Here is a 55147-nt window from a genome sequence, read left to right on the forward strand (position 1 = left end):
TCGATGTGGAACGCCTGGAGGCCGAACTGGTGGCACTCGCGTGAAGCTCACCGACATTGACCCGCCCAGCCGCAGCTTTTCCCGGTGGCTCACCGACGAAGAGGTGGGGCAGGTGCTCGCCTCCAGCCGCGGCTGGAGGCTTGCGCCGGACGGCGGCGTGATGGCCGGCAAGATTCGCAAGACCCGGATCGCGCCGTCTCTGACCGCGCTCGGCGCCACCGCGGCCGCCGAGCGGTGGATCAGCCGCGCGGCGGCGCCCGGCAGGGACGGCAGCGGCCCGACGCACATCATGTGGGGTATCTTCAACGCCCGAACGGACGCCGAGATCGCGGCTAAAGTCGATTCATGACCGCTGACGCTGCCACCGGCACCCGCACCCCCCGCACCTCGATCCCCCGCTTGATCGGCCGATTGGCTCTGGGAGCGTTCCTGCTCTTCGCCGGGATCAGCCACCTCGCCTGGAACCGTGAGGCGTTCCTCGCCCAGGTGCCCACCTGGTTGCCGCTTGAGGGTGATTTCGTCGTGGTTGCGTCGGGCCTGGTCGAGATCGCTCTGGGCCTGTCGCTGCTGCTGCTGGCCAGGCGCAAGGTGCAGGTGGGTTGGGTCGTGGCCCTGTTCTTCCTGGCAATCTTCCCCGGCAACATCTCCCAGTTCGTCACGGCTGCCGATTCGTTCGGCCTGGATTCGGACCTGTCCCGTGGCATCCGCCTGCTCTTCCAGCCGGTGCTCGTGGCGTGGGCGCTGTGGTCGACCGGTGCGTGGCGCGCCTGGCGGGCACGCCGTGCAGCGTAAGTGATACCCCATGGGGTATGTTGGGCGGACGAGTTCAACGAAAGGGTTCAACGGATGTGCCGTCAAGTTACGTGTAAGAAGTGTGGAAAAACGACCTGGGCCGGGTGCGGCCAGCACGTCGACCAGGTGATGCGAGGCGTTCCGGGTGCACAGCGGTGCCGCGGACACGAGAAAGACGCCCCGACCCCCGGCTTCTTCGCGCGGCTCTTCTCCCGCAGCTGAGTCCGGAGTCAGTAGTCGCTGGCGGACAGGTCGGTCGCGGCGTCGTGCTTGAGCTTCAAAAGGGCGAGGTCGATGTGCAGAAACACCTCGGTGCGGGCCTCCCGCCGGGCCTCGTAATCGGGGTCATGCCAGTCGATGTTCAGCCTGATCAGGCGTGACGACACCGCGTCACTGACCTCGTCGCTGGCGGCCCGCTGGGCCCGCCGCACGAGACGCGCGACCTTGTCGTCGTCGGCGGCCACGGCCTCGAGGGCCTCGGCGAGCTTCTCGTGCACGCGTCGGCGCAGTTTGAGCTGAGTGATGTCGCGGCGCTGGTCTTCCGTGAGATCGGAGGTCCACCGTGACCTGGCCAGCTCTGTGCGCAGGTCCTTGACCCGGCGGGCGTACTGCTCGTTCTGCCGGGTGAGCAGGTGCAGCTCGTGCCGGGCGGTCGCCGCGTAGCGTTCCGGATCGTAGTCGGCGTGATCGCCGAGAGCGCCCACGATGATGTCGTTCTTCACCGCCATCCGGACGGCGGAAAGCGCGATCTTGAGCCCCTCGTCGACGATCACCTTAATTGCGGCCACGCTACAAAATCTTACTGTGCGGGCCTGCCGAAATCAGGGCTCCCCCTGTCGCGGTAGGGCCCTGCGCGGAGCTTAACGCGAGCGCACCGGCGACGAGAGCGGCGTGATGTAGGAGAACCCGGTGCTGTTGTTCTTGGTCATCGAGAGCACCAGCTCCATGTGCGGCTCAAGCGCGGTGACCTTGTCGAGCGGGGAACCGATGATGAGCTGGAAGCCCAGCCCCTTCCACGCCGACACGGCACGGCCGGCGAACTCGGAGTCCGATTTCACGAAGCCCTCATCGAGGAAGACCGGCGCGAAACGCGGGCGGGTGCGACTCTCGTCGCCGAGCTGGAACCGCAGGGCGGCTCCCACGACGAACGCCACCAGTTCCTGGGACTCGCCACCGCTCTTGCCGCCGAGCGACGAGTAGGTGCTGACTTCCACGCCCTCCGGGGTGGTGCGCACGGCGGTGATCTCCACGTGCCGACGCACGTCGAGCAGCAGATCGCGCTGGGATTCCTGGCGCGGACCGTCGGCGGACTTGCGGATCAGGTTCATGAACGCCTGCAACCGGGTGAACCGGCTTTCGGTCTGCTCGTCGGTGAAGGCATCCGTGGATCCGGAGGACAGCACCTTGAGTTCCGTGCGAAAGGCGGTGGCGTCGTCGCGGTGGAGGCGACGCAACACGATCTTGAGGCGGTCGCGCCCGGCTCCGAACGGCAGTGTGGTGAGGATCTCGTTGATGGGACGGAGACGATCTTCGATTTCCTCGATGGAGGAGGTGAATGCCCCGACCAGGGGAACCAGGTCCTGGCCGCTCCAGAGCGCGAGGCGGCGCTTCCACTCCTGGCGCCGATCGTGCAAGCCGAGTGTGTAGACGGCGTCAAGGATGTCCCGGTAGCTCGGGTAGGAATCGAGCGAGACGCCGATGTTCGGGTCGGGCCAGCGGCTCTGAAAGGTCTCGAAGATGCCGATCAGGGTGTTGCGGGCGCCCGCGGCGCTGTCCCGGTCCTGGCTGGACTGCTCGGTGAGGCGCTCGCGCAGCCGCCTGATGGCCCCGTCGAACGCGTCGAGGTCGTGCTGGTCGGCGACAGCCGCGAACTGGGCGTCGAGGTGGGTGGCGTGCTCCTCCGACAGGGACAGCGCGGCCTCCGAGGCACCGTCGATGCGGTCGAGGCGGCTGCTTACCGCATCCTGCCGGTCCACGAAGCGGCCCTGCTCGGCGACGAGGGCCTGCAGGGCAACCTCCGTGGCGTGCTTCAGCTTCTGGGCTGTTTCCAGTTCGGCGGCCAGACGCTCTTCCTCGTCTTTCAGGGCGCGCAGCACGTCACTGTCGGCGAGCACGCGCTCGCGCTCGGCCCGCTTGTCAGTGATGCGGACATCCGCGGCTTGCACGTCGATGGCCGGCCAGGCCGCGTCAACGACGAACTGGTGTGCGGCCCTGCGGGCCCGGAGGTCGGCGAGACTCGCCCCATGCGCAAAGGCTTCACGCGCCAGGCTGTCGGCCTCCAGCCGCAGGCGGGCCAGCTCCTCGTCGATGTCGTGCAGGCGGGTGCGGCTGGAGAAGCCGATGATCGACTTCTGGTCGCTGTTCCAGCCATGGGCGCCGCGGGAACCGTTGCGGGTCTGCCCACTCGGGGTGACCCTCGGGCCGTCCCCGACGAGGTCGGCGGCCGTGGCGACGCACTCCGCGTCGAGGTTCGCGGCCTGTACCCGGTCCCGTACCCAGCCACTGAAGGGCGAGTCCTTGAAGACGAGCTTTCCCGACACGAAGCGCGGGTCACCGTCGATCTGCTCGTGCGAGCGCAGCGGCACCCCGTCGAAGTGGATGCGCACGGGGATGCGGAGCGGGTCGATGGCCAGGCTGAGCGCGCGCAGACGAGTCTCGTCGACGAGCAGGACGCGCACGACGGAGGCCAAGGTGACCTCGGCCGCCTGGCGCCAGGCGTCCTCGCCGGGGGCCAGATCGATCAGTTCGGCAAGGAAGGGCAGCTCCTCAACGGGGATGCCCGACGCCTCGGCGATCAGCAGGCGTGCGCTGTGCAGGTGCTGGGGAACCAGACTCGCCCGCCCGGACAGGAACTGGTGCTCCTGCCCCAGGGTGCGGAGGTTCTCCTCGACCGGATAGGCCGTGCGTTGCAGCGCGCTTCTCTTGTTCTCGAGGTCGGTCTCGGCAGTGGGAAAGCCGGACAGGAACGCGTCGGCCGCGGCGCGGGTCCGATCGAAGTCGTCGCCGGAGTCGATGGAGAGGCCGAGAGGCCGGATGCGCTCGTCGAACTTGGAGCGCTCGGCGGCCACGTCGTCGCGTTTGTCGGTGAGCTGGCCAAGCTCGTTCTGCAGGCTGACGAGCACGTCGCCGCCGTTGTCACGCTGCTGGCTCTGTAGGTCGGCGACGCGCGCTTTCAACGCGGTCTCGGCATCGCGGGCCGTCGTGGAGCGAAGCTGGGTGTCGCGCCGCTGCACCCGGTTGACGTCGGCGGCTTCCTCGAGCAGGCTCTGCTCCGTGCGGAGCTGCCACAGCACGAACGGCGTGTCGCCGGAGCGGTGCACGCCGAAGGTGTCGATCAGGTCGGCCTTATCGGTCGCCGTCTCGTAGACGCGGTGCAGGACGGGCAGGCGTTCCAGCACCTTGGCCTTCTGCGCCTCGGCGACCATGGCGCCGTAGGACCGTTCGAGGTCTTCGAAGTGGGCGACGGCCTTGTCGGCGGCCGCGTAGGTGGACGGTTCCTCAAGCACCATCGACTTGTAGAGCCCGTCGACCGTCTTGACCTGCTGGCCGGCCTGGATGCGTGCGAGCAGCCGGAGCGCCTTGCCGCCCTCGCCGTTGGCGCCGATGCCCAGGCGGGTGTACAGGGTCTGGGCGAACGCCGCATAGGTGTCGAAGACATCCAGTCCGGGGAACCGGGATTTGAGGGCGCGCTTGTCGAACCGGGACTCGGTCACCTCGGCCAGGTCGCGCAGGTCGAGGTATCCGTCGATCGTGGCCATCTTCATGGTGATGTCGGCGAACCGGGTGCCGCCACGGGGCACGAAGTAGGCCCGCAACACGGTGAAACGGCGCTGGTTGTCGTCGATGAAGGTCATCGACACGGCACCCCAGGTGGACTCGTGGGCACCGCGGAGCACCTGGTCCTGCAGCTCCCCCGTGCCGGCCTCCCGGTTGGCGTCGGTCTTGCCCTTGAGGTAGGTCATCAGGCTGCGCTGGTCGGCGCTGCGCGCCCGCCCGGAACCGGCGTCGTTGGAGGCGCCGTTGAAGGGGGTGTCCGACGGCATCATCAGGGCGAGGTAGGCGTCGAGCAGGCTGCTCTTGCCGGTTCCGGACGCGCCGGACACCAGGGTGGCGCTGGGCGCGAAAGCAACCTCGTGGTGGCCCTGAAAGCCGCCCCAGTTCACCATCTGGAACGACTCGGCGCGCCACTGCGTGGTGCCTTCGGTGAGGCCGTCGACATAGAAGAGCGGGGAATCGTTCATGACAGGGCCTCCGGCAGGGCTTCGGACAGGAGAGGCAGATCGTCAAGATCGGTGGCTTCCGGGCCGGGATCAGCGTTCTGGGTGACCAGCCACTCCAGCAGTTCGCTCAGCCGTTCCACCGGCAGCAGCACCTCGATCACGGCGGAGATGCGGAATCGGTCGGGGTCGCTGGTCTTCAGCAGCACCCGCGCCTTCGCGAGGCTGTCGACGGCGGCCGTGGCCTTTCGGGCGTCGCCCCAGCGGTCGGTGGCGTGTTCGGGCCGGAAATGGCCGACGTTCTCCACCAGGTTGTCGCGGTCCACGATAACGATGTCGTGGCCGTTGGCACGCTCGCTGCGGAACCGCTGCCGCAGCAGCACGAGCAGAATGGTCTCCTCCCGCGTGTAGGACACGTCGTGCAGCAGGGTCGGGAACCGGTCTCCGCCCTCGGCTACCGCCTGCCGTTTGAATGCCACCTCGTAGTGCAGGTCGACATGCAGATCGAGGAACATGTCGTTCAGGCGCGATTTGAGCAGGCTCTGGGAGCGCAGCAGCGTCTGCCATTCGGCCGGCTGCAGCGCGGCGGAGATGTAGCGGTGCTTCAGCAGCAGCACCAGGGTGCGACGCTGCTCTACGGTGAGTCCGCCCTCGTCGCCCTCGAAGAGGGAAAAGCTGGGCGAATCGATGTCGGGGTGCTCGGCGGTGGGCTCGTCAGTCATTGTCGGATCCGTAGTTCAGGGCGGACAGCGCCGCAGTTTCGTCGTCGCTGAGCATGATTCGGGGCACCTCGAAGCTGCGGGTGGAGCCGTCGGGTCGCACGGTTTCGAAGCGTTCGAGCGTCTGGGACCGGCTGACCGCATCGATCTGGGTGGCGATCTGAAGCATCCCCAGGATCTCGACCGGGCGGCGCAGGGTGACGTCGAGATCGTTGAAGGCGTCACCGACGGATGCGGCGTCGCCGTGGTTGAAGGCCGTCACGATCGCGTCGCGCAGCTCCCCCAGCAGCGGGCCGCCCTGCGTGCGCATCTCGTCGAGACTCGGTGGCGGCGGGGCGTCGTCGGAGACATCCTGCAGCTCGGGCGGCGCGCGGTGGGCGCCCGGGTCGTAGAAGCGTTCGCGGAGGTGCGGGGCGTCGAGGGTTCCCGGCATGAGTTCGGCGGTGACCGTGGAGCGGGGCCCGGCGGTCTGCATCCAGGTCGCGAGTTCCTTGTTGATCTCGCGCAGCAGGCGTTCGAGTTCGCGGTCCTTGACCACGTCGTGGTTGACGATGTGCTCGCGCAGGGTGGTCGTCAGCCCGTTGCGCTGGGTGAGCACGTCGTCGATGCCCTTGCGGATCAGGCGCACGGTGCCCATGAAGCTGCGGCGGTCGGTGGCGCTGAGTTCGAGGGCGAACGGATGCAGCAGGATCGTCTCCAGGTCGTCCCCCAGCTCCCGCAGCAGGTCGTCGTTGCGCAGCAGGGTGAAGGCCCCCTCGAAGGCGCGACCTTCCGGGGTCGAGGTCATCAGGGCATCCGTTTTCGCGAGGTACTCGTCGAGTACCTCGCTGATCGGGCGTTCCTCACCGCGGAAATCGTTGACGATCTGCCGGTGCATGGCGGCGACGGATTCCTCGACGCGTTTGAAATCGCTGGGCAGCTGGCCGATCAGGTCGACCAGGTCGGCGTAGCCCTCACGCATCTGCTCGTTCGAGACGGGCGCGATCTCGCCGCCGGCTGCGAGGCGGTCGCGCTCGGCGGCGTTCTCGGCGATCGCCCGGTCGAGGCGACGGATGCGCTCCTCCCGATCAGGGTTGGCCTGCGTGGCGCGGTGACGCACCGTGTCGACGATCGTGGTGAGACGGGATTCGCTGATCAAAGCCCGATCGCGGGACAGGCTCTCGACCAGGAGCAGCGCCTCGAGTGCGTGCGAGGTGAGCGAGTAGTGTTCTTCGTCGCCCTCCCCCGTTTCGCGGAAGAGCCACTGGTCGTTCATCCACTGCACGCAGAGAGCCCGACCGGTCTTGCCCGGCACATCGCTGCCGACCGAGCGCAGGTCGGCAAGGTAGGCGTCGACCTGAATGTGCAGCAGATCGGCCCGCACGCTGCGCCGGTCGCGGCTGAAGGAGGACTTGAACACGAAGAGCACGAACGGCGCCCACTTCCGGTCCAGCAGGCGCAGGGTGGGTTTGTCGAAGGCTTCGCGCACCCGCGCCAGTTCACCCGCAAGCTCGCTCATATAGAAGTTCCTTCCCGGGCCTCCTCAAGGGTAACGGTCCTCGCGTGCGGGCCGGCACGCGGGCAGGCGCTCGTGGCGCGTGTGAGACTGTCAGGACAAGCTGAAGGAGCGACACGTGACCGACCCGCGCGCGAACATGGAGGGCAACAACCTGCTCAATCTCGGTGCGCCCCACCTGGACTGGTCGAAGACGCCCGGCCGGGTGCCGGGTTTCTGGGTGTCGGTCGTCAGCGTCGTCCTCGCGGTGCTGCTGCCGTTTCCCGCGCTGTTCGTTGCCCTGATCGGGCTTTCCCTTTCACTGCGGGCTTTCAGTGTGATCCCGGCCGGCGCCCGAGGGCGAGGGCTGGTGCTCGCGTCGCTGGCCCTGTCGGGAGTCGCGATTCTGGCTGTCGTCGTGCGGCTGGTTCTGGTCTTCGTCTAGCCGTCGTGTTCCAGCCGTCGTGTTCCAGCCGTCGTGTTCCTCTCCGCGTCCTGAACGAATTCGACGGAGATTCTGGCCGAAATGTCCCAAAACCCGGCCGAAAAGCACTTGTGCTCCAAAATCTCCGTCGAATTGGTTCACCACGTCACGGCTTCAGCCGACCCATCCCGGGGAGGAAGCGGCCGGCGCGGGCGCCGTAAGCGGCGTAGTCCGGGTGCTCGGCCACGAGCATCCGCTCTTCCCAGCGTGCCTTGCCCGCCAGCAGCAGAACGAGGGCGAGCCAGGCTACGAGATGCCAGACCGATGCGCCGAGCAGCACGAGCCCAAGGCCGCAGATCATCACACCGGTGTAGATGGGGCTGCGCACAAGACCGTAGACACCAGTGGTGACCAGTGGCGCGTGTTCCCGCGGAATCGGGCTCGCGGTGAGGGCCGGTCCGAGGCCGAGCATGCCGAGCACGGCGAAGACCGCGCCGGCGACAGCAAGCACGATCGCGCCAACGACAACGGCGAGGTTCACCGGCCACAGTGTGCCGTGGGGCAGGAGGGCCAGCGCCAGGAGCAGCAGGAATTGGGCCGACACCAGGGCAATTGCGAGCGCACGCTTCATGGCTTGAGGCTACGCCCTGACCTGCCTCGGGTTGCACGTGTTCGCGACCCCGGAGGAGATCGCGGATGTCACGAAGACTGCGGCCGTTACGATCCCGGCCAGCTTCTTGTCCTCGTCGTAGCCGGCCAGTGCCCGACCGCCCTTGTCGGTCTGGGCTCCCGCGAGCACGAGAGGGAGCTTCAGCAGACATTGTGACCCTGAACGCCGGCCCTAGAAGGGCGGTGGGTCGTCGACGGCGCCCGGAGGCTCGAAGGGTATTGCCGGATCGGACCTGTAGTGGAGACCGCTGGGCGCAGTCCAGTGGAGCTCGCCGCCCGGCGACTGGGTCACCGTCCAGTTGGTTTGGGTCTTCAACCGGTGGTCGGGCGCACAGAGGCTGGCGAGGTTGTCGTACCGAGTGATGCCGTCTTCTTGCCATTCGTGGCTGTGGTCCATCTCGGCGCGGGCCGCCGGTCGGTTGCAGCCGGCGAATCGACAGGTTTCGTCTCGAATCACAAGGAGCCGCCGGAGGTCCTTCGGCACCCGGTACTGATGTCGGCCGACCGACAGCATCACGCCGGTCTCGGGATGGACCAGGATGCGAGTAAAGCTCGGCGCTCCGGCCGCCAGTTCCCGGGCCGTCTCGGGGTCGATCGGCCCGCACCCCTCAAGGTGACCCGGCTCGTCGCTGCGGCCGAGGAGGGTGAGCACCGGCACCGTCACGTTCACGGTGGCGCGGATGCCCCGGCCGAGCCCCGCGGGGGTGACGCCGTCGACCACCAGTGCCGCAAAGGCATCCGCTCGGAGCTGGGCCAGAGTGCGGTGCTCGTCGGGGCCCTGCAGACTGGCCGCCATGTCGTTGACTCGGTGGAAAATCGCCTGGGCAACCGGCAGCTGCTGGTAGCTGTGCAGCCACCCCATGCCGTCTGCGGCCGGCTCGAACACGAGGGTGCGGTCGGCCTGGCTCTTGATGCGGCGCACGGTGATCGACTCCGGATGCGACTTCTCCCGCAGGCGGCGAGCCGTGCGGTCGAACTGGGGCACGGTGAGCCGTTTCGCCTGGGGCAGCATCTCGGCCTCGAAGGCGGCGCGGGCCGCCGTCGGAAGAGAATTGGCGTGCTCGATCAGGATCCGCACGTGCGCGTAACTGATCTGGCCGGCCGCGAGGGCATTGCGGCTGGCGGTGAACGTGCCGGTGAGCGCCTCGCTCTGCGCCATCAGATTGGAGGCCGAAGCCTGGGAGATGTGCAACGCACAGGCGAGTTCGGAGATCGCGGTGCGGTAGGCGATCTCAAGGGCGTTCCACCGGGAACCGGCCACGCCGGCCGACACCGAACCGCTGTCGGCCGCGCTGTCGGCTGCACAGTCGGCCGCGCTGTCGGCAGGCGGCGTGAGCCCCTGCTCGACGGCCTCGGCCCGAGCCGTCCGGCGGGCGCGATCACGTTCGGCGGCGAGCTCATTGGACAGGCACCAGGCCCGCACCTCGTCGACCGCCTCGGCCCGCGCCGCCGACGCCGCGGCGAGTAGTCGGTCGGCGGCCGCGGCCGCGGAGACCAGCTCGGCCAGGACGCTCATTCTGCGATCGAGGGAAGCCGCGTCACCGGACGTTTCGGCCGTCACGACGCCGAGCGCGCCACCGTCGTCAAGCTCTTCGATGTCGAAGTCCTCGATGTCAAAGTCCTCGATGTCGCTGAGATCGGCCAGGTTTTCCATACCCCGATTTTAGCACTGATGGAATCTCAGTTCTAGTAATACGCCGAAAATGTACGTTACTTTTCGAATATGTTGACCATCAGTACCAGCCCGAGGCCACCGACTTGTACCACGCTCCACAGGGGTCGCCGTAGCGCTCCGCGATGTAGTTCAGACCCCAGGAGATCTGGGTGGCCGGGTTGGTCGCCCAGTCGGCGCCGGTCGAGGCCATCTTGCTGCCGGGCAGGGCCTGCGGGATGCCGGTGGCACCGCTCGAGGCGTTGTAGGCGTTGACGTTCCAGCCGGACTCCTTGTTCCAGAGGCTGACCAGGCATCCGAGCTGGTCGGCGCCCCAGCCGTACTTGGACGCCATCATGTCCCGGGCGATCGCCTGGGCTCCGCTGGGGTTCGTGGGGGCGGCGGGGCGGGGCGGTGCCGGGGCGGGAGCGACCGGCTTGGGTGCTGCCGGCTTCGGAGCCGCCGCCTGGGCCGCAGCCTGCGCCTGGGCATCCGCGGCAGCCTGAGCATCCGCGGCAGCCTGAGCAGCTGCGGCAGCCTGACCAGCAGCCGCTGCCGCAGCCGCGGCCTGCTCCGCGGCGATGCGATCGGCCACAGCGGTCGAGGCCTTCACGACCTCGGCTTCGGCAGTGACCTGCTCCACAAGATCGAAAACTCGCTCGGGGGCCAGAAGCGTGTACTCGCTGAGCGAGGCGACGGCGCTCGAGAGGGCCGAGACATCCGTCTTGCCCTGGGCCGCCGCAATCACGCCGGTGGCACCGGCAAGGGTGGTGCGGGCGCTCGCGGAGGCGTGGGCCGGGACGACTCCGTCGAGACTGCCTGCCTGCTCGGGATGAGGGCCGGTGGCGGCTGCCAGAGCTGCGGTGGCAATGATGCGTTTCTTTTGCTCGTCCGCGGCAGCCTGCGACGCAGACTGGGCGGAGAATCCACTGCCCACGATGGCGCCGACGGCGATGACGGCGCCGGCCACGAGTAGGCGGCTTCGTCCACGCCGGCGACGCGTTTCCTGATGGCGGGTGAGTCCGACGTCGCTGCCGATCGCGGCTGCCGCACGGACCGGAATGGCGTCTGATTCAGGGTTTGAACTGGGGAAAAGGTCGGACAAAGGGGAAGACGAGTCTGAGTTTGGCATAACTTTCACTGGGCGAATCGCGCGCGCGGCTGCGCTTACGGTTCTTTTTCGACGTTCCACGGTCGGGGACCCGGCCGGGCGAACCTTCAAGACTGCCCGGGATTTCTGGACATATCCTCATTTTTAGCTGGCAAAGCACTGGCAAAGCAGGGTGGCGGGATTGCCCAAAAGTCGACCTGGTGGGCCGAAATCCGGATGGTCGTGATGCAATGGTCCGTGATGTCACAACGCACCGCCCCACCGCACCGCTTCGTCTATTCGGCCGATGGAGTCAACCTGGCCACCTACGAATTCGGAGATTCGAGCGCCCCCACCGTGCTCGCCGTGCACGGCTTCGCCTCCAGCGCCGTCGCCAATTGGCACGTCACCGGCTGGACGCGCGATCTCATCCGCGCCGGCTTCCACCTGATCGCGATCGACCAGCGCGGGCACGGCCTGAGCGACAAGCCCCGCTCCCCCGCCGACTACACGATGGAGGCGTTGGTCGACGACGTGTTGCAAGTACTCGACGCCTACCTGCTCGACGAGGTCGCCTACGCGGGATACTCCCTCGGCGCCCGTGTGGGCTGGCAGGCCGCCCGCGAACTGGAGGGACGCATCTCGCGGGCCGTGCTCGGCGGCATACCCGACGGCGACCCCCTCAGACGCTTCAAGGTCACGGATGCCCGCGCTCATATCGAGCACGGCACCGAGGTCGCCGACCGCCTTACCGGCGCCTACCTGACCATGGCCCGCGCGCTGCCCGGCAACGACCTCAAAGCCCTCGTGGCCCTCGTCGAGGGAATGCGCGGCGGCCCGCAACCCGGCGCCGACAACGCGCCGACTCAGCCCGTGCTCTTCGCCACCGGGACCAAAGACAGCATCCTCGAGGCCTCCAAGGTACTCGCCGCGGCCACGCCGAGCGGAGGATTTTTCGAGATCCCCGGGCGCAATCACTTCAACGCCCCGACGTCACGCGCGTTCCGGGAGGCGGCGATCGAGTTCTTCCGGAGCGGGAGCAGCAGCAGCGGGAGGGTCGAGGTCCCCCTACTCTGCTAATCTGCGCTCATGGGGGCAAAGACTTTCGATCGCGGCGTCGGCGTCGTCATCGGGCTTGTGGCTGGAGGTGCAGCGACCCTCCTCTGGTTTGTCGTCGCCGCCGGAACGCCGACGGCGGGCGAAATGCCCTCCCAAGGGCTGCTGCTCGGGATGTGGCGGGTGTTTTATGACTTGGCGGCACCGACGCCGCGGATCATCCTCGGCGCCGTTGCTCTGGCTTTCCTCTTCGCCGCAGGAATTGCAATGCTCGAACGAGGAACGTCGAGCAAGGCCCGTCGGTCTTTGAACCAGCGCACCACTCCCCTCTCGGCGGGAATCGTGATGGCAAGAACGCGCGGAGTCTTCGCCGGCGCCGTGACCGTAACCGTTCTGGTGCCTGCGCACAACGAAGAGGCATCGATCTTCGCGACACTGTCATCGCTGCTCGCCCAGTCGCACCGCCCGGAACGCGTCGTGGTCGTGGCGGATAACTGCACCGACGGGACCGTCGACATTGCCCGATCGCTGGGGGTGGAAATCTTCGAATCTCGCCGGAACACATTCAAGAAAGCCGGGGCGCTCAATCAAATCCTGAAGGTGCTCCTACCGGGCCAGGGCGACAACGACCTCATCATGGTCCTGGATGCCGACACACGTCTCGACGACGGCTTCCTGGAAGCCGCCGTTGGTCGCTTCACCAGCGATCGTGCGCTGATGGCGGTCGGTGGGTTGTTCTACGGAGAGGAAGGTTCCGGGCTTCTCGGTCAGTTCCAGCGCAACGAGTACATTCGGTACTCCCGTGACATTCGCCGTCGCCGGGGCCACGTCTTCGTGCTCACGGGCACCGCTTCGCTATTCCGGCCCGTCGCCTTGCGTACGGTGGCTGAAAGTCGCGGCGACACGATTCCCGGTGCCAGCGGGGATGTCTATGACACGGCTGCGCTCACGGAAGACAACGAGCTCACCATTGCCCTGAAGTCGCTGGGCGCGCTCATCATCTCTCCCTCGGAGTGCACGGTGGTCACCGAGGTAATGCCAACCGTTCGCACTCTGTGGGTGCAACGCCTGCGCTGGCAACGGGGCGCGTTGGAGAACATCGGGGCATACGGCGTCTCACCCTCCACCTTCCGGTACTGGGCTCAGCAGTTGGGCCTGGGCTACAGCGTCATCGCGCTCAGCGCGTTCCTGCTGCTCGTGCTTGTGACGCTTCTGGCGATCGATTCGTGGGTCTGGTTTCCGTTCTGGCTGGGCCTCGGTCTCGTATTCATCGCCGAACGTGTCGTGTCGGTCTGGGGGGGCGGTCTACGGGCACGCCTGCTGGCGCTCACGCTTTTCCCCGAGCTGATCTTCGATGTGTTCCTAGACCTCGTCTACGTCAAGGGGATCATCGACATCACCTTGGGCCGGCAGGCACAGTGGGGCCATGTCATCCACTCCGCACCCAACGACGAACCGCGAAGGGTGGCCTGATCCATCATGGTCGATGCTCTCCACGCCCTGGTTCCGGTCGGAATCCTCCTTCCGTCAACGGTGCTTCAATCGGACGAATTCGCCATCCTTGCGGCGTTCGTCGCCATCAATACGGTCATGTTCGCCGCACTCGCGGTCGCGAAGATCCTCCCGAAGGTACACCCCACGGATTGGTTTCGCGGACGCAACCGCCGGGCTACAACCAGGAGTATCCATCCGGACGAACGCCTCTAGCGTCGAACGCCTGAGCCCTCAGGCGGCCGCGGCCGCCTGACTGGTGAACGCAGCACGACGGTCGAGGTGGATCCCGGCGAGCATGCACCGCACTGAGCCGCCGGCGAGTTCGATCGTGGGCACGTCAAGCGGCAGGATCGTGCAGCTCTGCTCGATGATCCGGCGCTGCTCGGCAGTCAGACTGCCGAGGGCGCGGCGGGAGAGCGCCAGCATTCGTCCGTTCCGGCCGTGCAGTTCGATCGCGTTGCCGGCGTAGTTGCGGATCTGATCGCGGTCGAGGGTGAGCACCTGCCGATCCTGCGCCGCCAGGCGCTCCACGACGTGGCTGCGCCGGGCCGGCGACTCGATCAGGTCGAGACCGACCAGGGCGAAGTCCGTGGCGATGCACATCATGACGTTGGTGTGGTAGATCGGCGTGCCGTTCTCGTCAGACGCGTCGAAGACGATGGGCTCGTAGCCGAAGTTGGTGCAGAACCGTTCGAGCGCGATCGGGTCGGCCCGCCGCGACCGGGCCACATAGGCGATGCGCGCCGCATGGTCGAGAACCATGGCGCCGGTTCCCTCGAGGAAGACGTCGTCGAGTTCGAGACCGGAGTAGTCGACGACATCCTGCACGCGGTAGCGCTGCTTGAGCATCTCGACGATGTCACCCCGGCGCTCGGTGCGCCGGTTCGGCGCGTGCATCGGATAGAGCGCCACGTGACCCCCGGCGTGGGTCGAGATCCAGTTGTTGGGGAACACGCTGTCGGGGCGGCCCGGCCCGTCGTCATCGAACAGGTGCACCGCGATGCCCTGCGCCTCCAGGGTGCCTGCGACCTGGGTCACCTCGGCGTAGGCGGCCTCGGCCACCAGGGCGGCGTCGTGCCCGGCGTCCCGTGACTGGAAAGCGTTGTCATGGGCCGTCTCGGGGTTCGGCGAGAAGAAATGTGGCCGGATGAGCACCACGGCCGACGGGGCCTGCACGGACACCGGGGTCAGACGAGAACGGGCGCGCCCGCGGTGACCAGACCGAAGAGGTCTTTCGGGTCATCGGGGTCGGCGACGAGGTCGATGTCGGTGTAGAACGAGGTCTGGTCGACGGCATCCTGCAGAAAGCGGAGCGCCGAGAAGTCCTCGATGGCGAAGCCCACGGAGTCGAAGACCGTGATCTGCTCTGCCGAGGTGCGGCCGGCGGCCTCGCCGAGAAGCACCTGCCAGATCTCGGTGACCGGGAATTCGGGGTGCATCTGCTGGATTTCGCCCTCGATACGGGTCTGCGCGGTGAATTCCACGAAGACGTCGGCGCGGTGCAGGATGCCCGCGTCGAGCTCCGTCTTGCCCGGGCAGTCGCCGCCGATGGCGTTGATGTGCACGCCGGGGCCGACCATGGCGTCGGTGAGTACGGTGGCATTCGTCTTGTCCGCGGTGCAGGTCGTGATGATGTCGGCGCCGGTCACGGCATCCGTCGCCCCGGTGGCGACCATGATCTCGAAACCGAGCGGAGCCAGGTTGCGCACGAATTTGGCGATGGCATCGGGATCGGTGTCCCAGACGCGGAGCCGGTTGATGCCGAGGAGCCCGCGGAAGGCGAGCGCCTGGAACTCCGACTGGGTGCCCGTGCCGATCATGGCCATGGTGTGGGCGTCGGGGCGGGCCAGCGCGCGGGCGACCATGGCCGAGGTCGCGGCGGTGCGGAAGGCCGTGAGCACGGTCATCTCGGACCAGAAGGTGGGGTAGCCGCTCTGCACGTCGGCGAGGACGCCGAACGCGGTGACGGTCTGCAGGCCCCGCGACGGGTTCGACGGATGACCGTTGACGTACTTGAAGCCGTAGGTGACGCCGTCGCTCGTGGGCATGAGTTCGATCACGCCGAGCGGTGAGTGGCTGGCCACGCGCGGCGCCTTGTCGAAGGTAGGCCAGCGGCGGAAGTCCCGTTCGAGGTACTCGACCATGTCGGTGAGGATGCGTTCCACACCCGTCGCGGCGGCCCAGCGGTTGATGTTTCCTACGTCTACAAAGCGCACCACGTGCATCTCCCCTCGTTCAGGTTTACAACCATATGCATGGGCGATGTGCAGCCGCCATTCGATTATTGCCGCATTCTGTCCAGATGACTATGCATTGTGCGCTCTGCATACATACACTATGTGCAATGTATCCCCTCGATGACCTCGACCGCCGCCTGCTCTCCGCCCTCCGCGTGAATGGCCGCGAGCCCGTGGCCAGCCTCGCCCGCGACCTCGGTGTCACCCGGTCCACGGTCAACAGCAGGCTCAAGAGGCTGACCGATTCGGGAACCGTCGTGGGTTTCGGCGTGCGGATCAGGGAGGACCGCGACCCGAACTCGATTCGGGCCATCACCCTGATCGAAGTGGAGGGGCGCGCGATCACGAAGGTGATCCACGCCCTTCGCGGCTTTCCGGAGGTGAAGGCCCTGCACTCGACCAACGGCGGTTGGGACCTCGTCGCCGAGCTGCGCACCGACACCCTGGCCGACTTCGACCGGCTGCTCGGGCAGGTGCGCTCGATCGAGGGCGTGCTCAACAGCGAGACCAGCCTGTTGCTCAGCTCGGTGTCGAGCGAGGAACTGCCGGGCGCCCGCGGGTTGTCGCAGAACTGAGGCTGCCCGCACCTCCGCGCCTCACCCGCGCTACATTCATGCCGGCTTCTTGACGACGCGGCACTTCGAGACCTCCCTGATGGTGCGTGGGCGCACGTTCGTCGACCGGATGCGGGAGGTGGAGGCGGGCTACCGGAAGGTGAGCCGGGAGCTGACGCTGTCGGACTGGAACAATGAGCCCCGCAGCAAGACCGTGCTCGACGGCCTCGCGCGGCTGACCTCGGCGCTGCAGTAGCCTGCCTCCGGGGTGCGGCTAGTCGCGCGTGATCTTCCAGATGCCGTCGGCGAGGTTCTTGTCGGGGTGCTGCACCGTAGCGAACAGCTCCTTCGGGTTCTTGCCGAAGTAGATCCCGGTGGTCTCGGCGCCTTCATCCGTCAGCGAAGCGAAGAGCTCGACGCTGTCGGACGCTCCGTCGTGGTCTCGGTCCTTTTCGGCCCGGAAGATGTCGCTGAAGCTGTTGTCTTCCGTGATCCAGAGGGCGCCGTCGGGGCCCTCGGCAAGGTTGTCCGGGTTGTTGAACCCGCTGACCCCGGCGGCCTTGTCCTCGACCGGCACGTTCACGCCGGCCTCGACGAAGCTGCTGACGGTGAGCTTCGACAGGTCGATCGCGACCACACGCTCCTCGGAAGTGTTGGCCACGTAAAGGGTCTGGCCGATGATCTCGACGTCTTCCGGGCGACCGAATTCGGTGGCGCTCACCGCGTTGGCCGCGGCATCCGCGTCGACGCGCACCTGCGCCTGGTCGAGGGCCACCCATTCGAAGGCGCCGACCTTCTCGGTGAAGGTGGTCTGGTTCCACTTTTGCGCGGCATCCGTCAGCCCGGTGATCTTGAGGGCGTGCAGCTGGCCCTGGGAGAGGTCGCCGCGAACGGTCGGCACGAACTTGAAGATTGAGCCGCCGTTGAGTTCGTCGATGACGATGACGGAGCCGTCGGCCGTGACGTCGATGCCCTCGTGACGTTGCGCTCCGAGCTCGGTGCGCTCCTCGATACGCTCGACCGTGGTCGGGTCGTTCTTCGCGAAGAACAGTTCGAAGACCTTGCCGCCGGTGGTCTCTTCCGTGACGAGGAGGCTGCCCCAGGGGGTCCAGCGGATGCCGTCGAGACGGTTCCAGTCCGCGCGCTGCGCGATGACGCTGACCGCACCGGTCTTCAGGTCGGTCACAGAGACGGCGCCGTTCGAGCCGACCTCGTAGGTGTTGTAGAGGAAGCGGCCGGCCTGGGCACCGGTCTCGTTCTGGGTGTTCATGTCATGCAGGTCGTCGACGCCGGGGTAGACGTCGAGCACGGTTTCGTCGTGCACGAGGGTCTGGGTGAAGCCCTCCGGTAGCAGGTACGGCTGGGTCCAGTCGGTGCTGCCCATGCCGTAGGCGGAACCGGCGAGAGGCACGAAATCGAACGGGCCGGTCGCGGCGAGCGCGGCAGGGGCGATGCCGACGACGGCGGTGGCGGTGAGGGCAAAGACAGCGATCTTTTTGCGCAAGGCGCGACTCCTTCATAGGGGGTAGGTACAACGCCACCCAATCTATGAGCCTCATGCTGACGCCCGGAGGTCTCCCGGTCTCCAGCCGGTGTCGGCCCGGTGAACACTCGGTGCCCCCGTCCAAGCGCGTGACAGGAACCAGACTTCACCCGCCGCTGGGTATTCTGGAGCACATGAAGCTGACAGCACTGGCCACCCTGACCCTGGTGGGGGCACTGGCCTTGAGCGGATGCACCACCGGCGCGCCCGAGACCGACACCACCCCCGCCACCGCCACCGCCACCGCCGCTCCGGCCGACGGGGGCTGTGCCGGCGTGAGCGTCGTCGTCGACTTCGGCGCGCTCGACGCCCCCGAGATCACGGACTGCGTCGACACCGCCACCGCCGAGACGATCACGGCCAGCACGGTCCTGGCGACCGCCGGTGTGGAAACCGAGGGCACCGTGGAGTGGGGCGACCAGGTGGTCTGCCGGGTGGGCGGCCGCCCGGCCGCCGACGAAACCATCAAGGTGGCCGGCGAAACCCCGTTCACCGAAACCTGCGCGACCATGCCCGCCGCTGCCGCTTACTGGGCGCTCTGGGTCAAGCCCACCGCCGACGCGGAGTGGGAGTACGCCCAGGAGGGCCTCGGCAGCCTCGAGCTGGAACCGGGCCAGTCCGTCGGCCTCATCTTCACGACCGGCACCGAGACGCCCACCCCCGGAAGCTAATGCTGCGCTTCCGGTTTTCCCCCCTGCGCTCGGCGGCGCTGCTCGCCGGAGCGTTCGTGGGCATCCGGGTGCTCTACCGGGTGGCCTTCAGCGGGGCATCCGACGGCGGCCTGTTGCTGCTCGACCTCCCGCGCCTGCCGCTCGATGGGCCGTTCAACCACATCGCGTTGTTCGGGCCCGTCACGACCGGAGGCCTCGGCAATGCCGCCCTGAGCGCGCTGCCCTTCGCTCTGGTGATCCTCGGGTTCGGTGTACTCAACGCGCTCGTCGATGTGCGCCGCTTCTTCGCCCGCGGCGCTAACCGGGGCCCGCTGCGCGCCCTGTCGCGGTCGCTCGTGATCGCCTGGGCGACGTTCCCGGCACTGATCGACGCGGTGCGCCGGGTGCGCACGGCCAGTGCGTTGCGCGGCGAACGGTCGGCACCGGCCCTGCTGGTGCCGGTCTTCGAGCAGACCGTGGAACGGGCGCTCGGCCTGGCTGCGTCCATGGAGTCCCGCGGGTTCGCCGCCACGCGGGCGGCAGCCGGCGAGTGTGAGAAGCCGGTCGTGATGACGGATGCCGCACTCGGCTTCGAGGGTGAGCGCTGGCACCTCGAGGGACTCACCCTCGACCTCGCTCCCGGCACGTTGACCGTGATCGCCGGTTCGACCGGATCGGGAAAGACCAGCCTGCTGCACAGCATGAGCGGTCTCTTCCAGCACTTCGCCGAAGGCACCCAGCACGGCTCGATCGAGGTGGGCGGCGCCGACCGCGCCGCCACTCCCCCGCGCGAAACGGCCGGCTTCGTCGGACTTGTCACCCAGAACGTGCGGCTCTCCTTCGTGGCCGAAACCGTGCCGGACGAGATCGGCTTCGCCCTCGCGGTGCGCGGCATCGCACCGGTCCTCGTGGAGCAGCGGGTGCGCGAGGTGGCCGAGCGGCTGGGGATCGAGCATCTGCTCGGCCGCGGTACCTCGGAGCTCTCGGCGGGCGAGGCCAGTCTCGTCGCCATCGGCGCCGCCCTGGTCAACCAGCCGATCCTGCTGCTCGCGGACGAACCTCTGGCCGATCTCGACACCCCGGCCCGGGAGCGCGTGGTGCAGGTGCTCGACCGCCTGGCCCACGAGGCCCAGGTCTGCGTCGTGGTCGCCGAGCACAACACCCGGGAGTGGTCGAAGTCGGCGGATACCTGGCTCGAGCTCCGCGGTGCGCGCGTGCATGCGCTCGGCCCGGGCGAGCGGCCGAGTGCGCTGGTCGCGGCGGAGCAGGCGGCACAGCAGGGTCAGAGCACCCTGACCACCCCCGCCACCGGGCCTGCGGGGCCGCTCGCGAGTATCCGTCACCTCACGGTTCTGCACGGGAGCGAGCGGGCGGTCGACGATGTGTCGCTGGACCTCTACGCGGGCGACCTGGTGGCGCTCGAGGGTCGGAACGGCGCGGGCAAGAGCAGCCTGCTGCGCGCGATCGCCCTTTCGGCGACGCGAGGCAGCGTGCTCGTGGCCGGACGGGACGTGGCGCAGCTGCGCCCCCGATACCGCCGCACGGCCGTGGCCCTGGTGCCGGAGAATTTCGACGATCTGCTCTTCGCCGTCACGGTGGCCAAGGAGTGCCGCCGGGCCGACCGCCGGCTGAAGCCCCCGGCCGGGAAGGGAACCGGGATCGGAACCGCGCTCCGGTTCGCGAACCTGCTCGGGCTTGGCACCGTGGCGGAGGCGGCGCACCTGATGCGGCGGCATCCGCGGGACCTCTCGGCCGGCGAACGCCTCTGCCTCGTTATGGCCATCCAGCTGGCCGCCGAGCCGCGGGTGCTGCTGGTGGACGAACCGACGCGCGGCCTCGATCCACAGGCCCGGGCGCTTGTCGCCGCCGCGCTAGTGCGCGCCTCGAGTGACACGTCGGCGGTCCTGTTCGCCACCCACGACCGCGACTTCGCCCGGTCCCTGGCGACGAAGACGGTCATCATGGCCGCCGGCCTGCTCACCGAACCGGAACCGGTGCGGTCATGAGGCGCACCGGCTCGACGGGCTGGACCGCCTGGGTGCTCGGCGGCGGCAGTATCCTCGCCGCCGCCGGCTTCGCCTGGCCGTTCTTCGCCTCGGCGCTGCCGGAGAACGCCCAGTCGGCCGCGCCGGTCGTGGCCTTCGCGCTCGTGCCGGCCCTGATCGTGGCCCTCGCTCTCACCCTCGACGGGGAGATGTACACGGCCAAGACCGTGGCCCTGCTGGGGGTGCTCTCCGCGGTCGGCGCCGCCGTGCGCATCGCGGGCACCGGCGTCGGCGGCGTCGAGGCCGTGTTCATCCTGCTGATCCTGGCCGGTCGCGCCTACGGGGCCCGCTTCGGGTTCCTGCTCGGCCTGCTCACCATCGCGGTGTCCTCGGCCCTGTGGGGTGGGTTCGGCCCGTGGACCCCGTTCCAGATGTTCGCCTGCGGCTGGGTGGGAGCCGGGGCGGCGCTGCTGCCGCGCATCCGTTCCGCACATATCGGCGCAGCCCGCCTCGAGATCGCGATGCTCGTGGCCTACGGCATCGTGGCATCCTACCTCTTCGGACTGGTGATGAACCTCTGGTTCTGGCCGTTCGCCGTCGGCTCGGGCACCGACATCTCCTATGCGGCCGATGCCACGCTCGGCGAGAACCTCGCCTCCTTCGCCCTGTACACGCTCGTGACGTCGACCCTCACCTGGGACACCGTGCGCGCCATCACCACCACGGTCGGGATCGTGCTGATAGGCCCGGCCGCACTGGCCGCTCTCCGCCGAGCGAAGCTGGGCCGGCCAGGCAGGGCCGCCCGACCACCCCGGGCCGAACCGGCTACACCGGCTACACCGGCTACACCGAGAAGTACTTCGCTTCCGGGTGGTGGAACACGAACGCATCCGTCGACTGCTCCGGGTGCAGCTGCAGCTCCTCCGACAGCACCACACCCATCCGCTCGGGCCTGAGCAGTTCGACAACCGTGCGGCGGTCCTCCATCTCGGGACAGGCCGGGTAGCCCAGCGAGAACCGGGCGCCGCGGTACTCGAGCTTGAACATGCCGGCCAGTTCGACCGGGTCTTCGGCACCCAGGCCGAGCTCCTCCCGCACCCGGGAGTGCCAGTATTCGGCCAGCGCCTCGGTGAGCTGCATGGTCAGCCCGTTGAGCTCCATGTAGTCGCGGTATCTGTTCTCGGCGAAGAGCTTCGCCGTGACCGTGTCGACGTTCGCTCCGGCCGTGACCAGTTGGAGGGCGACGACATCCGTCTGGCCGGATTCGCGTGGGCGAACGAAGTCCGCCAGGCACAGGTGCCGGTCGCGCCGCTGCCGGGGGAAAACGAATCGCAGGCGCTCGGAACCCACGGTGCCGCCGGAGCCGCCGTCGGGGGCGAGCAGGCCGGCGACCCCCAGCGCGCCCGACGGGTCGTCGCCGTGGTGCAGCACGACGAGGTCGTTGCCCTCGCTGGAGGCCGGGAAGTAGCCGTAGGCGACGGAGGCGTCGAGCATGCCCTCGGCGAGGATGCGGTCGAGCCAGTAGCGCAGCCGGGGTCGGCCCTCGGTTTCCACCAGATGCTGGTAGCTCTTGCCGTCGTCGCCACGGCTGGGCTTCAGACCCCACTGCCCCATGAACGTGGCACGCTCGTCGAGGAACGCGGAGTACTCGGCCAGCGCGATCCCCTTGACGATGCGGGTGCCCCAGAACGGCGGAACGGGCACGGGGTTGTCGGCGACCACATCGGAGCGGGCCGGCATGGCGTCCGGCTCCATCAACGCCAAGCCCTCGAAGGCATCCCGCGCGTAGCGCACCGTGCCGTCGGACAATTCGGCAAGGTCCTCCTCGACGTAGGCCCGTCTTCCAGCATGGTGCCCATGGCGCCGTCGGCGATGACGACTCGGACGGCCAACGCATCCAGCAGAGTCTGGGCCCGCATCGGTCGCACGGCGTCGGTGTGCAGGGCGTCGTGTGCACGGGGTTCGCTCATCGGCCCAGCTTAACCGGGCCGCCCGCCGCGCAGCTCCGTGTTACGCGCCGTGGCCTCGGGCACCGCAGGGGACGCGACTGCGTCAGGCCGGCGAGCCGCCGGCGATCTCGTAGGACCACAGCTCACTGCTGATGCCCATGGGCCGGGCCGGTGCTTCGCCCTCCGTCGGGGCGTCGCCGCGGTGACCCTGCGCGAAAGACGGCGAGGTCAGCCAGGCCTGGAAGGACTCCTCGTCGGCCCAGCGGGTGACGACCAGCCAGGTGCTGCGATCATCCGTCGGCTTGAGTAGTTCGAAACCCTCGAAACCCGGTCGGTCGTCGACCGCACCGGCTCGGGCGGCAAACCGGCGGGCCAGCTCGTCGCCGTTGTCGCCGGGCACCGTGATGGCGTTGATTTTGATGATCGTCATGGGGTTTCTCCCTCTCGTGGATGCACTGTTTACTCCCCCCATGCTGTCACCCTCGGCGGCGACGACGACCTCACCCTGCGGGCTCTCGCCAGGCCCGATGCCTATGTTGGGGAATAATGCGACTCTTTCTGATCCGCCACGGCCAGACGCCCGCGAATGTGCTCGGCCAGCTCGACACCGCTCACCCCGGTCCCGGCCTGACCGAGCTCGGTTCCCGGCAGGCCGCAGTGATTCCGGATGCCCTGCGCCTCGAGTCCATCGACGCCATCTTCGCGTCGACGCTCGTACGCACCCGGCTCACGGCCGAGCCGCTGGCGACCGCGTTGCAGCTCGACGTTCAGGTGGCCACCGGGCTGCACGAGATCGAAGCGGGCGCGCTCGAGGGACTCAGCGACCGGGCATCCATTCGCACCTATTTTGAAACCGTGCTGACCTGGGTCACCGGGGACCTGACAGCCAGGATGCCCGAAGGCCTGGACGGGAACAGCTTCTTCTCCCGGTTCGACGCCGATATCGCTTCTGCCGCCGCCGGTGCCGACACGGCGGCGGTGTTCAGCCACGGCGTGGCGATCCGCGTGTGGACCGCGGCCCGCGCCAGCAATGTGTCGCCCCTGTTCGCGGGCACGACTGACCTCGAGAACAGGGGGGTGGTCGAGTTGTCCGGCTCTCCCGAAGACGGTTGGACCCTCGTGTCGTGGGCCGGTCTCAGCGTGGGCTCACCGGGCGGACCGCAGCTGCTGGCGCTCTAGGTGCGCTGAGTCCTCCGCGATTGGTTGTGTCGCGCGGTTGTGTCGCGCAGTTGTATCGCGCAGTTGTGTCGCGCCCGGAGGGCCGAACCAATTCGACGGAGATTTTAAGGAAAAGGCCGGTTTTCGGGCTGTTTTGGGGCGATTTGGGCAGAATCTCCGTCGAATTCGTTCGGGACAAGACGCTGCTGAAACGGCCCTCCTCCGGGCCCGCGAAAATGCTGACATGTCCCTTAACCAGGGGGTCGCAGCTGCCGCTAGTGCACACCGAAGCTCAGCCGAAGCTCAGCCGAAGCTCAGCTACCGCTGACATCTGACGGCCTGGCCGCTCAACGGCATTCACGAAAAACCATGAGGACACCGAGTGAAAGATCCATCCTCCCGGCGGCTGCGACCGCTGGCGATCGCGATCAGCTCTTCCGTTCTGCTCATACTCGGCCTGGGAGCCGCCGGCGCGCTGCCCGCGACGGCGGCAACGCCCGGCGTCGAGGTGACCTGGAAGAACACGAATGTCTGGACGACCGGATTTTAGTCAGAGGTGGGTCCGCGCAACACGTCGACGACCACACTCAAGCCATGGCAGATCTCGTTTACCTACGGCAACAAGGTGAACACCCTGTGGAACGGGATTCTGCAGTCGGTTACCGGCGGTTTCACCGTGAAGGCGCCGAGCTGGGCTCCCCAGCTCGCCTCCGGAGCGGCAACCTCGTTCGGTCTGACCTCGTACAAGGTGGGTGCCTCGCCGCTGTTCCCCACTGCGTGCACGGTGATCGGCCTTCCGGCCGGGGCCGCGTCGATTCCGTGTTCTGTCAATGGCGCCGGGTCGACGACGCCCACTCCAACTCCGACGCCCACTCCCACTCCCACTCCCACTGCGCCAGCACCTGCAGCCCGACCTGGGCCGGTTACACCGCCTACACCGTGGGTGGAACCCAGGACTTCGTCGGGTCCATCTCGAAGTTCCAGAGCGGCGGCGGGAAGTTCGTCGTCTCGTTCGGCGGGGCCGTCAACAACGAACTCGCCTGGGTCTGCACCGACCCCGCAGCCCTGCTCTCCGCCTACACGAAGGTTGTCGACCGCTACAACGTGGACCGGATCGACTTCGACATCGAAGGCTCCGACGTCTCCGACCCGTCCGCCAACGCGCGTCGCGGCATCACGCCGATGATCGGGCTGAACGACACGGGAGAGGTCTTCTCGCTCACCGACACGACCAAGGTCGGCAAGTTCGCCAAGGCGAACGCGCTGAACTACCTCGCTGGTGGGAAATGACCCAGGACCAGCCGTGCACCGGCGGGATCGCCGCGTACATGTGCTCCTGGGTGAGCAACCCGCAGTGGTCGTTCTCCCGGGCGTTCGTGGCGGCCACCAACTAGCCGCAAGCCACTCAGCACCGAAAAGACGGATGCCCCTGCCCGGCCGGGTGGGGGCATCCGTTGTTTCATCGGCTGAAACGACTACACGTGGTCGCGCCAGCTGTGCTGCGGTGCGTAGCCGAGCATCCGTCGAGCCTTGTCGATGGAGAGCAAGGTGTCGTTCTCGCCGACCTCCCGGAGTTCGACGCCGGGGAAGACCTCGGCGGCCAGCTCGGCGTTGGGCCGGCTCATCACCGTGTCGGCGGCGGCGATGATGAACGCCTCGAAGCCCGGCTTCGCGTTCTGCAATGCCCGCAGCACGGCCTGGGCGCCATCACGGCCGTCGATGTAGCCCCACAGGTTCCACTTGCGCAGGGTGGCGTCGGCGTCGAAGGCGGGGAAGGCCGCGTAGTCCTCCGGGTCCTTCACGTTGGAGAAGCGCAGAGCCGTGATGCTGAGTTCGGGATCCCAGCGGGTGAGCTGGATCGCCAGCTGCTCCTCGAGGTGCTTCACCAGCGAGTAGGTGCTCTCGGGCCGGGCCGGGTACTCCTCGTCCACGGGAATGTAGGGCGGGTCGATGTCGAACGGGAGACCGAGCACGGTCTCGCTGGACGCGTAGACCAGCTTCTTGACGCCCGCCCGCCGGGCCGCCTGGAACACGTTGTAGGTGGAGAGGATGTTGTTGTGGAACGTGGCCACGTCGGGAACCAGGCCGGGAGCCGGGATCGCGCCCAGGTGCACGATGGCGTCGAACCCGCTATGCCGGTCATCGACACCGAGGACCGCGTCGACGACCTGGCCGTAGTCTGTGAGGTCCACGACCACCAGATCGTGGCTGCGGGCACCGTCGCGGTCGAGGTTCAGTACCTCGTGGCCCTCGGCGACGAGGTACGTCACGACGGTCCGGCCGAGCTTTCCGCTTCCACCAGTGACAACGATCTTCATGCGGGACTCCTTTGTGTGGGCGGTGCTGCGGATGCGGCGCTGAGGCATCCGTGCCGGGTCTCGGCAGCTAGGACGACACGAACAAGCGTACGACTGCACGGTGGGCGCGCTGTGCGTGCACTGCGCGTGCACTGCGCGTGCACTAGCCTCCAGACATGGAAACGTGGGACGTCATCGTGGTCGGTGCGGGTGTCTGCGGTCTGACCATCGCCCGGAACCTGCAGGAGCGCGGTCGTGCGGTCCTCCTCCTCGACAAGGGATCGCGGCCGGGCGGGCGGCTCGCGAGCCGCCCTCTCGGCGGCCGGCTGTTGAACCCGTCCGTCGACACGGTTCACAGTCACGACGCCGAGGTCACCCGCGAGATCACCCGCCGAACGGGAGCCCGGTTCGTGCCCGACACCGAGGGCTACGCGAAGTGGATGTTCGACGAGCCCGCGGGCGATATTGCCAAGCGGTGGGCGGGCGGCACGACGCTCCGGCGCTTCTTCGTCACCCACTTCGCCGTGCAGGATTCCGGTCTCATCCACGTCGTGCCGCGCGGCTCGGGGGAACCGTTCGGGGGCCGGGCGGTGGTTCTCACAGCGCCGGTTCCACAGAACCTGCAGATGCTGCGCGGCAGCGGGATCGCTGTCGCGCCCGGCCTGCTCGAGGCTGCCTACGACAGGCAGGCTGTTCTGCTGTGCATCGTCGACGGCGCCGACGACGTCGTGAATGACGTCGTGGGCCGGTCCGCTCCCGACGGAGTCATCGAGACGATTAGAGTCAGGCACCGGGACGATGCCGGACAGGTGTGGCTCGAGGTCATTGCGAGCCCGCTCTGGAGCGAGGCGACCTGGGACGCGGACGCCACATTTTCGCAGGCGGAGCTGCTGGCCGAGCTGATCCGGCTGCTGCCCGGCGTGCGCGTTCTGGACTCAGCGCTGAAGCGCTGGCGGTATGCGAATGCTGTGGTGCCTGCAGATTCGGGGTCGGATGCCACGTTCTTCCGCAGCGCGGACCAGCCCGGCATCTTCGTGGCGGGAGACGGTTTCGGGCGGCTGCACGGGCATCCGTCGGGCATCTCTCGGGCCGTGCGCTCCGGACTGGACGTGGCCCGCGCGCTCGCCTAGCCCGCCTGAGCCCAGCGTTCGAGCTCGACTTCCGGTGGTCGAGCTCGTCGAGACCCGGCGCGCCGTCGCTAACTTCGGAGATTTTCGCGACACGCCGCTCAGGGGCCAAGACCGGCGTTTTCCAAAAATCTCCGTAATAACGTGACGACGGATGCGGGTGGCAGACCCGGTGACGGATGCCCGAAGCAGGCCTGGTCGCTCCCCGCCGAGGCACTGGCCGGGTTCGAGCAGGCCCTGCTGGAGTCGGCCCCGCACCTGACGGTGTCGAACCACGCCTAGAGCAGCACGCCCCACACCACGTGCGCGGCCAGCAGCGTGGTGCCGAGCGTGACGAGGGTGATCTGCACGATCTCCACTCGGTGCGGATGCGCCCATGCGCCGTGGGCTCGTCGGCCGAGCCAGGCGTTGGTCCAGACCAAGGCCGCCACCGCGAGCAGCGAGAGGGTGACGGTGCGCACGAAGAGTTCGGGCACGTCACGGAGAACCCCGGCGCCGACCTGGTAGAAGGCGATGATGCCCCACGGCACGATGCCGACCATGGCTCCGAAGACGAAGGGCCGGAGCGAGCCGCCGGCCGGTTCACGCTCCTGCAGTGCGAGGAACAGCGTGGCACCCGCCGTGATGGCGTAGAGCGCCACCAGCGTGCCGACCTCCGTGACGCCGTTGAACTGGGCGATGAGGAACACCGTGATCGCGGAGACCTGCGAGTACTCGACCCAGCGCAGCGGATTGCGCGCGGCGGCCAGGCCGCGCCGGTAGCTGCCGGCGAACGTCGGGGTCCCGGCGGCGAGGCGTAGGAGCGCGGAGAAGGCGAGCAGGATGACGACGGCCACCCCGAGGTTCACGGCGGCCAGGTCGATGACCTGCGCTTCGGCCTGGGAACCCACCGGCCCGCCGGGGAAGCCGGCCGTGACCGGCAGCAGCACCGGGGCGCTCTGGGCCAGGACGACCACGGAGACCAGAACGGCCTGTGCGATCAGGAGGAGTGCGGCGGCGAGGTTGACGCTGCGCAGGCGGGTGGATCGGGCATCCGTCACGGTGTTCTCCGATGCCGTCGTCATGCACTCAGCGTAACGGCCAGGGTGCGCCGGCAGCCTCCGGAAACGCGAGAATGAAGGGGTGAGTGACGCCGGCAGCTTCGTAGACGCGACGCTGCAAGCCGAGGGGGATCCGTACCGGGCGGCGGCGGAGAAGGAGCGGCTGGGCAGCGACCTGCGGTTCTACGGTGCCTCGGTCGGCGCGGTGCGCGGCACGATCAGGGACGCCGGCCGCCGGTATCCCGGCCTGACGCAGGACGACATCACAGCACTGAGTTCCGAGCTGTGGGCGGTGCCGGTGTTTGAGCGCCGTCTCGCGGCCGTCGTGCTGCTGCAATCGAATGTGCGGGTGCTGGACAACTCCGACCTGAGCCGGATCGAGAAATTTGTGCGAAGTGCCCGCCTGCGCGAGTTGGTCGACCCGCTCGCCGTCGACGTGGTGGGTCCACTGGTGGAGCGGTTGGATGCGCCGGGCCGGGCCCGGGCAGACGGGGTGCTCGATCGCTGGGCCGGCGACGGCGATCCGTGGTTGCGCCGGGCCTCCCTGCTCACGAGGCGTCGGCTCGAGCAGCACCTCTGATCAGTCTCAGAGCCCCGGCAGAACCTGCTCGCGCACCTGCTTGCGCAGGATCTTGCCGAGCATCGAGCGGGGCATGTCCTCGATCGTGACGATCCGGCGCGGGATCTTGTAGGCGGCGAGGTGCTCGCGGCAGTGCTCCCGCAGTGCATCCTCATCGAGCGGCACTCCGGGCTTCAGCTCGACTGCCGCGACGACCATTTCTCCGCCGCGTTCGAGAGCCTTGCCGACGACGGCCGCGTCGACGACATCCGTGTGCAGTCGCAGCACCGCCTCGACCTCCGAGGGCGAGACGTTGAAGCCGCCGGTGATGACGAGTTCCTTGGCGCGGTCCACGATCGTGGTGAAGCCGTCTGCGTCGACGGTCACGATGTCCCCCGTGCGCATCCAGCCGCCGGGGAGGAGGGCCTTCGCGGTCTCCTCGGGGTTGTTCCAGTAGCCCTGGAAAACCTGGGGGCCCTTCAGGAGCAGCTCGCCGGGCCGACCCTGCACTACCTCCATGGTGGGGTCGTCCAGGTCGACCACCTTCATCAGCGTGGAGGGAAAGGGCACGCCGACCGTGCCGGGCCGGCGGGTGGGGTGGAACGGGTTGCCGAGGGCCACCGGCGACGTCTCCGTCATGCCATAGCCCTCCACCAGCAGCCCGCCCGACACCGATTCCCACATTTCCACGACATGGTCGGGCAGGTTCATCGCACCCGAGATGCAGTACTGGCAGGAGCGCAGCGAGATTCCGCGCTCCTTCGCCACCACGGCCGTGCGCTCGTAGATCGGCGGCACCGCGCAATACACCGTGGCGGGCGACTTCTTCATGGCGTCGAGAATCAAGTTGGGGTCGAACTTGGGGAACAAGACGAGCAGACCTTGCTTACGGATGCCATAGGTCAGGTAGAGGGTCATGCCGAACGCGTGGAACATCGGCAGGATCGCGTAGAAGACCTCCTTGCGGTACTCTGCCCCGTGCATCCATGCCTCGCCCTGCAGGGCGTTGGAGTACAGGTTGAAGTGGGTGAGCATGGCGCCCTTGGGCTGGCCCGTGGTGCCCGAGGTGTACTGGAGGGCCGCGAGGTCGTCGACCGACGGGCGCGGATGCCCAAGATCGATCGGGACATGGCTGAGCAGTTCCTTCCACGGGATCGTGCCCGGCGCGGCAACCGTGAGGGCCTCGCGGGATTCGCGTAATTTCTTCACCGGCAGGTGCAGGGCGAGGCGCTTGAGGGTCGGGAACGCCAGGAGCAGGTTCACGGACACGATGTGGTCGATCTCGATGTCGCGCGGGAAGGCGCGAACGGAGGCCACGGATTTGTCCCAGGCGATCACGATGCGCGCCTGGTGGTCCTCGAACTGGTGGCGGAGCTCCCGCGAGGTGTACAGCGGGTTGTGCTCGACCACCACGGCGCCCAGGCGCAGCACCGCGTAGAAGGCGACGACGTGCTGGGGGCAGTTCGGCAGGATCAGGGCCACCCGGTCTCCCGCTCGCACCCCGAGGTGCCGCAGACCCTCCGCAACCCGGTCGACCTGGTCGCCGAGTTCGGTGTACGTCGTGCGGCGCCCGAAGAACTCGAGTGCGGGGTGGTCACCGGCCTCGGCCACGGACCGCTCGAGCATCGCGACGAGCGACTCCGTGGGGAGCTCGATCTCGGCCGGGACGCCCGGCTGATAGTTCTTTACCCAGGGTTGCTGCTGCGTTGTCGACATGGTCTTATCCTCCCGCACGAACGGGGCGCACTCTCCGATGGATTACCGTTGTAGTATGCACACCCCTGACACGACCCCCACGCAGAGCGAGGCAGATACTGCCCGCGACGCGAAAACCTTCGCCGACCTCGGGCTCAATGATGCGATGCTCAAGGCGCTCAAGGACGTCGGGTACGAAACTCCCTCCGCCATCCAGGCCGCCACCATCCCCCCGCTTCTCGCCGGGCGCGACGTCGTCGGCCTCGCCCAGACCGGAACCGGCAAGACCGCCGCGTTCGCGCTGCCGATTCTTTCGCGCCTCGACCTGGCGCAGAAGACCCCGCAGGCACTCGTGCTCTCCCCGACCCGTGAGCTTGCCTTACAGGTCTGTGAGGCATTCGAGAAGTACGCCGGTCATATGCGCGGCGTGCACGTGCTCCCCGTCTACGGCGGCCAGGGCTATGGCGTGCAGCTCTCCGCGCTGCGCCGTGGGGTGCACATCGTCGTCGGTACGCCCGGCCGCATCATGGACCACCTCGAAAAGGGCACGCTCGACCTGTCGCAGCTGAAGTACCTGGTGCTCGACGAGGCCGATGAGATGCTGAAGATGGGCTTCGCCGAGGACGTCGAGACGATCCTCGCCGACACCCCGAACGACAAGCAGGTCGCCCTGTTCTCGGCGACCATGCCGCCGCAGATCAGGCGGATTTCGAAGAAGTACCTGAACGACCCCGAAGAGATCACGATCAAGAACAAGACCACGACCTCCGCGAACACGACCCAGCGCTACCTGATGGTGTCGTACCCGCAGAAGGTCGACGCGCTCACCCGCATCCTCGAAGTGGAGAACTTCGAAGGCATGATCGTCTTCACCCGCACCAAGAACGAGACCGAACTGCTCGCCGAGAAGCTGCGCGCGCGCGGCTACTCCGCCGCTGCCATCAACGGCGATGTGGCCCAAGTGCAGCGCGAGCGCACCGTCAACCAGCTCAAGTCCGGCAAGCTGGACATCCTGGTCGCAACGGATGTCGCCGCGCGCGGCCTCGACGTCGACCGCATCAGCCACGTCGTCAACTACGACATCCCGATCGACACCGAGTCGTACGTGCACCGCATCGGCCGCACCGGCCGCGCCGGCCGCAGCGGCGCAGCGATCAGCTTTGTCACGCCGCGCGAGCGACACCTGCTCAACGCCATCGAGCGGGCGACCCGCCAGCCGTTGACGCAGATGCAGCTGCCCAGCTTCGAAGACGTCAATGTCACCCGCCTGGCACGCTTCGACGACGCCATCACCGAGGCCCTCGGCCAGTCCGAACGGATCGGCGCCTTCCGCGACATCATCGGTCACTACGTCGCACATCACGACGTGCCCGAAGCGGATGTCGCGGCGGCCCTGGCGGTCGTCGCCCAGGGAGAGACTCCCCTGCTGCTCACCCAGGCGGATGCCCGCGCGCAGCGGCCCGAGCGTGCCGACCGCGGCGACCGGGCAGAGCGCGCCCGCGCCGACGCCGGTCGCGGCGACCGCCGTGACGAACGCGCAGAGCGCGGCGAACGCGTGGAGCGGGTGGAACGCCGCCCCCGCGACAACAACCGCGCGATGGCCTCGTACCGCATCGAGGTCGGCAAGCGCCACAAGGTGGAACCGCGCCAGATCGTCGGCGCTCTCGCCAACGAGGGTGGCCTGAGCCGCGAAGACTTCGGTCACATCCAGATCAACCCGGAATACTCGCTCGTCGAGCTGCCGGCCGACATGCCGGGCGACGTGCTGGGCCGACTGGAGAACACCCGCATCAGCGGCAAGCTCATCGAAATCCGTGCCGACGGCGGCGGACCGGTCCGTCGCGAGGGCCGCACCGAGCGCCCGCCGCGCCAGCCGCGCAGCTACTAGGCACCTGCCTCGGCAGGGCACGGGGTATCCGCGATCCGCTACCCTGCCGGGGGCTATCCAACTCTGGTGCAGAGTGCAATCGTCGTCGGCGAACCACATGGTTCCTGACGAAGGAGACTGACATGTTCACCAGTTCCGAGGCCTTCAGTTCGTTCTCCGTTGACGACATCGACAAGGCGAAGCGCTTCTACGGCGAGACCCTCGGTCTCTCCGTCACGGAGGGCATGATGGGCAACCTCGAGGTTCGGCTCGGCAACGGCGCGCAGCTGTTCATTTACGTCAAGCCCGATCATGTGCCGGCGTCCTTCACCGTGCTCAACTTCATGACCGACGACGTCGAGAAGACGGTCGACGAGCTCAATGCCCGCGGCGTGACCACGAAGATCTACGGCGATGCGGATCTGGCCGACATGCCGCCCAACGACGAGAAGGGCATCATGCGCGACGAGGAGGACCGGGCCCAAATCGCCTGGTTCACGGACCCGGCCGCCAACGTGCTGGCCGTGGTTGCGAAATCCATGTAGCGGTGTACCCGGTGATCTGGAACGGGGAGACCAGCCAAAACATCATCGGCCGTTGGAGACCTTCGTCGGGAGCAGACCGGAACTCGGCAGTCTCAGCGCGCAGGAACGTGACCTCCTGAGCACCACGGTCTTCCGGGCAGTGGAGCGTCGGTACGACTGTTGGGGGTTTGACTTCCTGTGGTTGCCGGTCGGCTCGACCCTCTGGCGCCCTGACGGCGTCAGCGGCTCCGCGTCGCCGGGAACAGCGGCTTGCAGGTCGTGCAGACCTCGCCGTCCTCACCGTTTTCACTCCGATCGTCGACGGCACGGTGCTCGATGCCCAGACGCTCGAGCAGCGCCCATGCCAGCAGCGCGATCGCGGCGACGGCGACGACCGGGCGAACGGCGGCGGCGATAAGTGGCACAGCCTCCCGCAGTTCGGTGGTGAGATAGACCGCGATCAGGCCGAGCACGGGCCAGCGCACGTCACACCGGGTGGCTTCCCCGCCGATCGGGGCATCGAAAAAGCTGGCGACGACCAGGCCGATCAGCCCGGCCCCGACGACCGTGACCGCATAGGCCCAGACGGCACCGGGGAACATCAGTGATCCGCCGGCCACGGCAACGGAGCCCGAGGCGAGTGTCAGCGCGGTTAACGCCGCCGCCGCGATGCCGGCTGCGACCATCCGTCTTCGGCGAGGCCAGATGCGGAGTTCGGTGAACGTTCCCGAGATTCTCATGGTGTGGCTGATTTCTCGATTGTCATTGAGGGTTGATACCCCATGGGGTATTTTATACACATGAAGTCAGACCCGACAAAGCCAGATGATCTGCGCAAGACCATGAACCGGCTCAAGCGCGCCCAGGGGCAACTCGCCGCGGTGATCGCCGCCGTCGAATCAGGCGCCGACTGCCGGGCGGTCGTCACCCAGCTCGCCGCCGTCTCCAGCGCCATCGACCGCGCCGGCTTCACGATCATCACCTCCGCGATGAAGGAGTGTCTCACCGACCAGGGCGACACCGTTGACAAGAAGCCCCTCCGCGTGGAGGAACTCGAGAAGCTGTTCCTGGCGCTGTCCTAGTTGACAAGCGCCACCACGGCCTGCACGGCCACATAGACCGCGACGATCAGAACCAGAACGGCGAATCCGCGTTTCAGCACCGTGTCGGAAAGTCCGCGGGCGAGCCGGCCGGCGATCAGCGACGCAGCCATGGCCGTCACGGCGAACGCGCCGGTCACGGCCCAGTCGATCTGCACGTCACCGAGGTGCGCGGTGAACCCGGCCATCGAGTTGATGACGATGATGACCAGCGAGGTTCCCACGGTCACGCTCATGGGCAGGCCGAGCACGAGGGTGAGCGCGGGCACGATGAGGAAGCCTCCACCGACGCCGAGCAGCCCGGTCAGGAAACCGACCACCGCGCCGGTGGCGAGCGCGCGGGGCAGGCAGCTGCACCACCTGGTTTTCCCACCGGGGAGAGCACAGGGGCCGCCGCCAGGTCGGGTCGGCATGAACATGCGGATGCCGGCGATGACCATGATCACGGCGAAAATCAGCAGCAGAACTCCCGGGTCGAGCAGCCGGTTGACCATGGTGCCCAGGTAGGCGGTCGCCACCCCGGCCGACCCGACGATGGTGGCCAACCGCCAGTTGACGCCACGACGCAGCCGCGGGAGCACGGCGACGGCGGAGGCCGCTCCGACCACGATCAGGGAGGTGGGGATCGCCTCCTCCAACGGCAGCCCGACCCCGTAGACCAAGGCCGGCACGGCGAGGATCGACCCGCCCCCGCCGACCAGGCCCAGCAGCGCCCCGACGATGAGCCCGAGGACGAGGGCCGCGATGATCACGGGCGCTGAGGCAGAACCGTGGGCAGCCGCTCAGCGGTCCACTCGAGCATGCCGCCCATCATATTGATCGTGTCGAATCCGGCGGCGGCGAGGTAGTCGGCGGCGCTGGCGCTGCGACTCCCGCTGCGACAGACCAGGATCACGGGTCGCTTCGGGTCCAGAGCGGCGGTGTTCTCCGGAATCGTGCTGAGCGGAATGTGCCGGGCTCCGGCGATCATGCCGTCGAGAAGCTCGGGGGTTTCCCGAACATCGACGATCTGCGCCTCGGCCTGGCGGCTGAAGACCTGCTGCGGGGTGAGTTCCATCATGAGTGCCTTTCCAGGGACAGATTGGGGCGGAATCGAGCCCACAGAACCAGGAGGAGTCCGGTCAGCGCGAAGACGCCGAACAGGACCGCTCCCAGAAGACGATGGGGAGCACCAGGGCCGCGTTCCAGGACAGGCCCGGCGTGAGCACCCGGGCGAAAACGGAGAGACTGATCGAGACGACAGTGCCGAGGCCAGAACCGAAGAGCACACCGATCGGCAGCATCTTCCAGGATCGGTCCACGAGCCGGGACTGCGCTTCTCGGCCGGGTGGATCGCCGTTCGCTTTCCCGTCATGGGGTTAGACGGTCAGCTCGGCCAGGGTGAGTCCGGCAGCCGTGGCCTCGTCGAAGTTTCCGTCGACGTGCACGACCTCACGGCCGGCGCGCTGCAGAAGGCTGGCGGCGACGCCGGCACGGTAGCCGGAACCGCAGTGCACCCAGATTGTGCCGGCCGGGATCTCCTCCATCCGGGAGAGCAACTCGTGCAGCGGAACATTCACCGCACCGAGCAGGTGGGAACCGGCGAACTCGTCGGCGCGACGGGTGTCCAGAAGGACATCCTGTTCGGCGCGGCCCTGCAGCATCCCGACCCAGCCCACACGCGGGTAGGTGGCGACCGGGGCATCCGGGGCCAGGGCGTGCGGCTCGGTGCCGATGCCGGCATCCGGCGAGTCGATGCCGATGCGCGACAGGTCACGGATGGCGTCCTCGACGTCTGCGCGGTCGCCGACCAGGGTGAGCTGCTCCTTCCAGGGCAGAACCCAGCCCAGGTAGGTGGTGAAGTTCGAGCCGTTGCCGTATTCGAAGCTCACGGCACCCTGCAGGTGGTTACTCGAGAACGCGACCCGGTTGCGCAGGTCGACGACCCACTCCCCCTCGGCCAGGCGCCGGGTGAGCTCGGCGGCGTCGAGGGACTCGGGCACCTGCAGGTTCGGCGCGCCGGGACCCTGCGTATTCGCGGGGGCCATGTGCGCGTAGTAGGAGGGGTAGGCGGTGAGGTTGGTGATCAGGTCGCGCACGAAGTGCTCCTCATCGGAGTCGGTCAGGGCGTGGTTCGCCGTGAGCTGTTCGCCGATGGTGGATGCTCCGGCGCCGGTGGCCGGGCCGCTGGAGCAGAAGGAGCCGAACCCGTGGGTCGGGAAGAGCGCGGCGTCATGCTCGGCCTTGTGCACGAGCCGGCGCACCGAAGCGTACTGGTCGTGGGTGAGCGCGACCGTGTCGGTCGTGGCTACCAGGTCTGTGCGTCCGACCGAGCCGAACAGCAGGCTGCCGCCGGAGAAGACCGCCTCGGTGGTGCCGTCACTGACGATGTAGGACACGTGCGTGTGGGTGTGCCCCGGCGTGGCCACAACGGTGACGGTCAGGCCGCCGATCGGGATGACCTGGCCGTCGGTGACCGGCTCCCGCTCGAAAGTGACGGAGTCGGCGGCGTTGACCAGGTACTTCGCGCCGTGAACCCGGGCGAGCTCGAAGCCGCCGGTCACGTAGTCGTTGTGCAGGTGGGTCTCGGCGACGTGGGTGATGGTGACCCCGGCCTCGCGTGCCGCGCTCTCCACCCGGTCGGTGTCGCGCTGCGGGTCGATGACCAGCGCGACCGCGCCGTCGTGCACCAGGTAGCTGCGGTCTCCCAGCTGCGGGGTTTCGATAACGATAACGTCCATGGTTCGAAGTCCTCCAAGTCTTGCGTGCGTCGTGCTGACGTCTTGCCTGCGTCGTGCGTGCGATTGGATCGCACATTGGATACGATACCCCCAGGGGTATCTGGAAAGCAACCTGCCGGGCCGCCCCGGGCGTCGTCCGACGCTTGACCAAAATACCCCATGGGGTATATTCTGGAGTTATGGCAACCATTGACACCACCGAGAAAACCTTCGACCAGACCATCACCGACAACTCCATCGTGCTGGTGGACTTCTGGGCGGCCTGGTGCGGCCCGTGCCGCATGTTCGCGCCCACCTTCACCGCCGCGTCCGAGAAGCACCCTGACATCGTGTTCGCCAAGGTCGACACCGAGGCCGAGCAGAGCCTGGCCGCCGCCGCGGGCATCCGTTCGATCCCGACGCTGATGGCCTTCCGCGACAAGGTGCTGGTGTTCTCCCAGCCCGGCGCCCTGAACGCCTCCTCCCTGGAAGAGGTCATCACCGCCGTGCGGAGCCTCGACATGGACGAGGTGCACGCCAGCATCGCGGCCCGCCAGGCCGCCGACCAGGCGTCTGCCTGACCGGCCTCTCCGCCTTACCGACTCCCAGCGACGCCCCCCAGGCCGGCCAGTCGAACCAGGGCGGCATGGCCATGGGCACGCTGACCGAGGACCAGAAGTCAGAGCTTGCGGCGATGACCGAAGAAGAGAAGCTCGCGTACGACCTGTACGCCGCATTCGACGCACAGTACGACCCGGCGCTTTTCACCCGCATCGCCAAGTCGGAATCCAAGCACCTGGATGCCGTGCGCACCCTCCTGGAGCGGTATGAGCTCACCGACCGTCGGACTGGCGGCCGGCGAGTTCCTGACCGACGACACCCAGGATCTCTACGACACCCTCCTCGCCGAGGGCTCGGTCACCGTGGACGCCGCGATGGAGGCCGGACGCGCGGTCGAGGAGACCGACATCGCCGATCTGACCATCGCGGTCGAGGGCGTCACCGCCCCCGACGTGCTGAAGGTCTACGAGCGACTGCTGGCCGCTTCCGAAAAGCACCTCGTCGCTTTCGGCGGCTAAGCACCGGCGACACAACGAAGGGCACCCACGCTCGTGGGTGCCCTTTGCGGTGTTGTGGGTGGTGCCGGTGTTGTGGGTGGTGCCGGTGTTGCGGGTGGTGCCGGTGTTGCGGGCACTACCGGGTCGTGACGATCGGGAGACCGGTGGAGACGGTGGCGGCAGACATGGCGCCGGCATCCGTCACCGAGGCGAACCCGAGATCGGCCAGACGGGCCGCCGCGGCGGCCGAACGGCTGCCCGAGCGGCAGTACACGACGTAGTCGCCGTCGGTCGGCAACGCCGCCGCCTGGCTGTCGAAGTCGGATGACTGCACATCGATGTTCAGCGCGTCTTCGAGGTGACCGGCGGCATACTCCCCGGGGGTGCGCACGTCGATCACGACGGTGTCGGCCGCCATGGCGGACTCAGCCGCCGGGGCGGCCGGAGCGGAGCACGCGGTGAGGCCGAACAGGGCGGCACCGGCCAGGACGAGTGCCGCGACGAGGTTCTTCATGCCTAGTTGCAGGTGCAGCGCTGAGCGGGCGGGATGTCGGCCATGACGCTGTCGACGTGCTCACCGCAACCGGTCCAGGTGATCTTGCCGCAACGGTTACAACGAATGGGGCTGCACATAGGTGACTCCTTCTCGATTCACTGAAAGTATCAGCATACCCCCTAGGGTATCCAGAGCGCCACCATCGGCCTCGGTCGCTTCCCCGGCAGCCCTTGCCCCCAGACCACGGCCCTCCCGAACGAATTCGACGGAGATTTTCCGATTTTTGACCTGTGTGGGCCACAAACCGGGCTCCAGAGCCAAAATCTCCGTCGAATTCGTTAGGGGCGATGGGCGGGGTGCGAGTCGCGGGCGAGCTGGGTGGCCAGTTCGCCGAGGGCGGTGATGGTGTGGTCCGGTGCCGCGAAGAAGCTGGGGTAGATCTCATCGGCGCGGTTCAGCCACGCAGTGCGGAGGCCTGCCTGCGCGGCCCCGTGGATGTCCCAGGGGTGCACGGCCACCAGGAGCAAGTCGCCCGGCTTCACTCCGCAGACATCCGCGGCGTAGTCGTAGGCGGCCCGAACCGGCTTCCAGGCCGGGGCGTCCTCCACCGTGAGCAGAGCCTCGAACTCCCCTCGGAGACCCGCCCGGGTCAGGAGGGACTCGGCCACCTGCGCGGATCCGTTGGAGAAGGTCACCAGGCGCAACCCTGCACTTTTCAGATCACGGATGCCGTCGGCAATGTCCGGATGCAGGCTCAAAGTCTCGAAGCCGTCCATCACGTGGCGCACCGAGTCGTCGAGGCTACGGGTCAGGTCGACGTCGCGGAGGACCCCGCGCAGGATCTCGGATCCGATCATGGAGAATTGCGCGGTTCCTCCCGCGGCGGCGAGGGCGAAGCCGTCCCGCAGCAGCGAGGCGAACCAGACCCGCGCCAGGTGGGCCGGGGCTCCGATCTCCACGAACCGGGCGCTCAGCGGGGACATATCGGAGAGGGTTTCGTTGACGTCGAAAACGATTACTGAAGGTGTGCTGTTCATAGCGATTTCCTTTGATTGGTGCGGTTCTGCCGCCGTGCCTTTCCCGCGAGGAACACCCCAGCCACGGTCAGGGCTCAGCTGGTCCTCCTGTCAAAGCTTTCTTCCGCGCAACACCCTAGTCGCGCGGGGAGGGATCCACCGGGGTGGCCTTCCCTCCGATCCCACCTGGGTCGTCGATTTCGGCATATTCCCGGTCACGATCCGGCTCGCTCAGGGAATTCTTCTCAAACGAAGAAGAATCCCAAAAGTTCTGCCGGGAATCGTGAAGAAGACCGCTTGTTATTGCAGCAGTCTTCAAGTAGCAGCCGATAACGGGCCGCCGGAAGCCGTCCAACGCTCTGCACAATTCAACGTCGAAGGAATGCACATGACCATCTATCAAGACGACACCCAGGCTGTCGAAGCTCTCAAGAACGCGGCCGGAAGCAGCTGGGACGCAATCAACCCTGAGTCGGTCGCCCGCATGCGTGCACAGAACCGCTTCAAGACCGGCCTCGAAATCGCCCAGTACACCGCCGACATCATGCGCAAGGACATGGCGGAGTACGACGCGGACTCCTCCGTCTACACACAGTCCCTTGGAGTCTGGCACGGCTTCATCGGCCAGCAGAAGATGATCTCGATCAAGAAGCACCTGAAGACCACGAACAAGCGCTACCTGTACCTGTCCGGCTGGATGGTCGCTGCTCTGCGAAGCGACTTCGGCCCGCTGCCCGACCAGTCCATGCACGAGAAGACGGCCGTTCCCGCGCTGGTCGAGGAGCTCTACACCTTCCTCCGCCAGGCCGACGCCCGCGAGCTGGACCTGCTATTCACCGCCCTGGACGGGGCCCGTACCGCCGGCAACGACGCCAAGGCCGCGGACATCCAGGAACAGATCGACAACTACGAGACCCACGTCGTGCCGATCATCGCGGACATCGACGCCGGTTTCGGTAACCCCGAGGCGACGTACCTTCTGGCCAAGAAGATGATCGAGGCAGGCGCCTGCGCCATCCAGATCGAGAATCAGGTCTCGGACGAGAAGCAGTGCGGCCACCAGGACGGCAAGGTCACCGTTCCCCACGAGGACTTCATCGCGAAGATCAACGCCGTGCGGTACGCGTTCCTCGAGCTCGGCATCGACAACGGCATCATCGTCTCGCGCACCGACTCGCTCGGTGCCGGTCTGACGCAGAAGCTCGCCGTGACCTACCAGCCCGGGGACCTGGGCGACCAGTACAACTCCTTCCTCGACGTCGACGAGATCACCGAGGCCGAGTTGGGTAACGGGGATGTTGTCATCAAGCGCGACGGCAAGCTGCTGCGCCCCAAGCGCCTGGCAAGCAACCTGTTCCAGTTCCGTCAGGGAACCGGTGAGGCCCGTTGCGTGCTCGACAGCATCACCTCGCTGCAGAACGGCGCGGACCTGCTCTGGATTGAGACGGAGAAGCCGCACGTCGCCCAGATCGCCGGAATGATGAACGAGGTGCGCAAGGTCATCCCGAACGCCAAGTTGGTCTACAACAACAGCCCGTCGTTCAACTGGACGCTCAACTTCCGTCAGCAGGCGTACGACAACCTGCTCGCCGAGGGCAAGGACGTGTCGGCCTACGACCGCGCGAAGCTGATGAGCGTCGCCTACGACGAGACCGAGCTCGCTCAGATCGCCGACGAGAGCATCCGCACCTTCCAGCGCGACGGCTCGGCCGAGGCCGGCATCTTCCACCACCTCATCACTTTGCCGACCTACCACACGGCCGCGCTGTCCACCGATGACCTGGCCAAGGGCTACTTCGCCGACCAGGGCATGCTCGCCTACGTCAAGGGTGTGCAGCGTCGAGAGATCCGTGAGGGGATCGCCACGGTCAAGCACCAGAACATGTCCGGCTCCGACATCGGTGACAACCACAAGGAGTACTTCGCCGGCGAGGCCGCCCTGAAGGCCGGCGGCACCAACAACACGATGAACCAGTTCGAGGAACCGGCACTGAGCCACTAGCCCGAGTTCTGCAGAGGTCGCAATGAAGAAGCCCCAGTCGCAGAACTGGGGTTTCCTCGTTGGCCCTCCACCTTGGCCGGCAGGCTGAGGTTGTGCCTATCCTTGCCCGCAAAGGCTTCCACCTGCTCGTCGCCCGCTCGGGGCTGGCCAGACGCCTGCCGATGCCGATGCCGATGCCGATCGAGCGTCGGTCACCGAGGCCCCGTTCTTCGCCTCGAGCAACCACCTCACGACGCACGAGCCAAACCCGCGGCAAGCGGGGTCGGCGGCTTGCCGGTGAGGCACGCGAGGTCACCGGTGGTCTCACCGAGCAGGCCGTCACGGATGTCGGTGTCGAGCCCCACAACAAAGCCCACCAGGCCCGCGTCGAGTCCGAATCCCGTCAGCATGTCCGCGTGCGCGGCCGGGGTGAGGTTGCGGAAGGTGACGTCACTCCCGATGAGGGTGCCGATGGTCGCCGCCAGCTCGTCGAAGTCCCAGGCGTGGTCGCCCGGGAGCCCGAGGTCTGACCGGCCAGTACGTCGTCCAGCAGGGCCACCGCCTCGGCATCCGCATAATCGGGGCGGCTGGCCGTGTGCTCGGGAGCCAGCAACAGGGCGGAGGTCGTGGCCTTGGGGCACTCGTGTCGACACGGAGTCGGGCCACGCGCTCGCCATGCGACTCCTGCCGTTCTGGACTGGATCGCCGGCAACACCGTGTAACACGTGCACGCGAAATCGCGGATCCCGAGTCAGAACGGCGCAGGCTCGTCGCGGTCCGCCTGCCGTACGGTCTTCTCCGGGGAGGGCAACTCTTCCGCGCGACGCATGCCCGAGAACGCGACCGCCCAACGATGCTGGCGCGGCGTGGTTGCTGATGCAGGGTCATACGCACCTCGCCCGACTATGCTGACCGCGGCGGCAGCGAGTTGCCAATGCGGAAATGGCGGTGGCGGTGAAGACTTCGGGGTTCGACCTGGATGCCCGGTTGCGGCGCTACCCGTGGGTGTCGCGGGCCATGAACGCGGAGGCCGTCTACGGCACTGTGCTGACCGCGGGTCTCATTTCCGCGTTCTCCCTGTACAACCCCGGCCTGCCGGCCCTCATCGCCCGTACCGTGGGAACCGTCCTGGTGTTTTGGGGCGCGCATGTGTACGCCGAGATCGTCGGCAATCGGGACCTGAGCTGGCGGGAGGCGATCCGTGAGGCGCTGCAACGCTCAGCCGGGCTGTTATGGGCGCTCATCGTGCCGGTAGCCTGCCTGATCCTCGCCGCATTCCTCGGGTGGTCGATAGATGCGGCCGTAGACCTTTCACTGTGGGCTGCTGTGGTCACCCTCGCGCTTCTGGGTTGGTGGGCTGCCCGGCAACGGCAGGCCGGTTCACGCGCGAAGCTCGCCACCGCGGCGGGAACGGCGGGCATGGGCTTGGCACTGATCGCACTCAAGGCGCTGGTGCACTGAGCGAGGCGCGACCGCCGGCGACGGCGGTCCGGTCAGGCGCTGTCGTCTTCAGCGAGAAGCCTGTCGATCTGCCCCATGGCCTGGCGCATACCCTCCTCCATACCCAGCTCGCAAATCTGTTGCATTTGCTCGAGGCTCGCAAACGTCGACACCGTGGTCATGCGGGTACGACCGTCGGCCTCCTCCAGAGTCACCACGGCCCGCACCGAGCCCATCTCGAGAACCGGGTCACCGTTCTCGTCGGCGAAGCCGTCCTCGAATTCCATCCGGCGCGGCGGCTGGATCAGCGTGGTCACCCACCAGCCGGGCCCCTTCTCGCCGTCCGGGCCGGTCATGTAGTAGTTCGACCGGCCGCCGGGCACGAAGTCGTGCCGCTCGAAGGTGGCCGGCCAGGTCGGCGGGCCCCACCAGCGCTCGAGCTGACGCGGGTCCTCCCAGAGCTGCCACACCCGCTCCGGGCTCGCGTCGAAATCGGCCACGAAGGTGAGGGTCAGCGCCTCGGTGTCGGTGTTCGAACTGATGACGGTCATGATTTCTCCTTCGGGGTTTTAGCTTTCTGGTCTCAGAACAGGATGTCGCTTATTTCTTCCGTGGTGAATACCCCGTGGGTATGAAAACAGGGACAGATCGACGGCACGGAGGGCACCTGGCCGTTCGAGAAGTGCACCGGCATGCCGTCGGGTGCGATGGGCAAGGTCGTGGCGACGACCGGTCCGGCTCGAGCACCGGGCCTAGAAGCCGACCACGCGCGAGCGCTGCGCGACCGCCGCCTCACCGTAGGGATAGTCGGAAACAACCGGTGAACTGAGTGCGCCTAACAGTTCCAGGTGCTCTGGGCTCAGTTGCACGTCGGCCGCGGACAGGTTTTCCGCGAGCTGCTTCACACTCCGCGCCCCGAGGATGACCGACGTCACCGCCGGTTGCACCTCAAGCCAGGCGAGGGACACCTGCGCGCTCGTGGCACCGATCTCGGCTGCAACCTCAGCGACGGCGTCGATGATGCGCCAGGTGCGTTCCTGCTTGTTACGCGGACCCCAGGCTTCCATCCCGCGCGCGGGATCCTCGCCGAGGCGCGTGGCTCCGGTGGGGTCCGTGTCGCGCCGGTACTTACCCGACAACCAGCCTCCGCCGAGGGGCGACCAAGGGAGAAGCCCCAGGCCCGCGTCGAGTGCGGCCGGCACGATCTCCGATTCGATTTCGCGCACGAGGAGGCTGTACTGCGGTTGCAGGGTGACCGGCGGCGTGAAACCGAGCGCCCGCGCCACGTACACGGCCTTCGTCAGCTGCCAACCCAGAAAGTTGGAGAAGCCGTAGTAGCCGATTTTCCCGCTCCGGATGGCGTCGTCGAGAAAGCGCAGGGTCTCCTCCAGCGGCGTCAACGCGTCCCAGGCGTGCAGTTGATATAGGTCGACGTGATCCGTGCCCAGCCGGCGCAGCGAATCGTCAAGTGCCCGGTTCAGATGCCGGCGGCTGGTTCCCCGATCGTTGGGGCCGGTGCCCATCGGAAACCTGCCTTTGGTCGCGAGAACGATCTGCTCACGCTCGGTCGGGTGCGAAGCCAGCCAGGACCCGATCATTTCCTCCGAGACCCCGGAGCTGTAGACATCCGCGGTGTCGACGAAGTTGCCGCCTGCCTCTACATATGTGTCCAGGAGTGTGTGCGCCATCTCCTGATCGGCCTCCGCGCCGAAAGTCATGGTGCCGAGGGCGTAGGTCGAAACGACCGCGCCGCTGTTGCCGAGTGTGCGATATTCCATGTGCGATTCCTGTTCTTTTTCGAGGCGGGGTGCCCGAGACCCTGCCATCAGTCTCACACGCTCGACTACGTCGATACCGCCCGTCCGTTGACCTTGAGGGCCACCCCGGGCAACCCTGTTCGACACCCATCGATTCCATGCTTTCTTCACCACCAGCACCGTCGACACCGTCGACACCGACACAACCCACCGCACTCACGCCACGATAGCGCTCGTGAATGCCGACCTTAGAGCAGTTCCTTGGCGCACCTGCCCGAGCACTGGCCCTGGGAGAAACCCAGGACGGCCCTGTTCGACCAGAACTTTCGACCGCGACAACCCGACCCCACCTGACCAAGCAGCCGACACCGGCATCAACAGGAACACCAGCGGAACACCCCGGGCCGCGAGACCCGGACCGCATCCGCGCCTGAAACTCCCAAAGCCCCCCAACCGATATCAGAATTCCCTCACAAGCCAGCCGGTGGACTCAGGCTAAGCAGCCGTGCTCGTCGGCCGTGTGACGCGAGTCCTCACGGTCGAGCCAGTCTCCCAAAAGGTGTCTCTCGGTCGCGGTGAGCACGGTTGTGTCGGCTAGAGACGCTCGAAGCTGCACAGCAGCAGTGACCGCAGCGGACCCGAATGTCGGTCCGGCGTCGTTCAAAACAGATGCGAGAACCGCTTCACGAGTGGATGGGATACCTGGAAGCTCGGAAACGTCGAGCATCCCGGCTTTGGCTGCGCGGTGGAGAGGACCGGCGAGAATGGTTGCTGCCGCCACAGAAGCGGGAGTGGTTTGACCTGGCCGCGATCCTCTATACGGCGGGTGGCTGCACACCGGCCGCGCGGCTGACGGCACGCGTGGACATTCCATCACGCCCGACGTCGACAAGGAGGGTCGTCGCGGCAGCGATGAGCCGAGCGCGGGTCTTGCGCCCGGTGTGAGTCAATTCCTTTTGCACATTCCGACCGTGACAGACGGCAGTTGGCGGCAGCCGAGGTCGTGATAATGTGCCGGTGGCATCAGTGTACGTAATTACTGAAATCTGAATCTCCCAGACCCAGCTGAAGGATCCCGGCATGGATTTTAGCAGACGTCATTTCTTGATCGGCTCCGGAGCGGTGTCATTACCCCTGCTCCTGTCAGGATGCGGTTTCGCGCCGCAGCAGTCAACCTCTACGGCCACGGGGTCAAAAACGTTGACATTCACTACGTGGGGCACAGACGCGGAGCTCGCAAGTTTCGCTCGCGCCATCGCGTCGTTCGAGGAGGCTAACGCGGGAACGAAGATCGAGCTGAATTCGGTTCCCTACGGACAGATGTTCACCAACATTGATGCCCAGCTGCAGGCGGGGAATCCGCCGGACATCTTCCGCGTGCCGTATTACACGTTTGGCAGTTACGCCGGTCGGGACCAGCTTTTGGACTTGAGCCCGTACCTGGAGTCCGGATTTTCCGATCGCTTCACCGACGCGGCCTGGGCGGCCGTGCAGGGTAACGATAAGCCGTTCGGGGTGCCTCACCACACCGATACCTCCGTGATCCTGTACAACAAAGCCACCCTGGAACTGGCCGGGATCACGTCGGTTCCCACCTCTCTCGACAGCGCCTGGACGTGGGACGAGCTGTCCGAGGTCGCCGCGACCCTCCGTGCCGCCCAACCCGCAGAGGCCTACCCAATGGCCTACAACTGGCAGGGTAATGGCGTCACCCGCTGGCTTAGCCTGCTCTTCCAGGCTGACGGCCGGTTCCTGGACACGAACCTCACCGACCCTGCGATCGACTCGGACGCAGGGTTGGCTGCCCTAGAGTTCTCGTCAAGCTTTTTCACGAAGAACTTCGTCCCGCCGAACAACACCATCAAGTCGGCCACGTTCGCGAGCGACACATGGTACTCGCAGACCTCGGCGATGGTTTGGTCCGGTGCGTTCGCTATCCCGGATGCCACAAACACACTCGACTTCGAGTGGGGCGCGACCTTCGCGCCACGTGGTAAGCGCGGTGGGGGCGACTTCGGGGGGAATGCGCTCGTCGCCACTGCGGGCACCGCCAACCCGGAGCTCGCCGCAGCCTTCCTTGACTTCGTCACGGGCGGCACGCAAATGCGCGACTTCTGCGAGACCGCCTCACTCCTGCCGACCCGTAAGGATCTCAGCGAATCGGGCATCGCTTTCGATGTACGTCCCGAGCTCGCCCCCATCTTCCTCAGCCAGGCTTCAACGGTGCGCGCCAAGGACTCAAGCCAGGTGGCGTCCCCCGACATGTCGAGAATCATCACCGTACTCCAGGACAGCCTGGAATCGGCCTTCGCCGGTTCGACAAGTACCGCAGACACTCTGAAATCAATCGCAGAAGGGATCGCCCAAACCACGGGCAATTCGTGACAAAAGTCGCCGTCGTGCAGGACCGCGTCGCGGGCACCGTCGCGCCGTCGCTTACGCTTCCAAGGCGCCCGGGGGGTCGTAATAGTAAAACCGTGCGCGAGGCACTCGCGGGGTGGCTGTTTCTGACCCCGAACATGCTGCTGCTTTGCCTATTCGTGCTCGTCCCGCTCGTGTGGACCGTGGTGATCAGCTTTCAGGAGACCAACGGGTTCGGGGTCGGTGCATACGTAGGTGTCGCCAATTATGAGCGCCTTCTTAGCGATCCGCTCTTTTGGAGATCCACGGCGAACACCCTGCTGTTCACAATCATCGTGACGCCTCTATCGATGGTCCTTGGCCTCGGCGCAGCCGTGCTATTCAACTCGATCCTTCCCGCCCGAGGCGTGTTCCGTTCCATTCTCATCATCCCGATGGCTATCTCGGGCGTCGCCACCGCACTGATTGGTGTACTTGTTTTCAACGAGAACAACGGCATCCTCGACAATTTGATCCGATTTATCGGACTTCCGAGCGTTAACTGGCAGTCCGGTGGATTCGCCGCGTTCGTGTCTGTTGTTCTCGTGACGTTGTGGTGGAGGGTCGGATTCAACATGCTCATCTACCTGGCGGGCCTTCAGAGCATCGGCCCCGAACTCTATGAAGCGGCCGAACTGGATGGGGCGGGTTTCTGGGTCCGATTCCGGAATGTGACAGTGCCCCTGCTTGGCCCGTCGTCATTCTTTCTGCTCATTCTCAACGTCATCTATTCCTTCCAAGTCTTCGACATCGTGTTCGTGATGACCGGCGGCGGCCCACAGAATGCCACATCCGTGCTTGTCACATACGCCTATGACACGGGTTTCGTGACTCGCGACCAGGGTTACGCCGCCGCTATCGGTGTCGTGCTTCTTCTCGTAACCTTTATCTTCACTGCGGTACGGTGGCGAACCAGCCGCAGCCGGGACCTGGTCGAATAAGGACACAATCGTGACAACATCCATCCTCTCGCCAGCGCCGGCGACCCGCAGGCAGAAGACAACAAGATTAGGGGCGCCGCGCTCGCGCAGAGGCTCGCGACGGGGGCTCGTAGCCCGCATCGTTGCGGCGATCCTCATCAGCATCGTTGTGCTGTTCCCGCTGTACTGGATGCTTGTAGTCGCGTTCTCATCGCGGTCCGAGCTGCTGGGTGGCACACTGCGTCTCTGGCCGCGTACCCTGACAGTCGGAAACTTTGAGCGCGTCCTCGCAGGGTTCCCGATTGCCACATGGTTTAGCAATTCCATGGCGATCTCGATCACGGTGGCAGTTCTCACGGTGCTCGTCAACCTGTTAGGCGGGTATGCCCTGTCGCAGCTCAAGTTCCGCGGTTCGAACGTCGTTTTTCTCATCGCCCTGACAACGTTGATGATCCCCGTGCAGGTGATTATGGTGCCGCTGTTTCGGCTCGTAACGAACCTCGGGCTTTACGGCAGCTACTGGGCGGTCATCCTGCCCACGGCCGCGAGTGCTTTCGGGTTGTTCCTCGCACGCCAATTCATTCTCTCCATCCCGCGCGACCTGATCGAGGCGGCGCGCATCGACGGGGCTAGCCACTTTAGAGTGTTCACGAGTATAGTTTTGCCGCTCTCAAAGCCGCTGATCGCTGTGCTGTTCTTCATGACGCTGCTGCAGTCCTGGAATGATTTCGCCTGGCCACTTATCGCCCTCAAGCAGAACGAACTCTTCACCCTGCCGATCGGCCTGCTCTACTTGCAGGGCCAATTCGGGTCGGATTTCGGTGCAACGATGGCGTTCGCCCTTATCAACGTGGTGCCCATGGTGGTGCTGTTTCTGGTGTTCCAGCGCTTCTTCGTGCAGGGATTCGCGCGCAGCGGCATCAAATAGGTGTGGCTTGTGAATTCGTCGAGTATCCGACCGATGTGGCCGGGCTGGGACCGGGTCGAGGCGGCGATCCGCCCGACGTTGCGCGCATCGATGAATGCTGTTCGTGGCCGACCACGATGACGTCAGCGCTTCGGGTCCGGCTGCGGCATCCGCACGTGTCGAGCCGGCCATTGTTTTTGAGTCGAGCACGCTGGGTAAGCAAGCGTGGCCGCGGCATCCGCGGGCCAGCACCAACCTGGCTGATCACCGTTCCGCGCTCGAGCTGGTGGGCGCTGGTCTGCTCAACCCGGAGAACCGGTGGCAACCTGTGAAGATCCACAACAAGGCGACGGAGGTGGACGCATGATCGTGCTGCTCTCGCTGTTCGTCAGCGATGGTCAAGCGAAAGTCGAACTCGCGGTTGCCCACGGAAAACGCGGGTTCGACGGTCGCTAGGCGCTGCGTGAACGCCAGGACGACCACGAGGCGGCACGAGCAGTTTTCGCGTGCCGCAGACTCGGCGACTGAACGGCGTTCGCCGGGGTCTGCGATGGGTCTAGCCGATACGGATGAGTTTCTTGTTCACGAATTCGCTGGCACCGTAGCGTCCGAGTTCGCGCCCGAAGCCGCTTCTTTTCACTCCGCCGAACGGTAGCTCCGCGCTACCGGCGTCGACGAGGTTGACGTAGACCATGCCGGCCTCGATGCGGTCGGCAACCCGCAGTGCCTGCTCGGGATCGGTCGTGAACAGGTAGGAGCCGAGCCCGAACGGAGTGTCGTTCGCGAGGGCGATGGCTTCATCTTCTGAGCCTGCCCGGTAGACGAACGCTACGGGGCCGAAGAACTCCTCGTGGTATGTGTCGTTGTCTCGCGTGACATCGGTGAGCACGCCGGACGGGTAGAAGTTACCAGACCGTTTGCCAGTGCTCGCCAAGGTCGCTCCCTGTGCGACTGCGCGCTCGACCTGCTCCGCGAGATGTTCGGCCGCGTCGAGGGACGAGAGGGGTCCGTAGTCTGCCTCGGGGACGGTCGGGTCGCTGGGAGAGCAAGCCAGGATGGCGGCGGTGAACTTCTCCGTGAACTCATCGTAAAGTTCATCGATCACGATAAATCGCTTGGCGGCGTCGCAGGCCTGCCCGCCATTGCGGAGGCGACCGGCGACGGCGGCATCCACTGCGGCGGCCATGTCGTCGGTACTCAGCAGAATGAACGGGTCTGATCCGCCCAGCTCCAGCACGACCTTCTTGAGGTGACGACCGGCCACCTCGGCAACGGCCGCGCCGGCGCCCTCCGAACCGGTGAGGGAGACGCCCTGCACCCGCGGGTCGGCGATGATCGTGGCGACCTGCTCGCTGTCCGCGTACACATTGGTATAGGCGCCAGCCGGAAAGCCTGCGTCCTGGAAGATTTGCTCAATCGCCGCGGACGACTCCGGGCACTGCGACGCATGCTTGAGGATGATCGTGTTGCCCGTCATGAGGTTCGGTGCGGCGAAGCGCGCAACCTGGTAGTACGGAAAATTCCACGGCATGATCCCAATCAGCACACCAAGCGATTTGGAACGCATGAACGCGGAACCCTCGCCGCTGAGCAGGGCGATTGGTTCGTCCTTCAGAAATTCCTGCGCGTTGTCGGCGTAGTACCGGTAGATGTCGGCGGCGTAGTCGACCTCGCCGAGCGCTTGATCGACGGGCTTGCCCATCTCGCGCACGATCATGGCCGCCAGCTCGTCACGGCGCTCCTCATGCAAATCGCCGACCCTGCGCAGGAGCGCGGCCCGCTCGTTGGTTGAAGAGCTGCGTGACCAGCCGTGGTGGGCCTCATCCGCCGATGCTATAACCTGCTCGATTTCATCAGCAGAAAGCTGGGGGTAAGTTTTGATGGTCTCGCCTGTGGCGGGGTTGACAACGGCATGGTGGCTCACGAGCCACCTCCTTTCACGGTCGGACTACTGTTCCGGAAATTGGCACTGATACGAGCCAACCATGTTCGCGGGATTTGTCAAGGCGAATGAAGCCAGCGGAAGTTGCGGCGGCTCGTTTCGTCTCGGTGTGGTCTTCTTAGCCTGAATCCCCGGGTCGACGTGAGATTTTGACGGCGCGATATGCCAAGAATACCCAGCTGATCAGGTAGATAGAACTTGTCTAGAGTTTAAATTTACCAAACAGATGAGCATCTTGTAGATGCAAGCTACCCACACCAACCGCACCGTTTCTGCATCATTCACCGACCGAATCTTGTGTCGTGCGCTGAGTTGGTCCCGATCATGAAATTGGCCGCCCGAGCGGGGCCGGCGACCCTGGCCGATCAGTGGCTGAGCGTCCCCGCCGACAAGGGTGCCAATGCCGGCTTGAAAGTCAGCTCACTGGTCGGAGGGATGGTCGCCGGCGCAGACTCGATCGACGACCTCGCGATTCTTCGTCACGGCGGCATGCGGAAGGTCTTCACCAACTGATAAGCGACGTCGACGTTGGGGGCGTTCCTGCGCGACTTCACGTTCGGTCACGTCCGGCAGCTCGACGCCGTCGCCTCACGCTTCGTGCGGGGCCTCGCGCCCGAAACGCCACTCCGGCGTGCGCGGCCTCAACGTGTTGCTCGCAGCGCTGAAAAGTGTTGCTCGCAGCGCTGAAAACTGACGTGTCAGCGCCGATCATCATCAGCGCCGATCATCATCGGTCAACGGCTCCGCCGCGGTGCGTGCGGGTCACCGCGCGGCGCCGCCCGTTTGATCCGTGGTGCCCTCACCACCACCAAACGGCTCCACGGAGCCGAAAAAACGCGCGTGCTCCTCCGCGCCGACTCTGCCTGCTACGGTCACGCCTCAATCAGTGCGACCCTCACAGCCGGTGCCGACGTCTCCGTCACCGCCCGCATGGAACCCGCCATCAAACGAGCGATCGGAACGATCCCCGACAACGCCTGGACAGCGATTGAATACACCAACGCGATCAATGACAACAGCACGAAAACGTGGATCACGTAGCACCGAAGTCGCCGAGGTCCCGTTCACCGCGTTCACGTCCCGCAAGAAGGCCGAGAACATCACCGGGTGCCTGGCTGCCTCGTGTTCGCGGGGCGTGACACGGCCGGCAAGGGCGGCACCATCAAACGCACCACCGCGCAGGTGAGCCCCCGGGTCTTCCGAGTCGCGGCACTACCGTTCCCACTGAACGCGAGAAGTCCCAGCTGTACATCCAGCGTTACCTGGAGCATTTCCCCGCGGCCGGCGAGGTGGTCCTCTTCGACCGCAGCTGGAACAACCATGCGGGCGTGGAGCGGGTGATGGGTTTCTGCACTCCGGATCAGACCGAGCACTTCCTGCGGATGACGCCGCTGGGCGCTTTGGTATGTCGCGCATACCGACGACAAGAAGAGGGTCCGCCTCGACATTATCAGCCACCTCCTCAGCCAGGTGCCGTACGTGCCGTTCCCCGGGCTCGACGTCAGGCTCCCCCAGCGCCAGAAGCGCGGTGACTACCGGGGGCCGAAGTTGACAGTTCGACAGATTCCGACCCCGTTCATAGTCACGTCGCGATGCCCGTCGCGATGGGGAGCCGATGATGCAAGCCACAACCGCAGCATCCACTGCCCCGGCGCCGGCCGCCGCCTGAACCAGCTTTCCTGAACTAGCCTTGACCTGCACGGTCCAACGGCGGGTGGGGGTAGATGTGACATTGCTTGAAGGTGCGATCATCCTGATCGCCGGGCTGGCCGCGGGAGTCATCAACGTGGTCGCCGGCGCCGGAACACTCATCACCTTCCCCGTTCTTCTGGCGTTGGGCGTGCCGCCGATCACGGCGAACGTGTCCAATACCGTGGGTCTGATCCCTGCGTCTATTGCCGGCGCCCACGGCTACCGACGCGAGTTGCGGTCGCAGTGGCGCCCCGTAGCTGTGATGGCGATCTTCTCCGCCGTGGGCGGCATCGTCGGCGGTCTGCTCCTGCTCGCCCTGCCCGCACAGGCGTTCGCCGGCGTCGTGCCCTTCCTGCTGCTGCTGGCCGCGGTGCTCTCGGCGATCCAGCCTCGGGTGGCCGGCTTCGTGCGACGCAAGGCGCCGGCGGCACCCGCCGACACACTGCTGACCAAAACGGATACGCGTCCCCTCACCCTCGGGCTCATCCTCGGGGTGCTCGCGACGGGCGTGTACGGCGGGTATTTCGGTGCCGCCCAGGGGGTCGTGCTGCTCGCGCTGCTGGGCATACTCTGGTCCACCGACATACACCGGGCAAACGGCACCAAGAACGTGCTCGCCGGAGTCGCGAACATCGTTTCGGCGATCATCTTCATCTCCAGCGGGACCGTGGACTGGAGAATCGCTCTCCTCATCGGCATCGGCTCCGCGGCGGGCGGCTGGCTGGGTGCCCGTATCGGCCGCACGCTCTCCGCGCCGGTACTGCGCTCCATCCTGGTCGTGGTCGCGGTGACCGCCGCAGTGGTGCTCTTCCTGAGCTAGGGGGCGGAGCCGCCCGGGCCCGGCGCCGAACAAATTCGACGGAGATTTTGAGGCAGCGCGCAATTTTGGGCAGGTTTGGAGCCGTTTCGGCCCAAATCTCCGTCGAATTCGTCAGGGAGACCGGATGCCGCAGTCTGGCGCGGGCGGGTGGCGCGCCACCGTCTGAGACGGGCGGCGCGCCACCGCGTGTCACCTGAGGATGCGAATGAGCTTCTTGTTGGCAAACTCCGCGATGCCGAAGCGTCCCAGTTCACGGCCGAAGCCAGACCTCTTCACTCCACCGAAGGGCAGTTCTGCTCCGTCGAGGAGCGAGCCGTTGATGAAGACCATCCCGGCGTCGATCTGGTCCGCCACGCGCAGGGCCTGTTCCGGGTCGGTGGTGAAGAGATACGAACCCAGGCCGTACGGGACGTCGTTGGCCACCTGCACGGCCTCGGCCTCGTTCGCCACGCGATAGACGGCGGCGACCGGGCCGAAGAACTCTTCCCGGTAAGCGTCACTCTGAGGGGACACGTCGGTCAGGACCGTCGGCGAGAAGAAGGCGCCCATGCGGTTTCCCCGCGCGGTGACGGTTGCGCCCTGGGCTTCGGCGCGCTGAAGCTGTTCCTCGAGGCCCTCGGCGGCACCGAGGGAGGACAGCGGGCCGAGCGTGGTGTCCGGCGACGTGGGGTCTCCGGGAACGTTGCCGGTGATCTTCGCCGTGAAGCTCGCCAGGAAGGCGTTGTACAGGCCGTCGATCACGATGAAGCGCTTGGCCGCGTTGCAGGACTGACCGGAGTTGTCGAGGCGGGCGTCGACGGCGGCGTCGACCGCTTCGTCCATATTGTCCGTGCTGAGCAGGATGAACGGGTCGGATCCGCCCAGTTCGAGCACGACCTTCTTGAGGTTGCGGCCGGCGACCTCCGCGACCGCCGCACCCGCGCCTTCAGAACCGGTCAGCGACACACCGCAGACACGGGGGTCCGGAATGATGATGTCGGAGATCTGAGCACTGGAGGCGTAGACGTTGCGGTATGCGCCGTCGGGGAAACCGGCATCCGTGAAGATCGCCTCGATCGCGGCAGCGGACTCGGGGCACTGCGAGGCGTGCTTGAGTAGGATTGTGTTGCCGAGAACCAGGTTCGGACCGGCGAAGCGGGCGACCTGGTAGTAGGGGAAGTTCCACGGCATGATCCCGACGAGCACTCCGAGGGAGGCGCTCCGAATGAACGCCGAGCCTTCACCACCGAGCAGCTCGATCGGTTCGTCGGCGAGGAAGGCCTCGCCGTGGGTCGCGTAGTACGAGTAGATGTCGGCCGCGAAGTCGACCTCGCCGAGGGCCTGCGCGACGGGCTTGCCCATCTCGCGCACGATGAGCTCGGCCAGATGCTCACGCCGCTCGGTGTGCAGGTCCGCGACACGCTGCATCAGGGCCGCGCGCTCGGCGACCGACGTGCGGCGAGAGAACTCACTGTGGGCACGGTCTGCGGCTCCGATGGCCTCGGTCACCTCAGCATCGGTTGCCAGAGTAAAACTCGGTCCGCTGTCCCCGGTGGCGGGGTTCGTGACTGTGTACTTGTTCATATTTTCTCCCCAAGCTTGCTTCGTTGACGCCGATCGAGACGGGACCGCTGCTGCCGGAGGCGGTCGCGCCCGTGTCGTTACAGTCTGCCGCTGTCAGGGGTTTTGGGCAGCCATTTTGGTGAACTTTTTCGGCCTTCCGGGTCTGTCACCGGATTCCGTTCAACTGTCAGGCTGCACAACCCGTCGGCGTTCCAGTCGAGGCCGTGAGCGCAGAGCGCCGCGAGCTCGGCGCGGGGGTGATCAAGCACGTCGTGCACGCTACCAGCCGCCCTGCAGCACCTCGTCGAGCCGGTCGACGAAGAAGTCCGCGCTCTCCCGACTCAAGCACAGGGGCGGCTTGATCTTCAGCACGTTCTGCCTCTCCGAGGTGGGCTGCACGATCACGCCGAGCTCCAGCATCCGTTCGCAGATGGCGGCGGTCTCGCTGACCGCCGGCTCCAGGGTGTCCCGGTCGCGCACGAGTTCCACCCCCATGTACAGGCCCAGGCCGTGCACCATCCCGATCAACGGATGCCGTTCCGCGAGCTCTGCAAGCCGGCCTGCCAGGTGCCGGCCGACGGCATCCGCATTCTGCTGGAGGGATTC

Annotated in this window: 58 protein-coding genes and 6 pseudogenes (2 of these 64 only partly in view); 35 read left to right on the forward strand and 29 right to left on the reverse strand. The window is 66.6% G+C overall.

Features of this window, described 5'->3' with window-relative positions; genetic code table 11:
- The 3 genes in view from CXY81_RS09005 to CXY81_RS09015 are tightly spaced (each overlapping or abutting the next) and all read left to right on the forward strand, a layout consistent with a single transcriptional unit that may run on beyond the window.
- Positions 1 to 44 carry the 3' end of a 1-phosphofructokinase family hexose kinase gene (locus CXY81_RS09005; RefSeq protein ID WP_199183038.1) on the forward strand. 916 nt of this gene lie to the left of the window's left edge, so 44 of the gene's 960 nt are visible here — the last part of the coding sequence; its start codon lies off the left edge, out of view; the stop codon is at positions 42 to 44.
- A complete protein-coding gene (locus tag CXY81_RS09010; protein ID WP_104101432.1) occupies positions 41 to 349 on the forward strand; it encodes a hypothetical protein in 309 nt (102 codons plus the stop codon). The genes CXY81_RS09005 and CXY81_RS09010 overlap by 4 nt, the downstream gene beginning before the upstream one ends.
- Entirely contained in the window at positions 346 to 792 is a 447-nt protein-coding gene (locus tag CXY81_RS09015) for a hypothetical protein (protein WP_104194648.1), read from the forward strand. The genes CXY81_RS09010 and CXY81_RS09015 overlap by 4 nt, the downstream gene beginning before the upstream one ends.
- Before the next feature lie 230 nt (positions 793 to 1022).
- Here the strand turns inward: CXY81_RS09015 and CXY81_RS09020 are convergent, their stop codons facing one another.
- From CXY81_RS09020 to CXY81_RS09035, 4 genes are all read right to left on the reverse strand, one after another.
- A complete protein-coding gene (locus CXY81_RS09020) occupies positions 1023 to 1580 on the reverse strand; it encodes a hypothetical protein (RefSeq protein WP_104194649.1) in 558 nt (185 codons plus the stop codon).
- 72 nt (positions 1581 to 1652) lie between these two features.
- A complete protein-coding gene (locus CXY81_RS09025) occupies positions 1653 to 5033 on the reverse strand; it encodes an ATP-binding protein (protein WP_104194650.1) in 3381 nt (1126 codons plus the stop codon).
- Positions 5030 to 5731 (reverse strand): DUF4194 domain-containing protein, encoded by a 702-nt coding sequence (locus CXY81_RS09030; protein ID WP_104170137.1) that lies wholly within the window; start codon positions 5729 to 5731, stop codon positions 5030 to 5032. The genes CXY81_RS09025 and CXY81_RS09030 overlap by 4 nt, the downstream gene beginning before the upstream one ends.
- Positions 5724 to 7226, reverse strand: a complete 1503-nt coding sequence (locus tag CXY81_RS09035; protein ID WP_104194651.1) for a DUF3375 domain-containing protein — start codon at positions 7224 to 7226, stop codon at positions 5724 to 5726. The genes CXY81_RS09030 and CXY81_RS09035 overlap by 8 nt, the downstream gene beginning before the upstream one ends.
- A 115-nt stretch (positions 7227 to 7341) precedes the next feature.
- Here CXY81_RS09035 and CXY81_RS09040 point away from each other — a divergent pair, with 115 nt between their 5' ends.
- Positions 7342 to 7647, forward strand: coding sequence for a hypothetical protein (locus CXY81_RS09040; RefSeq protein ID WP_104101449.1), 306 nt, complete (start codon positions 7342 to 7344; stop codon positions 7645 to 7647).
- A gap of 145 nt (positions 7648 to 7792) precedes the next feature.
- Here the strand turns inward: CXY81_RS09040 and CXY81_RS09045 are convergent, their stop codons facing one another.
- From CXY81_RS09045 to CXY81_RS17295, 4 genes are all read right to left on the reverse strand, one after another.
- The gene (locus CXY81_RS09045; protein ID WP_104194652.1) at positions 7793 to 8257 is read right to left on the reverse strand and encodes an isoprenylcysteine carboxylmethyltransferase family protein; all 465 of its coding nucleotides are present in this window, start codon (positions 8255 to 8257) and stop codon (positions 7793 to 7795) included.
- Positions 8258 to 8266: 9 nt separating this feature from the next.
- Positions 8267 to 8425, reverse strand: a complete 159-nt coding sequence (locus tag CXY81_RS16400; RefSeq protein ID WP_158252038.1) for a hypothetical protein — start codon at positions 8423 to 8425, stop codon at positions 8267 to 8269.
- Between the two features lie 42 nt (positions 8426 to 8467).
- Positions 8468 to 9949 carry an HNH endonuclease signature motif containing protein gene (locus CXY81_RS09050; RefSeq protein WP_104194653.1) on the reverse strand — a complete coding sequence of 494 codons (1482 nt, stop codon included), beginning with the start codon at positions 9947 to 9949 and terminating at the stop codon, positions 8468 to 8470.
- Between the two features lie 79 nt (positions 9950 to 10028).
- On the reverse strand, positions 10029 to 10916 hold the full coding sequence (locus CXY81_RS17295) for a transglycosylase SLT domain-containing protein (protein ID WP_304481851.1): 888 nt from the start codon (positions 10914 to 10916) through the stop codon (positions 10029 to 10031).
- Positions 10917 to 11297: 381 nt separating this feature from the next.
- Between CXY81_RS17295 and CXY81_RS09060 the strand changes: the two genes are divergently transcribed.
- From CXY81_RS09060 to CXY81_RS09070, 3 genes are read left to right on the forward strand one after another with little or no spacing between them, the layout of a single operon-like run.
- Positions 11298 to 12116, forward strand: a complete 819-nt coding sequence (locus CXY81_RS09060; RefSeq protein WP_233194085.1) for an alpha/beta fold hydrolase — start codon at positions 11298 to 11300, stop codon at positions 12114 to 12116.
- Positions 12117 to 12125: 9 nt separating this feature from the next.
- On the forward strand, positions 12126 to 13565 hold the full coding sequence (locus CXY81_RS09065; protein ID WP_104194654.1) for a glycosyltransferase family 2 protein: 1440 nt from the start codon (positions 12126 to 12128) through the stop codon (positions 13563 to 13565).
- Between the two features lie 6 nt (positions 13566 to 13571).
- Entirely contained in the window at positions 13572 to 13799 is a 228-nt protein-coding gene (locus tag CXY81_RS09070) for a hypothetical protein (RefSeq protein WP_104194655.1), read from the forward strand.
- An 18-nt stretch (positions 13800 to 13817) separates the two neighbouring features.
- Here CXY81_RS09070 and ctlX read toward each other — a convergent pair whose 3' ends face one another.
- On the reverse strand, positions 13818 to 14768 hold the full coding sequence (ctlX, locus tag CXY81_RS09075) for a citrulline utilization hydrolase CtlX (RefSeq protein ID WP_199183039.1): 951 nt from the start codon (positions 14766 to 14768) through the stop codon (positions 13818 to 13820).
- Positions 14769 to 14773: 5 nt separating this feature from the next.
- Positions 14774 to 15811, reverse strand: a complete 1038-nt coding sequence (locus tag CXY81_RS09080; RefSeq protein ID WP_199183040.1) for an ornithine cyclodeaminase — start codon at positions 15809 to 15811, stop codon at positions 14774 to 14776.
- Positions 15812 to 15930: 119 nt separating this feature from the next.
- On the opposite strand from CXY81_RS09080, the gene CXY81_RS09085 reads away from it, so the two are divergent.
- On the forward strand, positions 15931 to 16398 hold the full coding sequence (locus CXY81_RS09085; RefSeq protein WP_104171144.1) for an Lrp/AsnC family transcriptional regulator: 468 nt from the start codon (positions 15931 to 15933) through the stop codon (positions 16396 to 16398).
- 49 nt (positions 16399 to 16447) lie between these two features.
- A complete protein-coding gene (locus CXY81_RS09090) occupies positions 16448 to 16633 on the forward strand; it encodes a hypothetical protein (RefSeq protein ID WP_369828368.1) in 186 nt (61 codons plus the stop codon).
- Between the two features lie 18 nt (positions 16634 to 16651).
- On the opposite strand, the gene CXY81_RS09095 is transcribed toward CXY81_RS09090, so the two are convergent.
- Positions 16652 to 17881, reverse strand: a complete 1230-nt coding sequence (locus CXY81_RS09095; protein WP_233194089.1) for an alkaline phosphatase PhoX — start codon at positions 17879 to 17881, stop codon at positions 16652 to 16654.
- 173 nt (positions 17882 to 18054) lie between these two features.
- On the opposite strand from CXY81_RS09095, the gene CXY81_RS09100 reads away from it, so the two are divergent.
- The 3 genes from CXY81_RS09100 to CXY81_RS17010 are packed head-to-tail and all read left to right on the forward strand — an operon-like array spanning position 18055 to position 21511.
- Positions 18055 to 18591: a hypothetical protein gene (locus CXY81_RS09100; protein WP_104171145.1), complete on the forward strand. Its 537-nt coding sequence runs from the start codon at positions 18055 to 18057 to the stop codon at positions 18589 to 18591.
- A complete protein-coding gene (locus CXY81_RS09105; protein ID WP_233194091.1) occupies positions 18591 to 20576 on the forward strand; it encodes an ATP-binding cassette domain-containing protein in 1986 nt (661 codons plus the stop codon). The genes CXY81_RS09100 and CXY81_RS09105 overlap by 1 nt, the downstream gene beginning before the upstream one ends.
- Positions 20573 to 21511 carry an ECF transporter S component gene (locus tag CXY81_RS17010; RefSeq protein ID WP_233194093.1) on the forward strand — a complete coding sequence of 313 codons (939 nt, stop codon included), beginning with the start codon at positions 20573 to 20575 and terminating at the stop codon, positions 21509 to 21511. Before CXY81_RS09105 ends, CXY81_RS17010 begins: the two co-directional genes overlap by 4 nt.
- On the opposite strand, the pseudogene CXY81_RS09110 reads toward CXY81_RS17010, so the two are convergent.
- Both CXY81_RS09110 and CXY81_RS09115 read right to left on the reverse strand, forming a co-directional pair.
- Positions 21399 to 22412, reverse strand: a pseudogene (locus CXY81_RS09110) (vitamin B12 dependent-methionine synthase activation domain-containing protein); the annotation flags it as partial. The gene CXY81_RS17010 and the pseudogene CXY81_RS09110 overlap by 113 nt on opposite strands.
- A 195-nt stretch (positions 22413 to 22607) precedes the next feature.
- Positions 22608 to 22934: an antibiotic biosynthesis monooxygenase gene (locus CXY81_RS09115; protein WP_104194657.1), complete on the reverse strand. Its 327-nt coding sequence runs from the start codon at positions 22932 to 22934 to the stop codon at positions 22608 to 22610.
- 116 nt (positions 22935 to 23050) lie between these two features.
- Here CXY81_RS09115 and CXY81_RS09120 point away from each other — a divergent pair, with 116 nt between their 5' ends.
- From CXY81_RS09120 to CXY81_RS17015, 4 genes and pseudogenes are all read left to right on the forward strand, one after another.
- Positions 23051 to 23683 carry a histidine phosphatase family protein gene (locus tag CXY81_RS09120; RefSeq protein WP_104194658.1) on the forward strand — a complete coding sequence of 211 codons (633 nt, stop codon included), beginning with the start codon at positions 23051 to 23053 and terminating at the stop codon, positions 23681 to 23683.
- A gap of 361 nt (positions 23684 to 24044) precedes the next feature.
- On the forward strand, positions 24045 to 24212 hold the full coding sequence (locus tag CXY81_RS16405; protein ID WP_158252039.1) for a hypothetical protein: 168 nt from the start codon (positions 24045 to 24047) through the stop codon (positions 24210 to 24212).
- A 6-nt stretch (positions 24213 to 24218) separates the two neighbouring features.
- Positions 24219 to 24443 (forward strand): annotated as a pseudogene (locus tag CXY81_RS17505) (cellulose binding domain-containing protein); the annotation flags it as partial.
- A 38-nt stretch (positions 24444 to 24481) separates the two neighbouring features.
- Positions 24482 to 24952, forward strand: coding sequence for a hypothetical protein (locus CXY81_RS17015; protein WP_233194094.1), 471 nt, complete (start codon positions 24482 to 24484; stop codon positions 24950 to 24952).
- 185 nt (positions 24953 to 25137) lie between these two features.
- Here CXY81_RS17015 and CXY81_RS09135 read toward each other — a convergent pair whose 3' ends face one another.
- A complete protein-coding gene (locus CXY81_RS09135; protein ID WP_104171148.1) occupies positions 25138 to 25980 on the reverse strand; it encodes an NAD(P)-dependent oxidoreductase in 843 nt (280 codons plus the stop codon).
- Between the two features lie 155 nt (positions 25981 to 26135).
- Between CXY81_RS09135 and CXY81_RS09140 the strand changes: the two genes are divergently transcribed.
- On the forward strand, positions 26136 to 27089 hold the full coding sequence (locus tag CXY81_RS09140) for an FAD-dependent oxidoreductase (RefSeq protein WP_104194660.1): 954 nt from the start codon (positions 26136 to 26138) through the stop codon (positions 27087 to 27089).
- A gap of 141 nt (positions 27090 to 27230) precedes the next feature.
- Positions 27231 to 27368, forward strand: a complete 138-nt coding sequence (locus CXY81_RS16410) for a hypothetical protein (protein WP_158252040.1) — start codon at positions 27231 to 27233, stop codon at positions 27366 to 27368.
- Here the strand turns inward: CXY81_RS16410 and heR are convergent.
- The gene (gene heR / locus CXY81_RS09145) at positions 27365 to 28150 is read right to left on the reverse strand and encodes a heliorhodopsin HeR (RefSeq protein WP_104194661.1); all 786 of its coding nucleotides are present in this window, start codon (positions 28148 to 28150) and stop codon (positions 27365 to 27367) included. The genes CXY81_RS16410 and heR overlap by 4 nt on opposite strands.
- 58 nt (positions 28151 to 28208) lie before the next feature.
- Here heR and CXY81_RS09150 point away from each other — a divergent pair, with 58 nt between their 5' ends.
- Positions 28209 to 28706, forward strand: coding sequence for a DNA alkylation repair protein (locus CXY81_RS09150; RefSeq protein ID WP_104171152.1), 498 nt, complete (start codon positions 28209 to 28211; stop codon positions 28704 to 28706).
- A 6-nt stretch (positions 28707 to 28712) separates the two neighbouring features.
- Here the strand turns inward: CXY81_RS09150 and CXY81_RS09155 are convergent, their stop codons facing one another.
- Positions 28713 to 30401 (reverse strand): long-chain-fatty-acid--CoA ligase, encoded by a 1689-nt coding sequence (locus CXY81_RS09155; RefSeq protein WP_104194662.1) that lies wholly within the window; start codon positions 30399 to 30401, stop codon positions 28713 to 28715.
- Between the two features lie 55 nt (positions 30402 to 30456).
- Here CXY81_RS09155 and CXY81_RS09160 point away from each other — a divergent pair, with 55 nt between their 5' ends.
- Together CXY81_RS09160 and CXY81_RS09165 are read left to right on the forward strand one after the other, a co-directional pair.
- A complete protein-coding gene (locus tag CXY81_RS09160) occupies positions 30457 to 32268 on the forward strand; it encodes a DEAD/DEAH box helicase (protein WP_104171154.1) in 1812 nt (603 codons plus the stop codon).
- A 122-nt stretch (positions 32269 to 32390) separates the two neighbouring features.
- Entirely contained in the window at positions 32391 to 32792 is a 402-nt protein-coding gene (locus CXY81_RS09165) for a VOC family protein (protein ID WP_104171155.1), read from the forward strand.
- Between the two features lie 218 nt (positions 32793 to 33010).
- On the opposite strand, the gene CXY81_RS09170 is transcribed toward CXY81_RS09165, so the two are convergent.
- Entirely contained in the window at positions 33011 to 33511 is a 501-nt protein-coding gene (locus CXY81_RS09170; protein ID WP_146067664.1) for a hypothetical protein, read from the reverse strand.
- A gap of 60 nt (positions 33512 to 33571) precedes the next feature.
- Here CXY81_RS09170 and CXY81_RS09175 point away from each other — a divergent pair, with 60 nt between their 5' ends.
- Positions 33572 to 33853: a metal-sensitive transcriptional regulator gene (locus CXY81_RS09175; protein WP_104194664.1), complete on the forward strand. Its 282-nt coding sequence runs from the start codon at positions 33572 to 33574 to the stop codon at positions 33851 to 33853.
- On the opposite strand, the gene CXY81_RS09180 is transcribed toward CXY81_RS09175, so the two are convergent.
- The 4 genes from CXY81_RS09180 to CXY81_RS09190 all read right to left on the reverse strand — a co-directional run bounded on the left by CXY81_RS09180 (position 33850) and on the right by CXY81_RS09190 (position 36591).
- On the reverse strand, positions 33850 to 34623 hold the full coding sequence (locus CXY81_RS09180; protein WP_104194665.1) for a sulfite exporter TauE/SafE family protein: 774 nt from the start codon (positions 34621 to 34623) through the stop codon (positions 33850 to 33852). The genes CXY81_RS09175 and CXY81_RS09180 overlap by 4 nt on opposite strands.
- On the reverse strand, positions 34620 to 34931 hold the full coding sequence (locus CXY81_RS09185) for a rhodanese-like domain-containing protein (protein WP_233194097.1): 312 nt from the start codon (positions 34929 to 34931) through the stop codon (positions 34620 to 34622). The genes CXY81_RS09180 and CXY81_RS09185 overlap by 4 nt, the downstream gene beginning before the upstream one ends.
- A 61-nt stretch (positions 34932 to 34992) precedes the next feature.
- The gene (locus CXY81_RS16095) at positions 34993 to 35172 is read right to left on the reverse strand and encodes a hypothetical protein (RefSeq protein ID WP_134542553.1); all 180 of its coding nucleotides are present in this window, start codon (positions 35170 to 35172) and stop codon (positions 34993 to 34995) included.
- 57 nt (positions 35173 to 35229) lie between these two features.
- The gene (locus CXY81_RS09190; protein ID WP_104194666.1) at positions 35230 to 36591 is read right to left on the reverse strand and encodes a rhodanese-like domain-containing protein; all 1362 of its coding nucleotides are present in this window, start codon (positions 36589 to 36591) and stop codon (positions 35230 to 35232) included.
- 179 nt (positions 36592 to 36770) lie between these two features.
- Here CXY81_RS09190 and trxA point away from each other — a divergent pair, with 179 nt between their 5' ends.
- Positions 36771 to 37151, forward strand: coding sequence for a thioredoxin (trxA, locus tag CXY81_RS09195; RefSeq protein WP_104171161.1), 381 nt, complete (start codon positions 36771 to 36773; stop codon positions 37149 to 37151).
- Positions 37152 to 37264: 113 nt separating this feature from the next.
- Positions 37265 to 37649, forward strand: a pseudogene (locus tag CXY81_RS09205) (DUF2202 domain-containing protein).
- Between the two features lie 115 nt (positions 37650 to 37764).
- Here CXY81_RS09205 and CXY81_RS09210 read toward each other — a convergent pair.
- Both CXY81_RS09210 and CXY81_RS09215 read right to left on the reverse strand, forming a co-directional pair.
- Positions 37765 to 38142, reverse strand: coding sequence for a rhodanese-like domain-containing protein (locus CXY81_RS09210; RefSeq protein ID WP_104171163.1), 378 nt, complete (start codon positions 38140 to 38142; stop codon positions 37765 to 37767).
- Between the two features lie 320 nt (positions 38143 to 38462).
- Positions 38463 to 39161 carry a haloacid dehalogenase type II gene (locus CXY81_RS09215; protein WP_104171164.1) on the reverse strand — a complete coding sequence of 233 codons (699 nt, stop codon included), beginning with the start codon at positions 39159 to 39161 and terminating at the stop codon, positions 38463 to 38465.
- 367 nt (positions 39162 to 39528) lie between these two features.
- Between CXY81_RS09215 and CXY81_RS09220 the strand changes: the two genes are divergently transcribed.
- Positions 39529 to 41142: an isocitrate lyase gene (locus tag CXY81_RS09220; RefSeq protein WP_104171165.1), complete on the forward strand. Its 1614-nt coding sequence runs from the start codon at positions 39529 to 39531 to the stop codon at positions 41140 to 41142.
- 227 nt (positions 41143 to 41369) lie between these two features.
- Here CXY81_RS09220 and CXY81_RS16100 read toward each other — a convergent pair whose 3' ends face one another.
- Positions 41370 to 41798 carry a hypothetical protein gene (locus CXY81_RS16100; protein ID WP_134542554.1) on the reverse strand — a complete coding sequence of 143 codons (429 nt, stop codon included), beginning with the start codon at positions 41796 to 41798 and terminating at the stop codon, positions 41370 to 41372.
- Between the two features lie 277 nt (positions 41799 to 42075).
- Between CXY81_RS16100 and CXY81_RS09225 the strand changes: the two genes are divergently transcribed.
- A complete protein-coding gene (locus CXY81_RS09225; RefSeq protein ID WP_146067665.1) occupies positions 42076 to 42582 on the forward strand; it encodes a hypothetical protein in 507 nt (168 codons plus the stop codon).
- 32 nt (positions 42583 to 42614) lie between these two features.
- Here CXY81_RS09225 and CXY81_RS09230 read toward each other — a convergent pair whose 3' ends face one another.
- Positions 42615 to 43112 (reverse strand): SRPBCC domain-containing protein, encoded by a 498-nt coding sequence (locus tag CXY81_RS09230; RefSeq protein ID WP_104194669.1) that lies wholly within the window; start codon positions 43110 to 43112, stop codon positions 42615 to 42617.
- Between the two features lie 201 nt (positions 43113 to 43313).
- On the reverse strand, positions 43314 to 44339 hold the full coding sequence (locus tag CXY81_RS09235) for an aldo/keto reductase (RefSeq protein ID WP_104171168.1): 1026 nt from the start codon (positions 44337 to 44339) through the stop codon (positions 43314 to 43316).
- Between the two features lie 106 nt (positions 44340 to 44445).
- Here CXY81_RS09235 and CXY81_RS16680 point away from each other — a divergent pair.
- The 6 genes and pseudogenes from CXY81_RS16680 to CXY81_RS17020 form a co-directional block, all read left to right on the forward strand.
- Positions 44446 to 44594: pseudogene (locus CXY81_RS16680) on the forward strand (IS1380 family transposase); the annotation flags it as partial.
- A gap of 828 nt (positions 44595 to 45422) precedes the next feature.
- Complete coding sequence (locus CXY81_RS09245; protein ID WP_233194098.1) at positions 45423 to 46703, forward strand: sugar ABC transporter substrate-binding protein; 1281 nt, start codon at positions 45423 to 45425, stop codon at positions 46701 to 46703.
- Positions 46704 to 46795: 92 nt separating this feature from the next.
- Positions 46796 to 47659: a carbohydrate ABC transporter permease gene (locus tag CXY81_RS09250; RefSeq protein WP_233194099.1), complete on the forward strand. Its 864-nt coding sequence runs from the start codon at positions 46796 to 46798 to the stop codon at positions 47657 to 47659.
- 10 nt (positions 47660 to 47669) lie between these two features.
- Positions 47670 to 48566, forward strand: coding sequence for a carbohydrate ABC transporter permease (locus CXY81_RS09255; RefSeq protein WP_233194100.1), 897 nt, complete (start codon positions 47670 to 47672; stop codon positions 48564 to 48566).
- 94 nt (positions 48567 to 48660) lie between these two features.
- Complete coding sequence (locus tag CXY81_RS09260; protein ID WP_104171171.1) at positions 48661 to 48912, forward strand: hypothetical protein; 252 nt, start codon at positions 48661 to 48663, stop codon at positions 48910 to 48912.
- Entirely contained in the window at positions 48909 to 49001 is a 93-nt protein-coding gene (locus tag CXY81_RS17020) for an SsrA-binding protein (protein WP_146067666.1), read from the forward strand. The genes CXY81_RS09260 and CXY81_RS17020 overlap by 4 nt, the downstream gene beginning before the upstream one ends.
- Positions 49002 to 49101: 100 nt before the next feature.
- On the opposite strand, the gene CXY81_RS09265 is transcribed toward CXY81_RS17020, so the two are convergent.
- Positions 49102 to 50469 (reverse strand): NAD-dependent succinate-semialdehyde dehydrogenase, encoded by a 1368-nt coding sequence (locus CXY81_RS09265; protein WP_104194671.1) that lies wholly within the window; start codon positions 50467 to 50469, stop codon positions 49102 to 49104.
- A 259-nt stretch (positions 50470 to 50728) separates the two neighbouring features.
- On the opposite strand from CXY81_RS09265, the pseudogene CXY81_RS17510 reads away from it, so the two are divergent.
- From CXY81_RS17510 to CXY81_RS09285, 3 genes and pseudogenes are all read left to right on the forward strand, one after another.
- A pseudogene (locus tag CXY81_RS17510) lies at positions 50729 to 51667 on the forward strand (IS1380 family transposase); the annotation flags it as partial.
- Positions 51610 to 52019 (forward strand): annotated as a pseudogene (locus CXY81_RS17515) (hypothetical protein). The pseudogenes CXY81_RS17510 and CXY81_RS17515, both read left to right, overlap by 58 nt.
- Before the next feature lie 194 nt (positions 52020 to 52213).
- Positions 52214 to 52999 carry a sulfite exporter TauE/SafE family protein gene (locus CXY81_RS09285; RefSeq protein ID WP_104194692.1) on the forward strand — a complete coding sequence of 262 codons (786 nt, stop codon included), beginning with the start codon at positions 52214 to 52216 and terminating at the stop codon, positions 52997 to 52999.
- Positions 53000 to 53188: 189 nt separating this feature from the next.
- Here the strand turns inward: CXY81_RS09285 and CXY81_RS09290 are convergent, their stop codons facing one another.
- Together CXY81_RS09290 and CXY81_RS09295 are read right to left on the reverse strand one after the other, a co-directional pair.
- Positions 53189 to 54562, reverse strand: coding sequence for an NAD-dependent succinate-semialdehyde dehydrogenase (locus CXY81_RS09290; RefSeq protein ID WP_104194674.1), 1374 nt, complete (start codon positions 54560 to 54562; stop codon positions 53189 to 53191).
- A 258-nt stretch (positions 54563 to 54820) separates the two neighbouring features.
- Positions 54821 to 55147: the 3' end of an aminotransferase gene (locus tag CXY81_RS09295; RefSeq protein ID WP_104194675.1), read on the reverse strand. Its footprint extends 2739 nt past the window's final position; only the last 327 of its 3066 coding nucleotides appear in the window; the start codon falls outside the window, past its right edge; its stop codon occupies positions 54821 to 54823.

Origin of the sequence: Cryobacterium sp. M25, assembly GCF_002929635.1 — a bacterium.
Lineage (GTDB): Bacteria > Actinomycetota > Actinomycetes > Actinomycetales > Microbacteriaceae > Cryobacterium > Cryobacterium sandaracinum.

Coding starts and splice junctions, on each gene's coding strand:
- CXY81_RS09015 (WP_104194648.1), top strand. CDS start 346: ATGACCGCTGACGCTGCCACCGGCACCCGCACCCCCCGCACCTCGATC.
- CXY81_RS09025 (WP_104194650.1), bottom strand. CDS start 5,033: ATGAACGATTCCCCGCTCTTCTATGTCGACGGCCTCACCGAAGGCACC.
- CXY81_RS09030 (WP_104170137.1), bottom strand. CDS start 5,731: ATGACTGACGAGCCCACCGCCGAGCACCCCGACATCGATTCGCCCAGC.
- CXY81_RS09035 (WP_104194651.1), bottom strand. CDS start 7,226: ATGAGCGAGCTTGCGGGTGAACTGGCGCGGGTGCGCGAAGCCTTCGAC.
- CXY81_RS09045 (WP_104194652.1), bottom strand. CDS start 8,257: ATGAAGCGTGCGCTCGCAATTGCCCTGGTGTCGGCCCAATTCCTGCTG.
- CXY81_RS09050 (WP_104194653.1), bottom strand. CDS start 9,949: ATGGAAAACCTGGCCGATCTCAGCGACATCGAGGACTTTGACATCGAG.
- CXY81_RS09060 (WP_233194085.1), top strand. CDS start 11,298: ATGTCACAACGCACCGCCCCACCGCACCGCTTCGTCTATTCGGCCGAT.
- CXY81_RS09065 (WP_104194654.1), top strand. CDS start 12,126: ATGGGGGCAAAGACTTTCGATCGCGGCGTCGGCGTCGTCATCGGGCTT.
- CXY81_RS09070 (WP_104194655.1), top strand. CDS start 13,572: ATGGTCGATGCTCTCCACGCCCTGGTTCCGGTCGGAATCCTCCTTCCG.
- CXY81_RS09080 (WP_199183040.1), bottom strand. CDS start 15,811: ATGCACGTGGTGCGCTTTGTAGACGTAGGAAACATCAACCGCTGGGCC.
- CXY81_RS09085 (WP_104171144.1), top strand. CDS start 15,931: ATGTATCCCCTCGATGACCTCGACCGCCGCCTGCTCTCCGCCCTCCGC.
- CXY81_RS09100 (WP_104171145.1), top strand. CDS start 18,055: ATGAAGCTGACAGCACTGGCCACCCTGACCCTGGTGGGGGCACTGGCC.
- CXY81_RS09105 (WP_233194091.1), top strand. CDS start 18,591: ATGCTGCGCTTCCGGTTTTCCCCCCTGCGCTCGGCGGCGCTGCTCGCC.
- CXY81_RS17010 (WP_233194093.1), top strand. CDS start 20,573: ATGAGGCGCACCGGCTCGACGGGCTGGACCGCCTGGGTGCTCGGCGGC.
- CXY81_RS09115 (WP_104194657.1), bottom strand. CDS start 22,934: ATGACGATCATCAAAATCAACGCCATCACGGTGCCCGGCGACAACGGC.
- CXY81_RS09120 (WP_104194658.1), top strand. CDS start 23,051: ATGCGACTCTTTCTGATCCGCCACGGCCAGACGCCCGCGAATGTGCTC.
- CXY81_RS09135 (WP_104171148.1), bottom strand. CDS start 25,980: ATGAAGATCGTTGTCACTGGTGGAAGCGGAAAGCTCGGCCGGACCGTC.
- CXY81_RS09140 (WP_104194660.1), top strand. CDS start 26,136: ATGGAAACGTGGGACGTCATCGTGGTCGGTGCGGGTGTCTGCGGTCTG.
- heR (WP_104194661.1), bottom strand. CDS start 28,150: ATGACGACGGCATCGGAGAACACCGTGACGGATGCCCGATCCACCCGC.
- CXY81_RS09155 (WP_104194662.1), bottom strand. CDS start 30,401: ATGTCGACAACGCAGCAGCAACCCTGGGTAAAGAACTATCAGCCGGGC.
- CXY81_RS09160 (WP_104171154.1), top strand. CDS start 30,457: ATGCACACCCCTGACACGACCCCCACGCAGAGCGAGGCAGATACTGCC.
- CXY81_RS09165 (WP_104171155.1), top strand. CDS start 32,391: ATGTTCACCAGTTCCGAGGCCTTCAGTTCGTTCTCCGTTGACGACATC.
- CXY81_RS09170 (WP_146067664.1), bottom strand. CDS start 33,511: ATGAGAATCTCGGGAACGTTCACCGAACTCCGCATCTGGCCTCGCCGA.
- CXY81_RS09175 (WP_104194664.1), top strand. CDS start 33,572: ATGAAGTCAGACCCGACAAAGCCAGATGATCTGCGCAAGACCATGAAC.
- CXY81_RS09185 (WP_233194097.1), bottom strand. CDS start 34,931: ATGATGGAACTCACCCCGCAGCAGGTCTTCAGCCGCCAGGCCGAGGCG.
- CXY81_RS09190 (WP_104194666.1), bottom strand. CDS start 36,591: ATGGACGTTATCGTTATCGAAACCCCGCAGCTGGGAGACCGCAGCTAC.
- trxA (WP_104171161.1), top strand. CDS start 36,771: ATGGCAACCATTGACACCACCGAGAAAACCTTCGACCAGACCATCACC.
- CXY81_RS09210 (WP_104171163.1), bottom strand. CDS start 38,142: ATGAAGAACCTCGTCGCGGCACTCGTCCTGGCCGGTGCCGCCCTGTTC.
- CXY81_RS09215 (WP_104171164.1), bottom strand. CDS start 39,161: ATGAACAGCACACCTTCAGTAATCGTTTTCGACGTCAACGAAACCCTC.
- CXY81_RS09220 (WP_104171165.1), top strand. CDS start 39,529: ATGACCATCTATCAAGACGACACCCAGGCTGTCGAAGCTCTCAAGAAC.
- CXY81_RS16100 (WP_134542554.1), bottom strand. CDS start 41,798: ATGGCGAGCGCGTGGCCCGACTCCGTGTCGACACGAGTGCCCCAAGGC.
- CXY81_RS09230 (WP_104194669.1), bottom strand. CDS start 43,112: ATGACCGTCATCAGTTCGAACACCGACACCGAGGCGCTGACCCTCACC.
- CXY81_RS09235 (WP_104171168.1), bottom strand. CDS start 44,339: ATGGAATATCGCACACTCGGCAACAGCGGCGCGGTCGTTTCGACCTAC.
- CXY81_RS09260 (WP_104171171.1), top strand. CDS start 48,661: ATGCTGTTCGTGGCCGACCACGATGACGTCAGCGCTTCGGGTCCGGCT.
- CXY81_RS17020 (WP_146067666.1), top strand. CDS start 48,909: ATGATCGTGCTGCTCTCGCTGTTCGTCAGCGATGGTCAAGCGAAAGTC.
- CXY81_RS09290 (WP_104194674.1), bottom strand. CDS start 54,562: ATGAACAAGTACACAGTCACGAACCCCGCCACCGGGGACAGCGGACCG.